54 protein-coding genes and 1 tRNA gene (2 of these 55 only partly in view) are annotated in these 56,045 nt (G+C 64.4%); 31 read left to right on the top strand and 24 right to left on the bottom strand.

The window, feature by feature from the left end:
- From FJ967_RS07580 to FJ967_RS07560, 5 genes are all read left to right on the top strand, one after another.
- A protein-coding gene (locus FJ967_RS07580; protein WP_140731078.1) for a nucleotidyltransferase family protein crosses the window boundary here: on the top strand, positions 1-594 show its 3' portion. It extends 135 nt beyond the left edge of the window; only the last 594 of its 729 coding nucleotides appear in the window; its start codon lies off the left edge, out of view; it ends in the stop codon at positions 592-594.
- Complete coding sequence (gene addB / locus FJ967_RS07575; protein WP_140731077.1) at positions 591-3,725, top strand: double-strand break repair protein AddB; 3,135 nt, start codon at positions 591-593, stop codon at positions 3,723-3,725. The genes FJ967_RS07580 and addB overlap by 4 nt, the downstream gene beginning before the upstream one ends.
- Complete coding sequence (gene addA / locus FJ967_RS07570) at positions 3,722-7,228, top strand: double-strand break repair helicase AddA (protein WP_140731076.1); 3,507 nt, start codon at positions 3,722-3,724, stop codon at positions 7,226-7,228. Before addB ends, addA begins: the two co-directional genes overlap by 4 nt.
- Before the next feature lie 73 nt (positions 7,229-7,301).
- A complete protein-coding gene (trxA, locus tag FJ967_RS07565; protein ID WP_137928979.1) occupies positions 7,302-7,622 on the top strand; it encodes a thioredoxin in 321 nt (106 codons plus the stop codon).
- Between the two features lie 232 nt (positions 7,623-7,854).
- On the top strand, positions 7,855-8,136 hold the full coding sequence (locus FJ967_RS07560; RefSeq protein WP_140731075.1) for a cupin domain-containing protein: 282 nt from the start codon (positions 7,855-7,857) through the stop codon (positions 8,134-8,136).
- A 54-nt stretch (positions 8,137-8,190) separates the two neighbouring features.
- Here the strand turns inward: FJ967_RS07560 and FJ967_RS07555 are convergent, their stop codons facing one another.
- The 4 genes from FJ967_RS07555 to FJ967_RS07540 form a co-directional block, all read right to left on the bottom strand.
- On the bottom strand, positions 8,191-9,471 hold the full coding sequence (locus tag FJ967_RS07555) for a TRAP transporter large permease (protein WP_140731074.1): 1,281 nt from the start codon (positions 9,469-9,471) through the stop codon (positions 8,191-8,193).
- Positions 9,468-9,995, bottom strand: a complete 528-nt coding sequence (locus tag FJ967_RS07550) for a TRAP transporter small permease (RefSeq protein WP_140731073.1) — start codon at positions 9,993-9,995, stop codon at positions 9,468-9,470. Before FJ967_RS07550 ends, FJ967_RS07555 begins: the two co-directional genes overlap by 4 nt.
- Positions 9,996-10,020: 25 nt before the next feature.
- Positions 10,021-10,980, bottom strand: a complete 960-nt coding sequence (locus FJ967_RS07545) for a TRAP transporter substrate-binding protein (protein WP_140731072.1) — start codon at positions 10,978-10,980, stop codon at positions 10,021-10,023.
- Between the two features lie 117 nt (positions 10,981-11,097).
- Positions 11,098-12,417 carry an aspartate aminotransferase family protein gene (locus FJ967_RS07540; RefSeq protein ID WP_140731071.1) on the bottom strand — a complete coding sequence of 440 codons (1,320 nt, stop codon included), beginning with the start codon at positions 12,415-12,417 and terminating at the stop codon, positions 11,098-11,100.
- Positions 12,418-12,653: 236 nt separating this feature from the next.
- On the opposite strand from FJ967_RS07540, the gene FJ967_RS07535 reads away from it, so the two are divergent.
- Positions 12,654-13,343 (top strand): GntR family transcriptional regulator, encoded by a 690-nt coding sequence (locus FJ967_RS07535; protein ID WP_140731070.1) that lies wholly within the window; start codon positions 12,654-12,656, stop codon positions 13,341-13,343.
- Positions 13,344-13,377: 34 nt separating this feature from the next.
- Here FJ967_RS07535 and FJ967_RS07530 read toward each other — a convergent pair whose 3' ends face one another.
- The 5 genes from FJ967_RS07530 to FJ967_RS07510 form a co-directional block, all read right to left on the bottom strand.
- On the bottom strand, positions 13,378-14,703 hold the full coding sequence (locus tag FJ967_RS07530) for a folylpolyglutamate synthase/dihydrofolate synthase family protein (protein ID WP_140731069.1): 1,326 nt from the start codon (positions 14,701-14,703) through the stop codon (positions 13,378-13,380).
- A 140-nt stretch (positions 14,704-14,843) separates the two neighbouring features.
- The gene (gene accD, locus FJ967_RS07525; protein ID WP_140731068.1) at positions 14,844-15,770 is read right to left on the bottom strand and encodes an acetyl-CoA carboxylase, carboxyltransferase subunit beta; all 927 of its coding nucleotides are present in this window, start codon (positions 15,768-15,770) and stop codon (positions 14,844-14,846) included.
- Between the two features lie 45 nt (positions 15,771-15,815).
- Positions 15,816-16,655: a tryptophan synthase subunit alpha gene (gene trpA, locus FJ967_RS07520; RefSeq protein WP_140731067.1), complete on the bottom strand. Its 840-nt coding sequence runs from the start codon at positions 16,653-16,655 to the stop codon at positions 15,816-15,818.
- Between the two features lie 61 nt (positions 16,656-16,716).
- On the bottom strand, positions 16,717-17,937 hold the full coding sequence (trpB, locus tag FJ967_RS07515) for a tryptophan synthase subunit beta (protein WP_140731066.1): 1,221 nt from the start codon (positions 17,935-17,937) through the stop codon (positions 16,717-16,719).
- A gap of 83 nt (positions 17,938-18,020) precedes the next feature.
- Positions 18,021-18,680, bottom strand: a complete 660-nt coding sequence (locus FJ967_RS07510) for a phosphoribosylanthranilate isomerase (RefSeq protein ID WP_140731065.1) — start codon at positions 18,678-18,680, stop codon at positions 18,021-18,023.
- Positions 18,681-18,791: 111 nt separating this feature from the next.
- Here FJ967_RS07510 and FJ967_RS07505 point away from each other — a divergent pair, with 111 nt between their 5' ends.
- Entirely contained in the window at positions 18,792-19,010 is a 219-nt protein-coding gene (locus FJ967_RS07505; protein WP_140731064.1) for a hypothetical protein, read from the top strand.
- A gap of 109 nt (positions 19,011-19,119) precedes the next feature.
- On the opposite strand, the gene FJ967_RS07500 is transcribed toward FJ967_RS07505, so the two are convergent.
- From FJ967_RS07500 to FJ967_RS07485, 4 genes are all read right to left on the bottom strand, one after another.
- Entirely contained in the window at positions 19,120-19,878 is a 759-nt protein-coding gene (locus FJ967_RS07500; RefSeq protein WP_140731063.1) for a M48 family metallopeptidase, read from the bottom strand.
- Between the two features lie 98 nt (positions 19,879-19,976).
- Entirely contained in the window at positions 19,977-20,447 is a 471-nt protein-coding gene (locus FJ967_RS07495) for a DUF2852 domain-containing protein (protein WP_140731062.1), read from the bottom strand.
- 117 nt (positions 20,448-20,564) lie between these two features.
- Complete coding sequence (locus FJ967_RS07490) at positions 20,565-21,707, bottom strand: benzoate/H(+) symporter BenE family transporter (RefSeq protein ID WP_140731061.1); 1,143 nt, start codon at positions 21,705-21,707, stop codon at positions 20,565-20,567.
- Positions 21,708-21,709: 2 nt separating this feature from the next.
- Entirely contained in the window at positions 21,710-22,477 is a 768-nt protein-coding gene (locus FJ967_RS07485) for an alpha/beta hydrolase (protein WP_140731060.1), read from the bottom strand.
- A gap of 218 nt (positions 22,478-22,695) precedes the next feature.
- Here FJ967_RS07485 and infC point away from each other — a divergent pair, with 218 nt between their 5' ends.
- The 8 genes from infC (at position 22,696) to FJ967_RS07445 (ending at position 29,712) form a co-directional block, all read left to right on the top strand.
- Positions 22,696-23,232, top strand: a complete 537-nt coding sequence (infC, locus tag FJ967_RS07480; RefSeq protein WP_095819095.1) for a translation initiation factor IF-3 — start codon at positions 22,696-22,698, stop codon at positions 23,230-23,232.
- 223 nt (positions 23,233-23,455) lie between these two features.
- The gene (locus FJ967_RS07475; protein ID WP_140731059.1) at positions 23,456-24,082 is read left to right on the top strand and encodes an isoprenylcysteine carboxylmethyltransferase family protein; all 627 of its coding nucleotides are present in this window, start codon (positions 23,456-23,458) and stop codon (positions 24,080-24,082) included.
- A 215-nt stretch (positions 24,083-24,297) separates the two neighbouring features.
- On the top strand, positions 24,298-24,501 hold the full coding sequence (gene rpmI / locus FJ967_RS07470) for a 50S ribosomal protein L35 (protein ID WP_006201248.1): 204 nt from the start codon (positions 24,298-24,300) through the stop codon (positions 24,499-24,501).
- Between the two features lie 93 nt (positions 24,502-24,594).
- Complete coding sequence (gene rplT, locus FJ967_RS07465) at positions 24,595-24,996, top strand: 50S ribosomal protein L20 (RefSeq protein ID WP_027053776.1); 402 nt, start codon at positions 24,595-24,597, stop codon at positions 24,994-24,996.
- 145 nt (positions 24,997-25,141) lie between these two features.
- Entirely contained in the window at positions 25,142-26,239 is a 1,098-nt protein-coding gene (pheS, locus tag FJ967_RS07460; RefSeq protein WP_140731058.1) for a phenylalanine--tRNA ligase subunit alpha, read from the top strand.
- Positions 26,236-26,658 carry an ASCH domain-containing protein gene (locus FJ967_RS07455; protein ID WP_140731057.1) on the top strand — a complete coding sequence of 141 codons (423 nt, stop codon included), beginning with the start codon at positions 26,236-26,238 and terminating at the stop codon, positions 26,656-26,658. The genes pheS and FJ967_RS07455 overlap by 4 nt, the downstream gene beginning before the upstream one ends.
- A 4-nt stretch (positions 26,659-26,662) precedes the next feature.
- On the top strand, positions 26,663-29,071 hold the full coding sequence (pheT, locus tag FJ967_RS07450) for a phenylalanine--tRNA ligase subunit beta (protein ID WP_140731056.1): 2,409 nt from the start codon (positions 26,663-26,665) through the stop codon (positions 29,069-29,071).
- Positions 29,072-29,109: 38 nt separating this feature from the next.
- Positions 29,110-29,712 carry a nucleotidyltransferase family protein gene (locus tag FJ967_RS07445; protein WP_140731055.1) on the top strand — a complete coding sequence of 201 codons (603 nt, stop codon included), beginning with the start codon at positions 29,110-29,112 and terminating at the stop codon, positions 29,710-29,712.
- Positions 29,713-29,943: 231 nt separating this feature from the next.
- Here FJ967_RS07445 and FJ967_RS07435 read toward each other — a convergent pair whose 3' ends face one another.
- Positions 29,944-30,939 (bottom strand): aldo/keto reductase, encoded by a 996-nt coding sequence (locus FJ967_RS07435; RefSeq protein WP_140731054.1) that lies wholly within the window; start codon positions 30,937-30,939, stop codon positions 29,944-29,946.
- 96 nt (positions 30,940-31,035) lie between these two features.
- On the opposite strand from FJ967_RS07435, the gene FJ967_RS07430 reads away from it, so the two are divergent.
- From FJ967_RS07430 to FJ967_RS07410, 5 genes are all read left to right on the top strand, one after another.
- A complete protein-coding gene (locus FJ967_RS07430; RefSeq protein WP_140731053.1) occupies positions 31,036-31,935 on the top strand; it encodes a LysR family transcriptional regulator in 900 nt (299 codons plus the stop codon).
- Positions 31,936-32,162: 227 nt separating this feature from the next.
- Positions 32,163-32,735 (top strand): cytochrome b, encoded by a 573-nt coding sequence (locus tag FJ967_RS07425; RefSeq protein ID WP_140731052.1) that lies wholly within the window; start codon positions 32,163-32,165, stop codon positions 32,733-32,735.
- 68 nt (positions 32,736-32,803) lie between these two features.
- Positions 32,804-33,379 (top strand): YceI family protein, encoded by a 576-nt coding sequence (locus FJ967_RS07420; protein WP_140731051.1) that lies wholly within the window; start codon positions 32,804-32,806, stop codon positions 33,377-33,379.
- Positions 33,380-33,539: 160 nt separating this feature from the next.
- On the top strand, positions 33,540-34,529 hold the full coding sequence (locus tag FJ967_RS07415) for a Gfo/Idh/MocA family oxidoreductase (RefSeq protein ID WP_140731050.1): 990 nt from the start codon (positions 33,540-33,542) through the stop codon (positions 34,527-34,529).
- 42 nt (positions 34,530-34,571) lie between these two features.
- The gene (locus tag FJ967_RS07410; RefSeq protein WP_140731049.1) at positions 34,572-36,230 is read left to right on the top strand and encodes an FAD-binding dehydrogenase; all 1,659 of its coding nucleotides are present in this window, start codon (positions 34,572-34,574) and stop codon (positions 36,228-36,230) included.
- A 77-nt stretch (positions 36,231-36,307) separates the two neighbouring features.
- On the opposite strand, the gene FJ967_RS07405 is transcribed toward FJ967_RS07410, so the two are convergent.
- A tRNA-Arg gene (locus tag FJ967_RS07405) sits at positions 36,308-36,384 on the bottom strand.
- A gap of 259 nt (positions 36,385-36,643) precedes the next feature.
- A complete protein-coding gene (locus FJ967_RS07400; RefSeq protein WP_140731048.1) occupies positions 36,644-38,131 on the bottom strand; it encodes a HAMP domain-containing sensor histidine kinase in 1,488 nt (495 codons plus the stop codon).
- A 277-nt stretch (positions 38,132-38,408) separates the two neighbouring features.
- On the opposite strand from FJ967_RS07400, the gene rpmH reads away from it, so the two are divergent.
- The 4 genes from rpmH (at position 38,409) to FJ967_RS07380 (ending at position 41,478) form a co-directional block, all read left to right on the top strand.
- Positions 38,409-38,543: a 50S ribosomal protein L34 gene (gene rpmH, locus FJ967_RS07395; RefSeq protein ID WP_008833937.1), complete on the top strand. Its 135-nt coding sequence runs from the start codon at positions 38,409-38,411 to the stop codon at positions 38,541-38,543.
- A gap of 14 nt (positions 38,544-38,557) precedes the next feature.
- Positions 38,558-38,911 (top strand): ribonuclease P protein component, encoded by a 354-nt coding sequence (gene rnpA, locus FJ967_RS07390; RefSeq protein WP_140731047.1) that lies wholly within the window; start codon positions 38,558-38,560, stop codon positions 38,909-38,911.
- 14 nt (positions 38,912-38,925) lie between these two features.
- The gene (gene yidC / locus FJ967_RS07385) at positions 38,926-40,746 is read left to right on the top strand and encodes a membrane protein insertase YidC (RefSeq protein ID WP_140731046.1); all 1,821 of its coding nucleotides are present in this window, start codon (positions 38,926-38,928) and stop codon (positions 40,744-40,746) included.
- Positions 40,747-40,917: 171 nt separating this feature from the next.
- On the top strand, positions 40,918-41,478 hold the full coding sequence (locus FJ967_RS07380; RefSeq protein ID WP_140731045.1) for a fasciclin domain-containing protein: 561 nt from the start codon (positions 40,918-40,920) through the stop codon (positions 41,476-41,478).
- A 193-nt stretch (positions 41,479-41,671) separates the two neighbouring features.
- On the opposite strand, the gene FJ967_RS07375 is transcribed toward FJ967_RS07380, so the two are convergent.
- Together FJ967_RS07375 and FJ967_RS07370 are read right to left on the bottom strand one after the other, a co-directional pair.
- Complete coding sequence (locus FJ967_RS07375; RefSeq protein WP_140731044.1) at positions 41,672-43,219, bottom strand: DHA2 family efflux MFS transporter permease subunit; 1,548 nt, start codon at positions 43,217-43,219, stop codon at positions 41,672-41,674.
- Positions 43,216-44,523: an HlyD family secretion protein gene (locus tag FJ967_RS07370; protein WP_140731043.1), complete on the bottom strand. Its 1,308-nt coding sequence runs from the start codon at positions 44,521-44,523 to the stop codon at positions 43,216-43,218. The genes FJ967_RS07375 and FJ967_RS07370 overlap by 4 nt, the downstream gene beginning before the upstream one ends.
- A gap of 354 nt (positions 44,524-44,877) precedes the next feature.
- Between FJ967_RS07370 and FJ967_RS07365 the strand changes: the two genes are divergently transcribed.
- The 3 genes from FJ967_RS07365 (at position 44,878) to yihA (ending at position 46,610) form a co-directional block, all read left to right on the top strand.
- Positions 44,878-45,192, top strand: coding sequence for a hypothetical protein (locus FJ967_RS07365; protein WP_140731042.1), 315 nt, complete (start codon positions 44,878-44,880; stop codon positions 45,190-45,192).
- A 123-nt stretch (positions 45,193-45,315) separates the two neighbouring features.
- The gene (locus tag FJ967_RS07360) at positions 45,316-45,954 is read left to right on the top strand and encodes a CatB-related O-acetyltransferase (RefSeq protein ID WP_181175696.1); all 639 of its coding nucleotides are present in this window, start codon (positions 45,316-45,318) and stop codon (positions 45,952-45,954) included.
- Positions 45,951-46,610 carry a ribosome biogenesis GTP-binding protein YihA/YsxC gene (gene yihA, locus FJ967_RS07355; protein WP_140731041.1) on the top strand — a complete coding sequence of 220 codons (660 nt, stop codon included), beginning with the start codon at positions 45,951-45,953 and terminating at the stop codon, positions 46,608-46,610. The genes FJ967_RS07360 and yihA overlap by 4 nt, the downstream gene beginning before the upstream one ends.
- Positions 46,611-46,667: 57 nt before the next feature.
- On the opposite strand, the gene FJ967_RS07350 is transcribed toward yihA, so the two are convergent.
- Entirely contained in the window at positions 46,668-47,402 is a 735-nt protein-coding gene (locus FJ967_RS07350) for a TetR/AcrR family transcriptional regulator (RefSeq protein ID WP_140731040.1), read from the bottom strand.
- Between the two features lie 128 nt (positions 47,403-47,530).
- Here FJ967_RS07350 and FJ967_RS07345 point away from each other — a divergent pair, with 128 nt between their 5' ends.
- Both FJ967_RS07345 and FJ967_RS07340 read left to right on the top strand, forming a co-directional pair.
- Positions 47,531-48,721: an HlyD family secretion protein gene (locus tag FJ967_RS07345; protein ID WP_140731039.1), complete on the top strand. Its 1,191-nt coding sequence runs from the start codon at positions 47,531-47,533 to the stop codon at positions 48,719-48,721.
- Positions 48,722-48,845: 124 nt separating this feature from the next.
- Positions 48,846-50,402 (top strand): DHA2 family efflux MFS transporter permease subunit, encoded by a 1,557-nt coding sequence (locus FJ967_RS07340; protein ID WP_246675213.1) that lies wholly within the window; start codon positions 48,846-48,848, stop codon positions 50,400-50,402.
- 116 nt (positions 50,403-50,518) lie between these two features.
- Here the strand turns inward: FJ967_RS07340 and msrB are convergent, their stop codons facing one another.
- The 4 genes from msrB to FJ967_RS07320 form a co-directional block, all read right to left on the bottom strand.
- Positions 50,519-51,022, bottom strand: coding sequence for a peptide-methionine (R)-S-oxide reductase MsrB (gene msrB, locus FJ967_RS07335; protein ID WP_140731037.1), 504 nt, complete (start codon positions 51,020-51,022; stop codon positions 50,519-50,521).
- 214 nt (positions 51,023-51,236) lie between these two features.
- The gene (locus FJ967_RS07330) at positions 51,237-51,794 is read right to left on the bottom strand and encodes a fasciclin domain-containing protein (RefSeq protein WP_140731036.1); all 558 of its coding nucleotides are present in this window, start codon (positions 51,792-51,794) and stop codon (positions 51,237-51,239) included.
- A gap of 219 nt (positions 51,795-52,013) precedes the next feature.
- The gene (locus FJ967_RS07325) at positions 52,014-52,736 is read right to left on the bottom strand and encodes an anti-sigma factor (protein ID WP_140731155.1); all 723 of its coding nucleotides are present in this window, start codon (positions 52,734-52,736) and stop codon (positions 52,014-52,016) included.
- Positions 52,733-53,272 carry a sigma-70 family RNA polymerase sigma factor gene (locus tag FJ967_RS07320; RefSeq protein ID WP_140731035.1) on the bottom strand — a complete coding sequence of 180 codons (540 nt, stop codon included), beginning with the start codon at positions 53,270-53,272 and terminating at the stop codon, positions 52,733-52,735. The genes FJ967_RS07325 and FJ967_RS07320 overlap by 4 nt, the downstream gene beginning before the upstream one ends.
- A gap of 137 nt (positions 53,273-53,409) precedes the next feature.
- On the opposite strand from FJ967_RS07320, the gene FJ967_RS07315 reads away from it, so the two are divergent.
- Together FJ967_RS07315 and argB are read left to right on the top strand one after the other, a co-directional pair.
- A complete protein-coding gene (locus FJ967_RS07315; protein ID WP_140731034.1) occupies positions 53,410-54,909 on the top strand; it encodes an amidase in 1,500 nt (499 codons plus the stop codon).
- 154 nt (positions 54,910-55,063) lie between these two features.
- Entirely contained in the window at positions 55,064-55,957 is an 894-nt protein-coding gene (gene argB, locus FJ967_RS07310) for an acetylglutamate kinase (protein ID WP_140731033.1), read from the top strand.
- A gap of 7 nt (positions 55,958-55,964) precedes the next feature.
- On the opposite strand, the gene bchE is transcribed toward argB, so the two are convergent.
- Positions 55,965-56,045, bottom strand: the 3' portion of a protein-coding gene (gene bchE / locus FJ967_RS07305; protein ID WP_140731032.1) for a magnesium-protoporphyrin IX monomethyl ester anaerobic oxidative cyclase. It continues 1,464 nt past the right edge of the window; the window shows 81 of its 1,545 coding nt (coding positions 1,465-1,545); its start codon lies beyond the right edge, outside the window; the stop codon is at positions 55,965-55,967.

Below are 56,045 nucleotides of genomic sequence, written 5' to 3'. Positions count from 1 at the left end.
CTGGCCGCGGCCGGCGTCGGCAAGGCGGTGGTCAATGTCCATTACCTGCCCGAGCAGATCGTCGCCCATGTCGCCGCGCGAAGCGCGCCGCGCATCGTCATTTCCGACGAGAGCGACCGGCTGCTCGATTCCGCCGGCGGTATCGTCAAGGCGCTGCCGGAACTCGGTCAGAATCCGTTCTACATCCTCAACGCCGACACGTTCTGGATCGACCACGGCACGCTCAATCTCGGCCGGCTCGCCCTTGCATGGGATGCGGCGAAAATGGATATTCTGCTGATGCTGGCGGATCTCCATCAGGCGACAGGGCACTGTGGCAGCACCGATTTCCTGGTGGCGCCGGATGGCAGCCTGCGGCGTTCAAAGGGCGATCCGTCGGGGCTGATCTATGCCGGTGCAGCCATCATCCATCCGCGCCTCTTCAAGGACGCATCCGCCGAGCCGCATTCGCTCAATGCCTATTTCGACAAGGCCATCGCCGCCGGCCGCCTGTTCGGCATGCCGATGCATGGCCATTGGATAACCGTCGGCACGCCCGATGCCATCCCGCTTGCCGAGGCGGCGGTGGCGGGTGCGCTCATCGAGTCGCAATGAGCGGCTCGAGCCGCGTTTTCTCCATTCCCTCCGGAGCGCCGTTTCTGCCGACGCTGGCCGAGGCGCTGCTTGCCGGCCGCCTGGTTCCGGGGTTTCGTTTCGACGGCGACCCGCTCGCGCTGGCCGACGTCACCATCTATGTGCCGACGCGACGCGCCGCGCGCGCCTTGCGCGGCGTCTTCGTCGACAGCCTGAAGGCACGTGGCGGCGGCGGTTCGGCGATCCTGCCGGTCATCCGCCCGCTCGGCGAATTCGATGAGGACGAGGCCGCGTTCGAGGCCGATCCATCGGCGGCAATCGATCTCGCGCCACCCATCGCCGCCACCGAACGCCTGTTGCTGCTGACGCCTTTGGTGCGGGCATGGAAACGCCGGTTGCCCGCCCATGTCGCGGCGCTGTTCGCCGAGGAGATCGTGGTGCCTGCCTCCACCGCCGACGCGATCTGGCTGGCGCGCGACCTGGCCGGACTGATGGACGAGATCGAGACGGAAGGCACCGACTGGGCCAAACTTGCCGGCCTGGTGAGCGGAAACCTCGCCGGATGGTGGCAGGTGACCCTCGAATTCCTCGGCATCGTCACCGATGCCTGGCCACGGTTCCTCCAAGAGAGCGACCGCTCCAACCCGGCCGCGCATCGCAGCGCCCTGATCCGCGCCGAAGCGGCGCGGCTGCGGCGCAATCCGCCCGCCGGGCCGGTCATAGCGGCGGGGTCCACCGGCTCGATCCCCGCCACGGCGGAGCTGCTCGCGACCATCGCCGGCCTGTCCGGCGGCGCCATCGTGCTGCCCGGGCTCGACCAGAGGCTGGACGAAGCCTCATTCCAGGCGCTCGTCGCACCCGGCGCGCGACCGGCCGTGCTTGGCCATCCGCAATACGGCCTGGCAAAGCTGATCGGCAAGATCGGCGTGCTGCGCGGCGATGTCGAGGAGATCGGCGCAGCCGAACCAAAACTCGCGCTCCGCGCGGCCCTTGTCGGCGAGGCGCTGCGGCCAGCCGAGACCACCGAATTGTGGGCCGAGACGCGCAGCGGATTTTCGGCGGTCGATAGAGAGGATGCCTTCGCCGGCGTGACACTGCTCGAAGCGGCAAGCGAACGCGACGAAGCCGTCGCTATCGCTGTCGCACTCAAACAGGCGGTCGAAGAGCCCGGCCAAAGGGCAGCCCTGGTGACCGGGGATCGCGCCCTGGCACGTCGCGTCTGCGTCGAGCTCAAGCGCTTCGGCGTCATCGCCGACGATTCCGGCGGCACGCCGCTGTCCAACACGCCGGCTGCCAGCCTGCTCAGGTTGGCGCTCGAAGCCGTGTTCCGTCCGGGCGATCCGGTCGGCCTGTTGTCGCTGCTCAAGCATCCCCTGCTCGGTCTTGGTTTGGAGAGGACCGATGTGCGCCATGCGGCGGAACTGGTCGAACTGGTGGCGCTGCGCGGCGGCACCGGCCGACCCGACATCGCTTCGCTGCCGGATCTCTTCGAGGCCCGCCTCGGCAACCTGGGGGACGACAGCCGGCCGCCATTCTGGTTTGCCCGGCTGACCGTGCGCTCCATTGAGGATGCGCGGAATCTACTCGAACGCCTCACGCAAGCCCTGGCGCCGCTTTCGGCCTTTCGCGGCCAGGCGGATGCCGAGCTTGCGGCGCTGGTCAAAGCCAGTGTCGTTGCGCTGGAGAACCTTGGCCGTACCGCCGATGGCGGCCTTGGCGACCTCTACGCCGGCGATGCCGGCGATAAGCTCGCCGAACTGTTGCGCGGCCTGGTCGCGGCTTCGGCGCCGCTGTCGTTGGCGGCAGTCGAATGGCCCGATGTGATGGAAGCGCTGATCGCGCCCGAGACCGTCAAGCCGGCGCAAGGCACCGACAGGAACATAGCGATCTGGGGCGCGCTGGAGGCGCGGCTGCAGGATGTCGACACGCTCGTCGTCGGCGGACTCAATGAAGGCGTCTGGCCGCGCAAGCCCGAAAGCGACCGCTTCATGTCGCGGCTTATGAAGACCGGCATCGATCTCGAACCACCGGAGCGCCGCATCGGTCTGGCCGCGCATGATTTCCAGATGGCCATGGGCGCGCGGAACGTGCTGCTGGCCCGCTCGGCGCGTGCCGGCGATGCGCCGGCCGTGCCGTCGCGCTGGCTGCAGCGGCTGCTGACCTTCATCGGCAACGATCAGGCGGCGACGCTGCGCCGCCGCGGCGATGAATTGCTTGCCTGGGCACGCGCGCTCGACACCGGACCGAAGCGGGATTTCGCGCCGCGGCCGCAACCGAAGCCGCCACTGCCGGTGCGCCCTGCGCATTTCTCGGTCACCGAGATCGAGACGCTGCGCCGGGACCCTTATGCCGTCTATGCAAGACGGATCCTCGGCCTGATGCCGCTCGATCCGCTGATCCGCGATCCCGGTGCCGCTGAACGCGGCACGCTCTTCCACGCCATCCTGCATCTCTTCTCGAACCGCGTGGCCGATCCGCGCGCGCCGGACGCGCTGGCCGGACTCATTGCGGCCGGCCGCGCCTGCTTTGCCGAGGCGGCGCTTCCGGCCGATGTCGAGGCGGTATGGTGGCCGCGCTTCGAAAAGCTGGCCGCCAACATCATCGAGTGGGAGCGCACGCGCGCCGACGCAGTGATGCGGCGGCATGCCGAGGAGCGCGCCGGCAAGACCGTGGTCGGCCAGTCCGGCGTCACGCTGTCCGGTTATGCCGACCGCGTCGACCTGCTGGCCGGTGGCATGGCCGACATTCTGGACTACAAGACGGGCTCCTCGCCCTCCAAGGCGCAGGCGCATACGCTGCTGGCGCCTCAGCTGGCGCTGGAGGGTGCGCTGTTGCGGCGCGGCGCGTTCAAGGATCTGGGCGCGCGCGACCCCTCGCAACTGGCATTCGTGCGCCTGAAGCCGAATGGCGAGGTGTTCGAAGAATCCATCCTTGAACACAACCGCCAGCCACGCACCGCGATCGATCTGGCCGAAGAGGCCTGGGCGCGGCTGGAAAAGCTGCTGATCCATTACGCCGACCCGGCAACCGGTTATCTGTCGCGCGCATTGCCGTTCCGCGAGGGCGAGACCGACGGCGATTACGACCATCTCGCCCGCGTGCTCGAATGGTCCGCCGGCGGCGATGCCGGGGATGAGGGAGGGGAGGCATGAAGAAAGCCTATCCGATCCCGAGCGATACCTCATCGAGCCAGGCCCGCGCCGCCGATCCGGGCAATTCCGCCTGGGTCTCGGCCAATGCCGGGTCCGGCAAGACCCACGTGCTGGCCCAACGCGTCATAAGGCTGCTGCTCAACGGCACCGATCCGTCGAAAATCCTGTGCCTGACCTATACACGGGCCGCCGCCGCCAACATGTCGAACCGGGTCTTTTCCACGCTGTCGGACTGGACGGCGCTCGGCGACGCCGAGCTGGACGCGAAGATCGCTGCGCTGGAAGGACGGCGGCCCGACCGCGACACCATGCGCCGGGCACGGCGGCTGTTCGCCGAAGCCCTGGAGACGCCCGGCGGGCTGAAGATCCAGACGATCCACGCCTTCTGCGAATCGGTGCTGCACCAGTTCCCGCTGGAAGCCAACATTCCCGCTCATTTCGAAATGCTCGACAGCCAGATGGAGGCATCGCTCTTCGCCGCCGCGCGGCGCGAGATGATTTCGGCCGCCGGCGACCGGATCCTGGCGGAGGCGTTCGCCACCGTATTGGAACGCGGCGGTGAAGCCGGGCTCGACGCCTTGCTCGGCGAGATCGTGCGCAAGCGTGACGGGCTGCGTGCATTCCTGGACGCTGTCGGGCGCGACGGCTTCCAGCCCCTGTTCGACGAATTCGATTTCCGTCCAGGCCAGACCGCCGAGGGCATAGCGGCATCGGTCTGGCCATTGCCTGACTTCCCGCCGGACTATTTTGCCGGCTTTGCCCAGGCGGCCGAAGCCACCGACGCCCGATCGGTGCTGAACAACATCCTGCCCTATGCGCGCCAGGCTGTCGCCGAGAGCGATCCGGTTCGCCGCCTGCAGTTGCTGGCCCGGGCCTTCCTCAAGACCGATGGCGATCCCTACGATGCGGCAAAGGCCTTCAAGAAGGCGCTGACCGACCGGCTGCCCGACCTTGCCGAACGTTACGCCTCGGCCGCCGGCACCATCATCGAAACCGTCGACCGGCTGGCGCTGTTCAGGATGCTGGAGGGCACGACTGCTGCGCTGACCATCGCCGACTGGCTGATCGCGCGCTACGAGGTGCTGAAACGCGGCCGCGGCTTTCTCGACTTCAACGATTTGATCACCCGCACCGTCAACCTTCTGGCACGGCCCGATGCCGGCCCCTGGGTGCAGTACAAGCTCGACCAGGGCATCGACCACATTTTGCTCGACGAGGCGCAGGACACCAGCCCGGATCAGTGGGAGGTGGTAAAGCGGCTGGCTGAAGAATTCTTCGCCGGCTTCGGCGCGCGCGACAGGGTCCACCGCACGGTCTTTGCCGTCGGCGACGAGAAGCAGTCGATCTATTCCTTCCAGGGTGCGGCTCCGGACTCCTTCGCCGACAGCCGGTTGCTGTTCGCCGGGCGGGTCCGCGATGCCGAGGCGTCCTTCGCCGACCTCAAGCTGACCTGGTCGTTCCGTTCCACCGATGATGTGCTGGCCGCCGTCGACCGCGTCTTTGCCGATCCGATCGTGCGGCGCGGCATCAGCCACGATCCCGACCCGCTGAGCCACAAGGCGATCCGCACCGATGCGCCGGGCTATGTCGAGGTCTGGCCGTCGATCGGCGCCGAGGCCGTCGACGAGCCCGACGACTGGACGCAGGCGATCGACCATGCCCACGCTCCGGCGGTGCGCCTGGCCGAGAATGTCGCGGCCACCATTGCCGGCTGGATCGGCAAGGGCGAAATCATCGAGGGCCGCGGCCAGCGGCTGAGGCCAGGCGACGTGCTGGTGCTGGTGCGCAAGCGCGACAGTTTCGTCCATGCGCTGACCAGGGCGCTCAAGCGTCGCGACATTCCGGTCGCCGGCGCCGACCGGCTGAGCCTGCCCGGCCATATCGCCATCAAGGACCTGATCGCGCTCGGCCACCTGCTGATCCAGCCACAGGACGACCTGTCGCTCGCCGCCGTCCTGCGCAGCCCGATCTTCGACCTGCCGGAGGAGACGCTGTTCACGCTCGCCGCGCAAAGGCCGTCTGGCCTGTCGCTGGCGGCATCGCTGCGCCGGCATGCCGACGAAAGCGAGGCGCTCGCCGCCATCGTCGCCCAGCTCGACATCTGGGCCGGTGAGGCCGCCTTCAAGCCGGTATTCGAATTCTATGCTGCCCTGCTGGCACGCGATGGCGTGCGCCGCCGGATGATCGCGCGGCTCGGGCCGGAAGCCGGCGATATTCTGGACGAATTCCTGAGCTTCTGCCTCGCCGAAGAGCGGACCGGCCTGCCGGGGCTCGAAGCCTTCCTGTCGACGCTGGAGAATGCCGGTCCCGAGATCAAGCGCGAGATGGACCAGACCCGCGACGAGGTGCGCGTCATGACCGTGCACGCCGCCAAGGGCCTGGAGGCGCCTGTCGTGTTCCTGGTCGATGGCGGCTCGGCCCCGTTCAGCGACCAGCATTTGCCGCGTCTGATGCCTTTCAGCGGCTCGGGCCGCCATTTTGACGGCAAGGGCTATCTCTGGCGTTCGGCCAGCGACGTCGCCAATGGTTTCTCGAAAACCGCCGCCGCTCGCGCCCGCGAACTCGCCGACGACGAATACCGCCGGCTGCTCTATGTCGGCATGACGCGCGCCGAGGACCGATTGATCGTCTGCGGCTATCACGGCAAGCGGGCGCCGAATGCCGGCACCTGGCATTCGATCGTCAGCCGCGCGCTGATTGGTGCCCCCGAGAGCGAGCAACGGCCGCATCCGGCCGGCGGCGAGCCGGTCTATCGTTTCCACATCACCGGACTGCCGCCGGTTGCGCCAGGTCCAGGCGAGCAGGCGCGGCAGGCCGATGCTTTCGGTCCGCTCCCGGCAACCCTGTTCCGGCCCTTGCCGCCTTTCGAGGACCTGCCGCGTCCACTCTCGCCGTCGGGTGCCTCGGCGCTGATCGAGGAGGGCAAGGAAGCGGTGGTCGACAAGGCGTCACCGGTGCTTGATGCCGACGCGGAACCGGGTTTTGCCGTGCTGCGCGGGCTCGCCCTGCACAGGCTGCTGCAGATGCTGCCCGGCATTGCCGTGGACGAACGCAAAAGCGCGGCAGAGCGTTACCTCTCGCGGACAGGTGCGGAATGGCCGGCGCCCGAGCGTGACAAGGCCCTGGCATCGGTCATCGCCATCCTTGCCGACCCTCGGCTGGCCCAATTGTTCGCGCCGTCATCGCGCGCCGAGGTCGCGATCATGGGCAGCCTTGAGGTTAGGGGCAAGGTCCGCTCGATCTCCGGCAAGATCGACCGGCTGGCGGTGACAGCGGACGCGGTCTCCATCGTCGACTACAAGACCAACCGGCCGGCACCCGCCTCCCTGGCCGAGGTACCATCGGCCTATCTGCTCCAGCTCGCGCTCTACCGCGCCCTGCTCAAGCCGCTCTATCCGGGGCGCGAGGTCAAGGCGGCGCTGCTGTTTACGGAAGCGCCAAGGCTGATCGAACTGCCGACCCGGGCCATGGACGACGCCCTTGCCCGACTCACAGGAGCGTGACACAAGAACTGCTTGAAGAACGGCGCGACAACCACCACATTTGGTGTGACAAAAAATTTCGAAAGGATTTCGCATGGCCACCGTCAAGGTCGACAACAACAACTTCAAGGCCGACGTGCTCGACGCCAACGTGCCGGTCGTGGTGGATTTCTGGGCCGAATGGTGCGGCCCGTGCAAGATGATCGGCCCGTCGCTGGAAGAGATTTCCAACGAGCTCGGCGCGAAGGTGAAGATCGCCAAGCTCAACATCGATGAGAACCCCGAGCTTGCCGCCCAGTTCGGCGTGCGCTCGATCCCGACGCTGATGATCTTCAAGGGCGGCCAGATGGCCGACATGAAGGTCGGCGCGGCGCCGAAGACCGCGCTGTCGCACTGGATCAACGGCAGCCTTTGAGCGCCTGACACTTGTAATGCAACGAGCCCGGCCGTCGCGCCGGGCTTTTTGTTGGCGTCATGTACAGCGCCGCGCGTCCTTTGGACGCGCAAAGGACGCTGTACCTTTTAGATTGGCGCATGATCCTTTCAGAAAATCGATTCCGATTCTCTGGGTCATGCGCTGCGCCGCTCTGGCCCTGACATCGCGGCACTCCATGTCTTCTGTTGGCAGCAGAAGCAGGGAGAGAGAAATGACCGGATCCGCCAAGGCCACCGTCTTCATCGACAATGATCGCGTCATCGTCACCGAATACCGCTTCCAGCCGGGCGACAACACCGGCTGGCATCGCCACGGCCATGACTATGTCGTGGTGCCGCTTATGGACGGCAAGCTGAAGCTGGTGACCAAGGACGGCGAAACCTTCGCCGAGATGAAGAAAGGCGCGCCCTATTTCCGTAGGGAAGGCGTCGAACATGACGTCATCAGCGCCAATGACGGCGAATACGCTTTCATCGAGATCGAGCTGAAGTAGCCGTCAACATGGGGCAGGCAGAAGGCCGCCGCCCCATATCCGGATGACGTCGCCTTACATGCCCATCACGGACGGAAGCCACAGCACCGTCTGCGGCACGAACGTGATGATCAGCAACACCGTGAGCACGATCGCGACGATGGGCAGGCTTGCCCAGATCACGTCACGCATCGGTACTTTCGCGATCGACTGCGTGATCAGCAGGTTGAGGCCAAGCGGCGGATGGATCAAACCGACCATGAGGTTGAGCACGACGACCAGACCGAAATGCGTCGGATCAATGCCGAAGCTCTTCGCCGCAGGCAGGAAGATCGGGACGAGAATGATCGTTGCGGGCGTCGAATCCAGGAACATGCCTGCAACCAAGAACACCACATTGACCAGCAGCAGGAATTCGGTCGGCGACAGGTCGGCGTTGTGGAGCAGGCTCTGGATGTCGGCTGGAATGCCATGGACGACGACGAGGTAGGCTATGAAGGACGAAACCGCCACCACGAGCATGATGTTGGCGGTCTGCATCCCTGCATCGGTCAGCAGGCCCGGAAACTGCCGCCAGCTAAACTCACGATGGATGACCCAGCCGATGAAGATGGCATAGAGCACGAGAACCGCGCCGAGTTCGGTCACCGTGAACAGACCACCCTTGGCGCCGACGACCAGCAGCAGCGGCATGGAGAGCGCCCAGGCGCTGCCCTTGAACTGCTTGCCGATCACGCCCCACGAAGGACGCCCGCGCGCCGAAAGCCCGTGCCGCCTAGCATAGTTCGTCACATAGGCGATCAACGCCACGGCGATGAGGATGCCCGGAATGTAGGCGCCCACGAACAGCTTGGTGATGGAGACCTGCGCGATAACGCCGTATATGACCAGCGGAATGCTTGGCGGAATGATCGGTCCGATGACGGCGGCACCGGCCGTAAGAGCCGCCGCGAAGGCGCCTGAATAGCCGTCCTTGCGCATTTCCGGGATGAGCAGAGCGCCGCTCGCCGAGGCATCGGCGACGGCAGAGCCGGAAATGCCGGCCAGAAAAACATTGGTGCCGACATTGACGACGCCGGAACTGCCCCGGATGCGGCCGAGCGCGGAGGAAAACAGGTCCACCACGCGTGTCGTGATACCGCCGCTGTTCATCACCGAAGCCGCGAGGATGAAGAATGGAACGGCAAGCAGCGGGAAGGAATCGATGCCGTTGACCATCTTCTGGGCCAGGATGAAGCCCGGCATGCCCCAGATCGCGATGACCAGCAGCGCCGAAAGGCCAAGCGCGATGGCGACGGGAACGGCAAGGAGCGCAAGAACGAGGAAGACGACGGATAGCACCAGCAGCATCATCATAACTGGGCACCCCGATGGGCAATGGGCTTGTCGGTTGTCGGCGTTTCCTGCTCGGCACGGCTCGCGCCGAACAGGCGCTCGGCTATGAAGAACAAGCCAAGGATCGAGAAAGCCAGTAGCGCGCCGTAGAACCAGTCGAAGCTGATGCCGGTCGCCGGCGCGATCTTCTGGCCGACCACGATCATCAGATGGCGCGCGTAGACGGCGAGAACCGCAAGGAAGATCGCGGTCGCGATATCCACCAGCGTCTTGAGCCGCGTGAAGATGCTGCTGCTCAGCCTGTCGTGCAGCAGATCGATCACGATCAACTGCCGCTGGCTGACCAGAAGCGCTGCACCCAGGAACGTCATCCAGATGAACAGGATGCGCGAAATCTCCGCCAGACCAGGCGTCGGCGCGCCTATGAAATAGCGGCTGAAAACCTGGATGCAGACGAGGATGACGATCGCCAGCAGTGCCGCGCCGACAAGAAAGCCGAGCGCGCGACGCAGTGCGGTGCCAACAGACGTAAGCAGCTTTGACATCTGGCCACCTCCAACCGGACGGCGGTTACTTCACCGCCCGGATCTTGTCGATGTAGGGCTGCAGCGCGGCGTCGTATTTGGAATCAGCGGCCGCCTTGGCGATGAATTCGTCAAGGTTCGGCTTGTGGACCACGACACCCTGGGCAACGAGCTCGTCGAGCACCTTGGCCTGCGAAGAGTCCGTGTATTCGCGGTACCAGTCGGCGCTTTCGTCGGCGCTCTTGGCGAAGGCGTCCTGCACGCGCTTGTCCAGGCCCTGGTACCAGGGTTCGCCGCACATGAAGCCCATCGTTTCGGCCATGTGGTTGGTCAACAGAAGGTGCTTGGCCACCTCATAGAAGCGCTGGTCCTTGATCGCCACCAGCGGCTGCTCCACGCCATCGACAACGCCCTGCTGGATGGCGGTGTAGACCTCTTCGAAGGGAACAGTCGCCGGGTTGGCGCCGAGGGCTTGGATGGAGGCGATGTAAGCCGGGATGCCAGGAGCGCGGATCTTGCGACCCTGCAGGTCGGCGAGGTTCTCGGCGGGCTTGGTCAGCAGGAACTGGCGGAAGCCGTGGAAGGCCGGGCCCAGCACGCGGAAGCCGGCGTCCTTGGCAATTGCATCGAGGATTTCCTTGCCGACAGGACCGCGCCAGATGCGGAAGAAATGGTCCTCGTCGCGATAGAGATAGGCGACGCCTTCGACATTGGCGGCCGGATGGAAGGAGCCGAGGTCGCCGACACTTTCATACATGCATTCGAGCACGCCGCCCTTAACCTGCTCGACCATCTCGTCGACGGTGCCCAACTGCGAGCTGGGAAAAAGCTGGATGGAAACGTCAGCGCCGAGCGCGGCTTCCATCTTTTCCTTGAACACCTGCATTGCCTTGGTGTCCGGGCTGTCGGGCGAACCCGCGCCGCCGATCCTGATGGTGACGCCGGCATGGGCGGAGACGGTGGTGAGTGCCGCGATGCAGGCGGCGGCCAATATGGATTTCAGCATTACAGTTCCCCTTCTGGTTAGCTTGGCTTGTTTTGTCTTGGCTTCTTTTGCGCCGGCTTGTCTTGTGCCCGGCTTCGAAAATGGGCGTGCCAGCCATTGGCAGGCCTGATGGTTCCTTCAAACCAGTGTCGTTATGACCTCGTCGAGCGTGTCGACGATGATGTCGATTTCCTCCTCGGTGACGATGTAAGGCGGCGTGATCTGGATGTGGTCGCCGCCCTGGCCGAAATTGGCGCCCGGCACGCCGCCGCCCACGATCACTCCGCGCTCGCGCATCTGCGAAACGAGCCGGGAGGTAAATGCCTTCTCCGTCGGGAACGGCTTGCGGGTCGCCCGGTCCTCGACGAATTCGACGCCGGCATAGAGACCTTTGCCCCTGACGTCGCCGATGCAGGCATGGCGCTGCTGCAGCTGCCGCAGCCGCGTCGCCAGATAGTCGCCGATCTGGCCGGGGCGCTTGAACAGGCCCTCCTTCGACATGATGTCGAAAACCTGCTGGCCGATGAAGCAGGAAGCCGGGTGGCCGCTGTAGGTGAAGCCGTGCACGAAACGCTTGCGGTTCGTGCGGAAAAAGTCGGTGACCCGATCGTTGACCAGCACGGCGCCAAGCGGCGCGTAGCCGCTGCCGATCGCCTTTCCGCAGGTGATCATGTCGGGTGTGACGCCCCAATCGTCGATGGCGAAGGGAACGCCGGTGCGGCCATAGCCGGCCAGCACTTCGTCGGCCACGAAAAGGATACCGTAGCGATCGCAAATCTCGCGAACGCGCTTGTAATAGTCCTTGTGCGGAACAAGGCCGGAAGCCGTGGTGCCGACGATCGTCTCGGCAAAGAAGCAGGAGACCGTCTCGGGTCCCTCGAGATTGATTGCACGCTCCAGTTCATCGGCGCAGTCGAGCGTACAGCCGCCCTTTTCCCGGCAATAGGCACATCTGTACTCGTAAGGCGGCGCGATATGGACGACAGGCAGGAGATAGGGCGCGTAGGGCGTGCGCCAACTCGTGCGCCCCGACAGCGACAGGGTCGCGATCGTGACGCCGTGATAGCTCTGCCAGCGCGCGATGATCTTGTGCCGCTGCGTATCGCCACGCTCCAGATGATATTGCCGCGCGAGCTTGAGAGCCGTCTCGTTCGCCTCCGAGCCGCCGGACACGAAGTATACCGATTCCATGCCTTTGGGAGCGACCGACAGGATCGATTCAGCCAGTTGCTCCTGCCAAGGATGGGTGAAGGTCGCGGTATAGGCGAATGTCACCGTGTTTCCGGCATCCGCCAACGCGCGATAGATCTCGGTACGGCCATGGCCAATGCCGACCACGCCGGCGCTGCCCATGCCGTCCAGATACGCCTTGCCTTCCGTGTCGTAGACGTAGACGCCGCTCCCGTGAGCGAGCTTTGGAAGCTCGGCTGCGTAGTCTCTCGAAAAGATGGAGGACATCACCCAGCCCCAAGCCCCTTTGCTGGGCGCAGACCATCGCGAAACTGTCACACGCTGTCAATATCAATTATCGATAAACGATAACAAACATGATTTCTCCGATGCGATCTGCTAGAGGAGTTGCCGGGCGACCACGCGAGCGGACCGCCGCCTGGACCGCGAAGCCATGTGTCGCCCCTGCGCCCCAGCCGTGTGCTGCGTCGCGGGACTGATCGACCTGGGGAGTGGTGGGCTGCATGCAGATGGCGAGACGCAAGACCAAGGACGTGTCGGGCGACACGTTTTCCTCGCTGGAGAACGAGATCAGCATGGCGCTTCGGGCCGCCATCGTCGACGGTGAGATCGAGCCGGGCACGCGCTTGATCGAGCTCGATCTCGCAGCACGCTTCAATGTCAGCCAGGGGACGATACGCGCCGCGCTCAAGGAGCTCCAGGCTCAGGGCCTGATTGTCTACAAGCCACGGCGAGGGAATTTCGTCATCACTGTCGAGAAGACCGACGTCTATGAAATCTCGATGCTGCGCGATTCTCTTGAAGCACTCGGCGCCCGACTGGCGGCGAAGCGGATGGACGATAGCGGCCGCAAGATATTGAACGACATACTGAAAGCCATGCGGACAGCGGCCGAGAGTGGCAACCGCAAGAAGCTGATGGAACTGGACTTCGAGTTCCACCGCACGGTCATCGGCATTTCAGGCCATCGACGGTTGATGGAAATCTATGAAAGGCTCGAGGGACAGACCCGCATGTTCCTGCGCCTTACGGACCGCTTCTACGAGAACCTGCAAGACATACCCAACCTGCATGAACCGCTGGTCGCGGCGATCGTCAACGGCGATGCCGAGACGGCGTTTCAACTTGCGATCCGGCACGCGGATGCCGATGCCGAGGAACTCGTGTCGAGCATGCTCGCGACAAACGCATAGCGCCGGCCGGCCCGCCTTCGCGGGAGTCCGGACCTCAAGTCGGCGGCGTGCCGTTTTCAGCCAGGACCGCGCCGGCAAGATAGAGCGAGCCCCCGATCAGGATGCGGGGCGCCGGGCCGTCCCAGGTGTCGCGCAGCAGCATCAGCGCGCTGGCGACGGAGCTGACGGGCTCGGCCGTCAGTCCGGCCTCCGTGGCCCGAATCGCCAGTTCATCGTTGGGCACGCCGGCGTCGCTCATGCTGACCGGCACGGTATAGACATGGCGGGCCAGGCCCTTGAAGGCGCGGAAATAGCCGCTCTGATCCTTGGTGTTGATCATGCCCGAGATGAGGAAGAGCGGACGCGGGTTCTTTTCCTCCTGCTCGGCCAGCGCTTCGGCGACGACCACGCCGGCACCCGGATTGTGGCCGCCGTCGAGCCAGATGTCGGCGCCCTTCGGCGCCAGTTCCGCCAGCCTGCCCTGCACCAGCTTCTGCATGCGGCCGGGCCAGGCGACATTGGCCATCGCCTTCTCGGCGGCGCGGTGGCTGATCTCGAAGCCGGCCGCCTTGACGGCGGCGATCGCGGCCGCCGCATTGGCGAACTGGTGGCGACCGGGCAGGCGCGGCGGCGGCAAGTCCATCAACCCGTCATCGTCCTGGTAGACCATGCGGCCGTTTTCCTCGAAGGCGAGAAAATCCTGGCCATAGACGAGGGTCGGGCAGTCCAGCCGCTCGGCCGTGTCGATCAGCACCTGCAGCGCTGTCTCGCTCTCCTGCGCGCCGATGACCACGGGGCAGCCGCGCTTCATGATGCCGGCCTTCTCGGCGGCAATCAGTTCGACACGGTCGCCGAGATAGGCCTCGTGGTCCATCGACACCGGCATGATCACCGACACGGCCGGCCGGGCGATGACATTGGTGGCGTCGAAGCGGCCGCCAAGCCCGACCTCGATGATGGCGGCATCGGCCGGGTGTTCGGAAAAGAGGATGAAAGTGACGGCGGTGAGAATTTCGAAGACGGTGATCTTCTGGCCCGCATTGGCCGTGGCGACGCGGGCAATGGCCTCCGCGAAGACATCGTCGTCGACCAGCCTGCCACCGCCCTCGGCAGCCAGCCTGTAGCGCTCGTGCCAGCTGACCAGATGCGGCGAGGTGTGGACATGGACGAGCCGGCCGGAGGCTTCCAGCAGCGCCCGCGAGAAGGCCGCGCAGGACCCCTTGCCGTTGGTGCCGGCGATGTGGATGACCGGCGGCAGCAGGTCTTGCGGATTGCCCAGCCGCTCCAGTAGCCGTGTGACACGGTCGAGCGAAAGGTCGAAACCTTTCGGGTGAAGCGCCATCAGGGCTTCGATTTCGCGGTCGGCGGCAAGCGTCGTCATGGCACAATCCCGGCGCATGGCCCGAGAGCCAGAATCGCTCCCGCAATGACCACGGCTATCAAAAGGCTACAGCGCGCCACGGATGGCGCGCAATCGCTGTTCGCGCCCTCGGGTGTCGCGTCTTCAGGCCTCGTGTTGCATCAAGCTTGGGGCCGGGCCTCGGCCGTAACCACGGCGGGCGGCAGGATTTCCGGCTCAAGCGGCTTTTGCTCTTCCGGCACCTTGAGCAGCATCTTCAAGAGGCGCGCGATCGTCTGGCGCATTTCCAGCCTGGACACCACCATGTCGACCATGCCGTGCTCCATCAGATATTCGGAGCGCTGGAAGCCGTCCGGCAATTTCTCGCGGATGGTCTGTTCGATGACGCGCGGGCCGGCAAACCCAATCAGCGCACCCGGCTCGGCGATGTGCACGTCGCCCAGCATGGCGTAGGAGGCGGTGACGCCGCCAGTGGTCGGATTGGTCAGCACGACGATATAGGGCAGGCCGGCTTCCTTCAGCCGGTCGACGCCGACCGTGGTGCGCGGCAATTGCATCAGCGACAAAATGCCTTCCTGCATGCGCGCGCCGCCGGAAGCGGCGAACAGGATCAGCGGCCGCTTGCGCTGCAGGGCAACCTCGAAAGCATGCACGATGGCATCGCCAGCCGCCATGCCGAGCGAGCCGCCCATGAAGGCGAAATCCTGCACCGTCACCACCACCGGCAGGCCCTCGATCGTGCCGAGAGCGTTGACGATGGCGTCTTCCAGGCCGGTCTTGGCCTTGGCGTCCTTCAGGCGGTCGGTGTAGCGTTTCTCGTCGCGGAACTTCAGCGGGTCCTGCACGACCTTGGGGTTGTCGAGCTGCTCATATTTGCCGTCGTCGAGGAAGTATTTCAGCCGCTCCTTGGCCGAAATCTTCATGTGGTGGCCGGATGACGGGATGACGAACTGGTTGGATTCCAGGTCCTTGTGGAACACCATTTCGCCGGTCTCGGGATCCTTGATCCAGAGATTCTCGGGCATGTCGGTCCGTCGGCCGAGCATCGAATTGATCTTCGGGCGAACGTAATTGGTGATCCAGTTCATCGCTTCGGCTCCTGTCCTGACGAAGAGTGGGGAGAGATAGGAAAACTATTCGGCAGCAGCAAGGCGGGCCGAGCGCACACCTTGCGCGAGGCCGCTGACCAGCGTGGCGACGGCTTCGGCCGGATCGGCGGTCTTCTCGCCCTTCGGCCCCAGCACATTGGCGACCGCATTGACGATTGCCGTGCCGACGACGACACCATCGGCATTGGCGCCGATGACACGCGCCTGTTCGGCGGTCTTGACGCCGAAGCCGACGCAGACCGGCAGGTCGGTATGGCCCTTGATGCGCTTGACCGCGGACGCCACCTTGCCGGTGTCGGCGAGCGCCGCCCCGGTGATGCCCGTCATCGAGACGTAGTAGACGAAGCCAGACGTGTTCTGCAGCACCTTGGGCAGGCGCTTGTCGTCGGTGGTCGGCGTCGCCAGCCGAATGAAGTTGATGCCGGCCTTCAGCGCCGGAATGCACAGTTCCTCATCCATCTCCGGCGGCAGGTCGACGACGATCAGCCCGTCGATGCCGCTCGCCTTGGCGTCGACGAGAAAGCGGTCGACGCCATAGATGTAGATCGGGTTGTAGTAGCCCATCAGCACGATCGGCGTTTCGTCATCGCCGGCGCGGAAGTCGGACGCCAGTTTCAGCGTCTTCACCAGCGTCTGGCCCCCTCTCAGCGCGCGCAGGCCGGCAGCCTGGATCGCAGGACCGTCGGCCATCGGGTCGGAGAACGGCATCCCCATCTCGATCACGTCGGCGCCCGCCTTGGGCAGCGCCTTCATGATCGACAGCGAGGTTTCATAGTCGGGGTCGCCGCCCATGAAATAGGTGACGAGCGCAGGGCGGCCTTCGGATTTCAGCTTCGCCATGCGGCGGTCGATGCGGGTGGTCATTTCTGGCCCTTTGGACAAATCTTGCTCATTATCAACTCCCAAGTCCAACCGTCCGAAGGGGCTAGATCTCCATGCCCAGCATCGACGCCACGGTGTGCACGTCCTTGTCGCCACGACCCGACAGGTTGACGATGACGATCTGGTCCTTGTCCATGGCGGGCACGATCTTCACCGCATGCGCGATGGCGTGCGCCGATTCCAGTGCAGGGATGATGCCTTCGACGCGCGTCGTCAGCTTGAAGGCTTCCAGCGCCTCGTCGTCAAGGATCGGCACATATTCGACACGGCCGGAGTCGCGCAGCCAGGAGTGTTCGGGGCCGACGCCGGGATAGTCGAGGCCGGCCGAGATTGAATGGCCGTCCATGATCTGGCCGTCGGCATTCTGCAGGAGATAGGTGCGGTTGCCGTGCAGCACGCCGGGAGAACCGGCATTCATCGAGGCGCAATGCTCGATGCCGTCGAGACCACGCCCGCCGGCTTCGATGCCGATGATGCGCACGTCCTTGTCGTCGAGGAAGGGGTGGAACAGCCCGATGGCGTTGGAACCACCGCCAACGGCGGCGATGATGGTGTCGGGCAGCCGGCCTTCCTGCTCGAGGATCTGCGCGCGGGCCTCCGATCCGATCACCGACTGGAAGTCGCGCACCAGTTCAGGATAGGGATGCGGGCCGGCGGCGGTGCCGATCAGGTAGTAGGTGTCCTCGACATTGGTGACCCAGTCGCGAAGCGCTTCGTTCATGGCGTCCTTCAACGTGCCGTGACCCGCGGTCACCGGCCGCACTTCCGCGCCAAGCAGCTTCATGCGGAAGACATTGGGGCTTTGGCGGGCGACGTCGGTGGCGCCCATATAGACCACGCAGGGATAGCCGAAGCGTGCCGCGACGGTCGCGGACGCCACGCCGTGCTGGCCGGCGCCGGTCTCGGCGATGATGCGCTTCTTGCCCATGCGCTTGGCGAGCAGGATCTGGCCGAGGCAGTTGTTGATCTTGTGCGAGCCCGTGTGGTTCAGGTCCTCGCGCTTGAAATAGACTTTCGCGCCGCCGAGATGCCTGGTCAGGCCTTCGGCGAAATAGAGCTTCGAGGGCCGCCCGGCATAATGGGTCGACAGGTCGGAAAGCTCGGCCCTGAAATCCGGATCGTTCTTGACCTCGTTCCAGTGCCGTTCAAGATCGAGGATCAGCGGCATCAGCGTTTCGGCGACGAACCGGCCGCCGAAAATGCCGAACATGCCCTGTTCGTCAGGCCCGGTGCGGAAGGAATTGGGTGTCGCCGGCTTGTTCATCGCCGATCGCTCCTTAATTTAGCGAGCATGTCCTTGTCGGAAACCGGATTCCCCTTTTCCCGACATGCTCTGGTTTGAGCCTGTCAGGCAGCGCGGTCGTCGCGCGCGGCCCTGACGGCCCGGAAAAACTGTTCGATCAGCGCCGGATCCTTGACGCCCGGCGCGCTTTCCACACCCGAGGAAATGTCTATTCCGGGCGGATTGGCAAGCCGAAGGGCATCGCCGATATTGGCGGCGTTGAGCCCACCGGAAAGCATGTAATCGAGCCCGGCGTCAAGACCGGCAAGGATGCGCCAGTCGAAGGCGACACCATTGCCCCCCGGCAGTTGCGAGCCCTTTGGCGGCTTGGCGTCGAACAGGAACCGGTCCGCGATGCCGATGAACGGCTTTGTCCGCTCGAGATCGGCGGCCTCACTGACCGAAAGCGCCTTGATCACCGGCAGCCCGTAGCGGGCCTTCAACTCGGCCACGCGCTCGGCTGTTTCCGACCCGTGCAGTTGCAGCATGTCGGGTCGCATCTCTTTTACGATTTCATCGAGGAAGGCGTCGCTGGCGTCGACCGTGACGGCAACCGCCAGGGCTTTGCCGCGCGCCGCCTCGCGCAGACGTCCGGCTTCGGCCGGTTCGACATAGCGCGGGCTCCTGGCGAAGAAGATGAAGCCGACATGGCTGGCGCCGCCAGCCAGGGCGGCGGCCATTGCCTGATCGGTCTTCAAGCCGCAGATCTTGATGTCGAGCGCCATGCCGCGGGCATTGGCATGAAATCGAGACCGAGTCGAGAAAAAGCATACTGTTTGCCGGCAAGGCCAAAGACGCTACCTATGGATGGACAGGACACAGGCGGGAGCAGAACCATGGCCGACCAGACCGTTGCCGAACTCAGGCAGAAGATCACACAGGCCCGCGAAGTCATCGCGCATCTCATGGACAAGGCCGCCTTCAACGGCGCCGAAGCGCACCGCGCGCTGGATTATTTCGGCGGCGACGCCTTCGACCGGGATTTCCTGCCCTGGCCGCACCATGGCGACGAAGGGTTGCGGCCGGAGGAGTTGAACGCGGCGAATGACGATTGAGCGGTTGCGTAGGGCGGGCCAACCGCGCCTTCGTGATCCCAGGGCGGAGCGAAACGCAGACCGTAGGATGACGAAACCTAGGCAGGGGCGGCGCTCGGCGCGCCCATCCCTACTCGAACACAATCGCCTGCAGCGCGCCGCCATTGCGCTTCAGCCAGTCCTTGCAACGGTCGGTGTCCGGGCAGAGCTTCTCGCACAATTTCCAGAATTTCGGGCCGTGGTTCATCTCCTTGAGATGGGCCACTTCATGCGCGACGAGGTAATTGATGACAGGCGCCGGCGCCATCATGATGCGCCAGGAGAAGGAGAGGTTGCCTTCCGAGGTGCAGGAGCCCCAGCGGCTGGACGTGTCCTTGTAGCGGATCGCCTTGGCGCGCTTGCCGAGCGCCTCAGTGTGCCTGATCACCAGCTTCTCGATCTCCTTCTTGGCCTCGCGCTTGAGGTAGTCGGCGATGCGGCGCGGCAGGTGCACGCGGTCGCCATGCACGATCAGCAGCGGGCCGCGCTCGTCGCGCGACACGGTCACCGTGCCGCGCTTCGACGGCTCATGCACGATGCGATGCGGCACGCCGCGCACAGGGATCTTGATGCCGGGCCGCACCTGCGGGCGCGTCGGCACCTTGGCCAGCCGCTGCTCCAGCCAGTCCTGGTGGCGGTCGAGGAACCTGTCCACCTCACCGCGGCGCAGGCCCGGCGGCACGGTGATACGCAAGCCCTGACCGCCGGAATCGATGCGCAGCGTCAGACGTTTTGCCCTGGCGCTCTCGACGATCTTGAGCGGCAGTGTGCGGCCGGCGACACAATATTCCCGCTCCACGACGGGCGTGGGCCTGGGCTTCGTCAGATTGCGGAAGAATCCGATGGTCATGGCGGGACGATACGCGATTCGAGGAAAACGAATAGAACAAAAAAGAAACGGCGCCGCTCGCGCGACGCCGTCATCATACCTCGGTCTGTCGCGGGACCTTAGTCGTCGAGCAGGTTCGAGCCTTTGCCGCGCTTGGTCGGCGCAGGATCGGTCTTGGCCGGCGCGGTCGACTTGTTGCGATTGGCCATGAAGCGATCAAATTCGTCCTGATCCTTGGCACGGCGCAATTCGCGGGCATAGTCGTCGAACTCGGTCAGCATGTCGTCGAGCTTGCGGCGTTCCTCGGCGAGGCGCTCGAGTTCCTTTTCGCGCCAGTCGTCGAAAGCGACGTTGCCGGTGCGGGCGGAGCCGTTGCCCCAGCGCGCGGCCTTGTCGGAACCACGGCGGCAGCCGGCGAAGATGCCGTCGGTGGCGCGGTTGACGTCACGCTTGAAACCGTCGAGCCGGTCGCCCCAGATGATGTAGGCGAGCATGGCGAAGCCGAGCGGCCAGAACACCATGAAGCCGATCACCATCAACGCGATGGTCGCCGGCGTCCAGGCCGGGCGGATCAATGCAGATGTGTTCATTTTCTCCCATTCCTTCGGTTGGAGACAGCCAGGACCGGCTGCGTGGAATCGAAATGGGAAGGCGAAAACGGCGATTCAAGACAATATCCGGCAAAACCGGACAAGGTTCTGAAATGATTATCGCTTTTTGAGCATGTCGAGGAAAAGCACGACCAGGCCGGCGACCAACCCCCAGAAAGCGGCGCCGACGCCGAACAGCGTCAGCCCGGAGGCGGTGACGACAAAGGTGACGGTGGCGGCCATGCGGTCGCCCTCGTCCTTCAGCGCGATCGCCAGCGCATTGGCGAGCGAGGCCATCAGCGCAAGGCCAGCGACCAGAACGATCAGGCTCTGCGGCAGGACGGCAAAGATCGCCACCAGCGAGGCGCCGAAGATCGCAAATATGAGATAGGCGAGCGCGTAGAACGGGCCGGTCTTCCAGCGCTCGGCCGGATCGGGATGGACGTCCGGCCCGGTGCAGATCGCCGCCGAGATCGCCGCCAGATTGGTGGTCGAGCCGCCGAACGGCGCCGACAGCAGGGAAAAGAAGCCGGTGACGCCGATCAGCGGGCCGGGTTCCGGATGGTAGCCGGCGGCGCGCAACACGGCGAGACCGGAGAGGTTCTGCGAGGCCATGGTGACGAGGTAGAGCGGCAGCGCCAGACCGATCATCGCCTTGGCGGTGAATACAGGTGCGATCAAGGTCAAGGTCGACAGTTCGGGTGTCGGCAAGCCGCCGACACGACCGGTGAGAAACGCCGCCAGACCGCCGCCGATCAGCACCGCCAGGACCGATAACGCCGGATTGAACAGACGGATGATGAAGAAGGCAGCGATCAACGGCAGGATCAGCCAGGGGTCGACGGGAATGGCCTTGACCGCGTTGAGGGCGAAGGTGACGACAATGCCGGCCAGCATGCCGGACGCGACCGAGGGCGGAATTTTGGAAATCAGCTGCGTCAGCGGCCGGAACAGGCCGGTGGCGATCAACAGGATGGCGGTGACCATGAAGGCGGCGACCGCCTCGCCGATCGAAAAGCCGCTCGAGGCCGCCATCAGCGCCAGGCCCGGAGTCGACCAGGCGGTGATGACGGGCATTTTCGTGCGCCAGGACAGCCACAGGCTTTCGATCGCCATGGCCAGGCAAATGGTCGTCACCCAGCTCGCTGTCTGGACCTGCGTGGCGCCGACCGCATGCGCGGCGGCGATGACGATGGCCAGCGTGCCGCCGAAGCCGACGATCGCCGCGACGAAGGCTGAAATCGGGATGGACAGGCGCATGGTCAGTCGACCCGCCCGGCCAGGTTGCCAACCGCCCGCAGCAACATGTCGAGATCCTGTGGCCGCGACAGGCGATGGTCGCCGTCAGGGATGAGCGACAGCGTGACATCGTCGGTCGGCAGCAGGGCGGCCAGCCTCAGCGCGTGGCTCGAAGGCACGTCCGCGTCGGCAAGACCCTGCAGGATATGAACGGGGCAGTGGGTGTCGATCGGCCCGGTCATCACCCGGTTTTCGCGCCCGTCCTCGATCAGGGCGCGGGTGTAGATGTAGGGCTCCGCCGAATAGTCCGACGGCTCGGCGAAGAAGCCGTTTTCGGCGAGGTCGTGCCTCTGCGCGTCGGTCAGCACCGGCTCGACCAGTTCGCTGGTGAAATCCGGCGCCGGCGCCAGCAGCACCAGGCCGACGACGTTCACGTCGCCCGCCTTGCGCAATTCCTGCACCATGCGCAGCGCAATCCAGGCGCCCATCGACGAGCCGACCAGGATCTGATCGCCTGTGGCGAAACGCCTGATGACCGCAAGGCTTTGCGCAAGCCATTTCGAGATGGTGCCATCGGCGAAGGCGCCAGCGGATTCGCCATGGCCTGAATAGTCGTGGCGCAGGAAGGCACGGCCTTCCCGTGCCGCCCAGTCCGACAGCGTCTGCGCCTTCGTGCCCAGCATGTCGGACTTGTAGCCGCCGAGCCAGACGATACCGGGCGTGGTGCCCGATGTGTGGCGCACGGCGATAGCGGATCCATCAACATCCAGAAAGGTCGGAGCGGCGGTCATGGCTGCGGAGCGGTCCTGTTTTTCTCACGCCTCGCTTTTGGCACGGCCAAAGGCCGGGCGGAAAGTGCTCGCGATGCTTCTTTGCTTGGCACAGGCGCGTGATCAGGTGATTTCCTGAGAACGTTGTGCTATTGACTTGCGCCGCGCGCTTCCCACATTGGCGCGTCCGCACCAGATTTGTACGAACCCTGAACGAAACGGCCTAGGAGACCACGACCATTCGCAGACCTTTCAAAGCAGCGGCGCCGACCAAGGATGGCCCGCGCTCCAACCGTGATATCCGGGTTCCCCGGGTCCAGCTTATCGACGCCGAAGGCCAGAACCGTGGCGATGTTTCCATCAACGACGCTTTGCTGCTCGCCGAAGAGGCCGGGCTCGATCTCGTCGAAATATCGCCCAATGCGGTACCTCCCGTCGTAAAGATCCTCGATCTCGGCAAGCTGAAATACGCCAACCAGAAGAAGGCGGCCGAGGCGCGCAAGAATCAGAAGGTCATCGAGATCAAGGAGATCAAGATGCGCCCGAACATCGACAGCCATGACTACGACACCAAGATGAAGGCGGTGCGCCGCTTTTTCGAGGAAGGCGACAAGGTCAAGCTGACGCTGCGCTTCCGCGGCCGCGAGATGGCGCATATGGAACTCGGCATGCAGCTTTTGAACAAGGTGCGCGAGGAGGTGGCGACCATCGCCAAGGTGGAGGCCGAGCCGAAGCTCGAAGGCCGCCAGATGATGATGGTGCTGGCGCCGCGTTGAGGCCTGCGTTCGCTTGCAGTGCCTGACATCACGGCACGGTCACGAAAAGGTTAGGCGGGCAACCGCCCTCTAATTCAGCCTGAATTGTGATACAGGGCGTCCCGACGATCGGCGGGACGCCTGTTTCTTGGCAACATCGGCGATCGCCGGCTCGGTTTGCGCATGCCGTCGGGCCGCTTTTCGGGCGGCATGCACCACGCTCCTCGACGATCGGAGTCCAAGCTTGGACACAGAATACAAACACGGGCTGGGCAACTACCAACAGATGCGCCGGCTGGTACTCGCGGTGCTCGTGGTCGTACTGTTCGCGGCTTTGCTGTTTGGCCAGTCGACCTTTCCGCCGGATACGCCGGTGCATGAAACGATCGAGATGTTCGGCGTGCTGCTGATTTTCCTCGGCATCGTCGGCCGGCTCTGGGCGACGCTCTATATAGGCGGGCGCAAATCCGCCGAGGTGGTGACCGGCGGGCCCTACTCGATCACCCGCAATCCGCTTTACGTTTTCTCGACAGTGGCGGCCGCCGGCGTCGGCGCGCAGATCGGCTCGTTTACCGGCATCGTTCTGTTTGCTGTCCTGTGCGCGGGCGCCTTCCACATCGTCATCCTGCGCGAGGAAAAGTTCCTTAAGGAAGCGCTCGGCGCGCCCTACCAGGCCTATCTGGAAAGAGTGCCGCGCTTCTTCCCCAACCTCTCGCTCTACCAGGAAGGCGACACCGGCAGCTTCAAGCCACGCCTGCTTCTGAACACGCTTCTCGACGGGCTGGTGTTCCTGATCGCGCTGCCGGCCTTCGAACTGATCGACGGGGCGCAACTGTCGGGCGTGCTGCCGGTCTGGTTCACGCTGCCCTAAACAGGGATGGAGCGCCGCGTTCGGATAAGGTGCCGTGGGTGTTGCGCAGCCGCCAGCTTTGACGTATAGGACCGCCGTTCCAAGAAAACCGCCCGGCAGGGCATGCCGTGGCGGTTTCATTTGCTTTTCGGGCTTTGGTCGGCCCGGAGCGAACAAAACAAGAGGCGTGGAGTGCCAGAGGCACGACAGGGACCTCATAGAAACGGAGTAGCAAAATGCCCAAGATGAAGACCAAATCGGCCGCCAAGAAGCGGTTCAAGATCACCGGTACGGGTAAAGTCCTGTCGGCTGCGGCCGGCAAGCGTCACGGCATGATCAAGCGTTCCAACAAGTTCATTCGAAATGCCCGCGGCACGATGGTTCTGGCTGAACCGGACGGCAAGAAGGTCATCAAGAATTTTCTGCCGAACGGCCTCTAAGGCATTCGGTCCGGACACGCATCAGTTTGACGCAATTCCGAACGGAAAACCGCAAGGCACTTTTCCTGGAATTGCTTTTAAGGAGATCATGACATGGCACGCGTAAAAAGAGGCGTCACCGCTCACGCCAAGCACAAGAAGGTCCTGAAAGCCGCGAAAGGCTTCTACGGCCGCCGCAAGAACACCATCCGCATCGCCAAGCAGGCGGTGGAAAAGTCGCTGCAGTACGCTTACCGCGACCGCAAGAACCGCAAGCGCTCGTTCCGCGCGCTGTGGATCCAGCGCATCAACGCCGCGACCCACGAGCATGGCCTGACCTATGGCCGCTTCATCGACGGTTTGAACAAGGCCGGCATCGAGATCGATCGCAAGATCCTGTCCGACATGGCCATCCACGAGCCGCAGGCTTTCGCCGCCCTGGTCGCCAAGGCCAAGGTCGCGCTCGAATATCTGAAGAACACCACGCCGAATGCTTTTGAAAGCGCTGTCGCCTAAGACCAGCGCTTCCCAAGCACTTTCGACACTTGATTTGGGGAACCCGCGCTGGCACGGCTGGCGCGGGTTTTCTTATGCCTGATGTAACCAAAATGGTGACGACGAACCAAAATGGTGTCAGTCGCCCGATCGAGAGAGTTTCGCCGTGAACGCCACTGCTGGAAATCTTGAAGCCCTGGAAGCTTCGCTGCTCGCCGATATCGCCTCCGCCGCCGACGAACCGGCAATCGAGGCGGTGCGTGTCGCGGCCCTCGGCAAGAAGGGCTCTGTCTCGGAAATGCTGAAGACGCTTGGCGCGATGAGCGCCGAGGAACGGCAGGTGAAGGGGCCGGCCATCAACGGCCTGAAGAACCGCGTCACCGATGCGCTCTCCTTGCGCAAGGCCGAACTCAGGGACGTGGCGATCACCGCCCGTCTCGCCGCCGAGACCGTCGACGTCACCTTGCCGGTGCGCCAGTCGCCGGCCGAGCGCGGCCGCATCCATCCGATCAGCCAGGTCATCGACGAGATCGCGGCGATCTTCGGCGATCTCGGCTTCGCGATCGCCGAAGGTCCCGATATCGAGACCGACTATTACAATTTCACCGCGCTGAATTTCCCCGAAGGCCATCCGGCGCGCGAAATGCACGACACCTTCTTCTTCCAGCCGGACGAGAAGGGCGAGCGCAAGCTGTTGCGCACCCACACCTCGCCTGTGCAGATCCGCACCATGGAGAAGCAGAAGCCGCCGATCCGCATCGTCATTCCGGGCAAGACCTACCGGCAGGATTCCGACGCCACGCACTCGCCGATGTTCCATCAGGTCGAGGGGCTGGTGATCGACAAGACGGCCAACGTCGCCAACATGAAGTGGGTGCTGGAAGAGTTCTGCAAAGCGTTCTTCGAGGTGCCCTCGGTCAAGATGCGCTTCCGGCCGTCCTTCTTCCCGTTCACCGAGCCGAGCCTCGAGGTCGACATCCAGTGCGACCGTTCGCGGCCGGGCGAAGTGCGTTTCGGCGAAGGCTCCGACTGGATGGAGATCTTGGGCTGCGGCATGGTGCACCCCAACGTGCTGCGGGCCGGCGGGCTCGATCCCGACGAATATCAGGGCTTTGCCTGGGGCATGGGCATCGACCGCATCGCGATGCTGAAATACGGCATGCCGGACCTGCGCGCCTTCTTCGACGCCGACGTGCGCTGGCTGTCGCATTATGGCTTCCGGCCGCTCGACATGCCGACGCTGTTCGGGGGCCTGAGCGCGTGAGCCCAACCGTCGATCCCTATGCGGACGCGGTGACCTTCCGCTTCGGCGACAGCCCAGAGCTCGCCGACGAATTGTTGGCGCTGGTGCTGTCGGGGCGCAAGACCGCGACCTGCGGCGCGCTGCGCGACTATGGCGGCGCCGAGCCAGTGCCGGAGGTCGGCCGCCGTGACGTCGTGCTCGACGGCAATGGCCGCCGCGCCGCTGTCATCGAGACGGTCGAGGCCATCGTGCGGCGCTTCGACGAGGTCGATGCCGACTTTGCCCGCGACGAGGGTGAAGGCGATCTGAGCTACGACTACTGGCGCGATGCGCACCGCGCCTATTTCGAGCGCAATGGCGGGTTTTCGCCCGACATGGAACTGGTTTGCGAACGCTTCCGGCTGGTCGAAGTGTTCGCTCAAGACGACGCGAAAGTGTGAGACGATGAAATTCACCCTCTCCTGGCTCAAGGATCATCTAGAGACCGACGCCTCTCTCGCCGAGATCGTCGAACGGCTGACATCGATCGGCCTCGAGGTCGAGCATGTCGACGACAAGGCCGGCCTGAAACCCTTCGTCATCGCGAAGGTGCTGACGGCGGTGCAGCATCCCGACGCCGACCGGCTGCGCGTGCTGACCGTCGACATCGGCGACGGCAAGGCGCCCGTGCAGGTCGTCTGCGGCGCGCCCAATGCGCGGGCGGGCCTGATCGGCGCCTTTGCAGCGCCCGGCACCTATGTGCCCGGCATCGACGTGACGCTTGCCGTCGGCAAGATCCGGGGCGTCGAGAGCCATGGCATGATGTGTTCCGAGCGTGAGCTTGAACTGTCCGACGAACACAATGGCATCATCGACCTGCCGCAAGACGCGCCCGTCGGCACCAGTTTCGCTGCTTACGCGCATCTCGACGATCCGGTCATCGAGATCAATCTGACGCCGAACCGGCCGGATGCCACCAGCGTCCATGGCATTGCCAGGGATCTCGCGGCGAGCGGGCTTGGCCGCCTCGTCGGCGGCGCGATCATGCCGCATGCCGGCAGCGGCATGTGCCCGGTGAAGGTGACGATCGAGGCGCCGGAGCTCTGCCCCGGCTTCGCGCTCAGGCTGGTCAAGGGCGTCAAGAACGGTCCCTCGCCCAAATGGCTGCAGCAGCGGCTGATTGCCATTGGGCTCAGGCCGATCAGTGCGCTGGTCGACATCACCAACTACGTCACCTTCGACCGTGGCCGGCCACTGCACGTCTTCGACGCGGCGAAGGTGGCGGGCAACCTCGTGGTGCGCCGCGCCAGGGATGGCGAAAAGGTCCAGGCGCTCGACGGGCGCGAGTACACGCTGACGCCGGAAATGTGCGTCATCGCGGATGACAACGGCGTCGAGTCGATTGCCGGCATCATGGGCGGCGAGCACTCCGGCTGTGACGAGAACACATCGGACGTGCTGATCGAATCCGCTCTCTGGGACCCGATCACGACGGCCCGCACCGGCCGCTCGCTCGGCATCATCACCGACGCGCGTTACCGCTTCGAGCGCGGCGTCGATCCTGAATTCATGGTTCCGGGTATCGAACTGGCAACCAGGCTGGTGATCGACTTCTGCGGCGGCACGCCGACGGAGACAGAAGTGGCCGGCTATGCCGGACACCAGCCGAAGATCGTTTCGCTGCCGCTGTCGGAAGTGAAGCGGCTGACCGGCATCGAAGTGCCGCGAGCCGAGAGCCTCGACATCCTGTCGCGCCTCGGCTTCCACGCGCAGGGGTCGGGCGACATCGTCGACGTGACGGTGCCCTCCTGGCGGCCGGATGTCGACGGCAAGGCCGACCTGGTCGAGGAAGTCATGCGCATTCACGGCGTCGACAACATCGCCCCGCAGCCGCTCGGCGCGCATGACGCGGTCAACGGCAAGATCCTGACCACGCTCCAGATCCGCACCCGCGCGGCCAAGCGTTCGCTAGCCGTGCGCGGCATGATGGAGGCTGTCACCTGGTCGTTCATTCCGGCCAGGCACGCCGAACTGTTCGGCGGCGGCCAGACGGCGCTCAAGCTCGCCAACCCGATCGCCGCCGACATGTCCGACATGCGGCCCTCGCTGCTGCCGGGACTGATTTCGGCCGCGCAGCGCAATGCCGACAAGGGCATCGGCGACGTGGCACTGTTCGAGGTGTCGGGCACCTATGAGGGCGACGGCGCCGACCAGCAGCGGCGCGTCGCCGCCGGCGTGCGCCGCGGCACGGCAAAGCTCGACGGTTCTGGCCGCAACTGGGCCGGCAATTCCGGTCCGGTCGGCGTGTTCGACGCCAAGGCCGACGCGATCGCGGCACTCGAAGCCTGCGGCGCGCCGGTCGACCGGCTGCAGATCGAGGCCGGTGGCCCGGCCTGGTACCACCCGGGCCGTTCCGGCACCATCAAGCTCGGGCCAAAGACAGTGCTCGGCACGTTCGGCGAGTTCCACCCGAGGACACTGGAAGACCTCGACGCGTCCGGGCCGCTCTGCGGCTTCGAAGTGTTCGTCGATGCCGTGCCCGAGCCGAAGGCCAAACCGACCAAGACCAAGCCGAGGCTGGACCTCTCCGCCTTCCAGGCGGTGAAGCGCGACTTCGCTTTCGTCGTCGACAAATCGGTCGAGGCTGGCACGCTGGTGCGCGCCGCATTGGCAGCCGACAAGAAGCTGATTAGCGCGGTTTCAGTGTTCGATATATTCGAGGGGGCCTCGCTCGGCGCCGACAAAAAATCGATCGCCATCGAAGTGTCGATCCAGCCGGTCGAAAAGACCCTGACAGACGAGGATTTCGAGGCGCTGGCCAAGCGCATCGTCGACAATGTCGGCAAGCAGACGGGTGGCGTGCTGAGGGGCTAAAACTTGCGAGCGGATGGCGAATCGTCCTCCAAAGGGCGATGGACCATCTGCGCTATTCCGGGCTCTCGTTCGAAGCACAACGCAAAGCGTTTTTCGACATCGTGTCGGCGGACCCGCTGGTGGGCGACGCACTGGCGCGGGCTCGCACGCTGGCTCTGCCGGACTGGCTGGTGGTTTCGGGTGCGCTTTACAACAGCGTCTGGAACCATCTGACCGGCAAGCCATCGGGCTACGGCATCAAGGATGTTGATCTCTTCTACTTCGATGACGGCGATCTGTCCTATGAGGCCGAGGATGCTGTCATTCGCCGGGCGGCAAGGCATTTCGAGGGGCTGGCGCTGCCGGTCGAGGTGCGCAACCAGGCGCGGGTGCATCTGTGGTATCCCCAAAAGTTCGGGCAGCCCTGTCCGCGCTATACGAGCGCGAGCGAGTCGGTCAGCCATTTCGCCTCGAAGACGCATGCGGTTGGGGTGCGATACGATGCTGAGGGAGCGTTGGAGTTGGTGGCGCCGTTCGGGCTTGATGATGTGTTTTCGTTCCGCATCACGCCGAACCGGGTGACGGACAATCAGCGGACGCATGAGGCGAAGGGGAAGCGGGCGCGGGAGTGCTGGCCGGAGATTGAGGTGGTGCCTTGGTAGGGGCGGAGATAAGAAACGTCGGCGCGAGGCCCCCCTCTCTGCCCTGCCGGGCATCTCCCCCTCAAGGGGGGAGATCAGGTGTCACGTCGGCTTTCGCCAATCACCAGCGCAGCAAGGAGAACGCCGGCGCCCAAGCTGCCAATCTCCCCCCTTGAGGGGGAGATGGCCGGCAGGCCAGAGAGGGGGGCCTCGCGCCTAACTCTCAACAAAAAGGGGCACCGCCTCCTTCAACTACCCATTCACCAGCGCCAGCAATTCCTCCGTATAGCGCTTGCCCATCACCTTATCCGGCGACAGCGCATCACCGATCGCCGCGACCTCGGCAGCGCTCAACGCAATCCCGGCCGCCGCCGTGTTCTGCTCCAGATGGCGGATCTTGCGCGCGCCGGGGATCGGCACGATGAAATCGCCCTGGTGCAGCACCCAGGCGAGCGCCAGTTGCGCCGAGGTGACGCCCTTTTCGGCCGCCAGTCTTTCCAGCGTCGCGATCACCTTGGCGTTGGCTTCCATGGCCTCGGCCTGGAAGCGCGGCAAGGTGCGGCGCCAGTCGCTATCGTCGAGTGTCTCCGGTTTGGCGATCGTGCCGGTCAAAAGGCCACGGCCGAGCGGACTGTAGGGAACGAAGCCGATGCCGAGTTCGCGGCAGACGGCGAAGACCTCGTCCTCCGGGTCACGGCTCCACAGCGAGTATTCGCTCTGCACGGCGGCGATGGGATGCACGGCATGCGCCCGGCGGATGGTTGCCGCGCTTGCCTCCGAGAGACCCAGCGCGCGCACCTTGCCCTCGCGCACCAGCTCGGCCATGGCGCCGACCGTGTCTTCGATCGGCACGTTGGGGTCGACGCGGTGCTGGTAATAGAGGTCGATGACATCGGTGCCCAGCCGCTTCAGCGAGGCCTCGGCGACGGCCGTGACGTGCTCGGGGCGGCTGTCGACGCCGGCCATGCGGTCGAGGCCCGTGCCTTCCTCCAAAATCTTGAAGCCGAATTTGGTCGCGATGGTCACTTTGTTCCGCACCGACTTCAGCGCCTTGCCGAGCAGGATCTCGTTTTCGTAGGGGCCATAGACTTCGGCCGTGTCGAAGAAGTTGACGCCGATCTCGACGGCGCGGTGTAGCGCGTCGATCGCCTCTGCCTCCGGCTGGCCGCCATAGGCAAAACTCATGCCCATGCAGCCGAGGCCTATGGGATAGACGCTCAGTTCAGTTCCTAGTTTGCGGGTTTGCATCAGGCATCTCCTTGTTGTGATGCGACTGAGATAGCGCCTTGCTTTGTGTTCGATAATCGTCTCTCATTTGCACGGGCTGTTCCAAGAAATAGATCAATGAACCGAGCGCATCTCTCGCAACTGGCCGTGCTGGCAACCGTCGCCCAATGCGGCAGTTTCCGCGGCGCGGCCAAGGAATTGGCCATCGCGCCATCCGCGGTCAGCCATGCAGTGTCCAGTCTGGAGGCGCGGCTCGGCGTGCGGCTCTTAGCGCGCAGCACCCGCAGCGTGGCGCCGACCGAGGAAGGCGCACAACTGCTGGAGCGATTGCGGCCGGCACTCTCGGAGATCGACCTGGCGCTGGAGACGGCGGCCGAGTCACGCAACCGGCCAGCCGGGAATCTCAGGCTCAGCGTGCCGCGCACGGCAGCACATCTGGTGCTGACGCCGCGGCTCGGCGGATTTGCCGCCGCCTATCCCGACATCGTGCTGGAGATCGTCATCGAGGATCGTTTTACCGATGTGGTGGAAGGCGGTTTCGATGCCGGCGTGCGGCTCGGCGAGAGCCTGCAGCGCGACATGATCGCGGTGCGCATCGGGCCGGACATGCGCGGCGCGGTGGTCGGCGCGCCATCCTATTTCGAGGCGATGCCGAAACCTCGCCATCCGCGCGAACTGGCGGAGCATCGCTGCATCCGCTTTCGCTTCTCCAGCGGTATCCTCTACCGCTGGGAGTTCGAGAAGGACGGCGAGGAGATCGAAATTGCCGCGCAAGGGCCGCTGATCCTCGACGAGGACCATCTGATCGCCCAGGCAGCGGTCGACGGTGCAGGGCTCGCCTTCGTCTTCGAGCCCTATGTGCGGGCGCCGCTCGCCGATGGCCGGCTGATCCGCGTGCTGGAGGATTGGTGTCCGTCTTTCGAGGGCTTCTTCGTCTACTATCCGAGCCGCCGGCAAATGCGGCCAGCGCTGAGGGCGTTTGTCGATTTCTTCAAGGGTGAGAAGTGGTCCGCGTAGCGGATGAAAAGCCAATTGCTTGGCTTTTCGAACTTCGAACGCCCTGAGCCTGCGAAGGGCCGGGGTGACAATTCGTGAGTTCGACCGGGTTCCCGCTGCTTCGCAGCGTCCCGACGTTCGCCGGCCTTCATCGTGCCACTGGCACGATGAATTCGCCTGTGGTGAACCGGCTACTCACCCCACAAGCGAGGGTGGAAGAAACCGCGGCTCAGCAACGTTCGCCTTCCATGCAAACCTCCATCACCAACACCCCCACCCGCTACGGCTGGGCGATGATCCTCCTCCACTGGCTGATCGGCATCCTCTTCATCGGCCAGTTCGCGCTCGGTTTCGTCATGGTGCGGATCGAGAGCCAGCGCGCCGCCTTCGAGCTGATCCAGTTGCACAAGTCGTTCGGCTTTCTGCTGCTTGGCCTCATCATTCTGCGCATCGCCTGGCGGCTCGGCAACAAGCCGCCGCCCCTGCCATCCCGGGTCGCGGCCCTGGAGCGGCGGACGGCGCCGCTGGCGCATCTGGCCCTCTATGCCTTCCAGGTCGCCTTGCCCTTGTCCGGCTGGGCGCTGGTGTCGGTCTCGACGCTGGAAATTCCCACCATGCCGTTCAACCTCTTCGTCATGCCCAACCTGCCGCTCGCAGAGTCCGACGCCGCCGAGAGCTTCTGGGCGTCGGCGCACTGGTATCTCGCCTATGCCGGCATCGCCCTGGCGGCCCTGCATGTCGCGGCGGCGCTGCGCCACCACTTCCTGCTGCGCGACAGCGTGCTCACGCGCATGATCACGCCTTCGTCAGCCGGGGAATAGAACGGGCGCCGGTCGCGTTTGTGAAATGAGGACGCCAGGAGCGTTGCCTCCGAACAAGGAACACCCCAATGCATGCGCGAATCCTCGGATTGGCGGTTGCCGCCGCTTGCCTTGCCATGCCCGTCTACGCGGCGGTCGTGCTCGGCGACGCCGCCGGCAGCTACACGATCAGCCAGGCCGGCTCCTCGGTCCGCTTCACCATCGGCAAGGCCGGCGGCGGCGGATTCGATGGCGCCTTTGCCCGCTTCAAGGGTACGATCCGCATCGACAACAATGATGTCGGCCGCTCGAAGGTCGACCTCACGATCTATCCCGAAAGCGTGGGCACCGGGCAGGGCCGCATTGATGCCTTCCTGCGCTCCGACGCGGTGTTCGATGCGGCCAACAGCCCCGAAATCCAGTTCCGTTCGACCAGCGTTGCCCGCACCGGCGACACGACAGCCCTGGTCACCGGCCGGCTGACAGCACGCGGCAAGACGTCCACGGAAAAGTTCACCGCTGAACTCGACGGGCTGAAAGCCGGCACGATCAGATTCCATGTTACCGGCAAGGTGCTGCGCTCGCGATACGGCATGGATGTCGGCACGCCGCTCTATTCCAATGTCGTCGATTTCGACATGACGCTGACGGGCAGGCGGGGCTGAGCGCGGCCGCACGTCCTCGTCATCCACGTGCGAAGCAAGCAGCGTAGCGACGCGGCGCGGACCTGAGGATGACGAAGGTGCCTTGTGACCCGCGTCTCTCATTGGCTTTTCTCCAGAATTCAGGCACATCTTCATCGATATAATCGATAGGAGAAGCGTGATGTTCCGATGGGGTGTGTTGTCGACGGCCAAGATCGGCCGCGAGCATTTGTTGCCGGCCATGGTCGAGGCGGAAAACGGCGTGCTTTCGGCGATCGCCAGCCGCGACCTGTCGAAGGCCAAGGCATTGGCCGAGCGCTTCGGCGCGCGCCATGCCTTTGGCTCGTATGAGGAACTGCTCGCTTCGAACGAAGTCGACGGCGTCTATATTCCGCTGCCGACCTCGCAGCATGTCGAATGGGCGGCCAAGGCCATCGAAGCCGGCAAGCATGTGCTGGTTGAAAAGCCGCTGGCGCTCGACGCCAAGGACATCGCACCGCTGATCAAGCTGCGCGACCAGAAGAAGGTGCTGGTCTGCGAAGCCTTCATGGTCATCTACCATCCGCAATGGATCAAGGTGCGTGACCTCATCGCCAGCGGCGCCATCGGCCGGCTGCGCCATGTCCAGGGTGCGTTCTCCTATTACAATGTCGACCCCACCAACATGCGCAACCAGCTCGACCTCGGCGGTGGCGCCTTGCCCGATATCGGCGTCTACCCGACCGTGTCGACGCGTTTCTCGACCGGCAAGGAGCCTAGCCGTGTGCAGGCGACGATCGAGCGCGACAAGACATTCGGCACCGACATCTATTCCTCGATCCGCGCCGATTTCGGCGACTTCGAGCTGTCCTTCTACCTGTCGACGCAGATGGCGGCACGCCAGGTGATGGTGTTCCACGGCGAGAAGGGTTTCATCGAGGTCTTTTCCCCATTCAATGCCGGGCTCTACGACCACCACCGCGTCGAGCTTCACAATCAGAACCACACCGAGGCGCAGGTCTTCTGCTTCCCCGGCACGCAGCAATACAGGCTGGAAGTCGAGACCTTCGCGCGGGCCGCACTTGGCGGCAAGGAGCGCGTCTTCACGCTGGAAGAATCGGTGCTCAACCAGAAGGTCATCGACGCCATCTTCCGCGCCGACGACAACAAGGGCGGCTGGGAGAACGTCTGATTTACCAGCGCTAAATTTGCCGGCTACTTCTCGGGAGGAATCATGGCTGACGACGCGGACGTCATCATTGTCGGCGCCGGTCTTGCCGGGCTGGTTGCCGCGGCCGAACTGGCCGAGGCCGGCAAGAAGATCATCATCGTCGACCAGGAGCCGGAACAGTCGCTGGGTGGCCAAGCCTTCTGGTCGTTCGGCGGGCTGTTCCTCGTCGATTCGCCCGAGCAGCGGCGTATGCGCATCCGCGACTCGCACGATCTGGCGCTCGAGGACTGGATGGGCACAGCCGCCTTCGACCGGCCGGAGGATTTCTGGCCGCGCAAATGGGCGGAGGCCTATGTCGGCTTCGCCGCCAACGAGAAGCGCTCCTGGCTGATGGAGCGCGGGCTGAAGTTCTTCCCGGTCGTCGGCTGGGCCGAGCGCGGCGGCGGCAATGCCGTCGGCCATGGCAATTCGGTGCCGCGCTTTCATATCACCTGGGGGACCGGCCCCGGCGTGCTCGAGCCTTTCGTGCTGCGCGTGCGCGAGGCACAGAAGCGCGGATTGATCGGCTTCAGGTTCCGCCACCGGGTCAACGAACTGACGCGCACGGGTGCGACCGTGACCGGCGTGCGGGGCGACATCCTCGAGCCGAGTACCGTCGAGCGCGGCCACAAGAGCTCGCGGGAAGTATCGGGCGATTTCGAACTTCATGCGCAGGCGGTCATTGTCGCCTCCGGTGGCATCGGCGCCAACCATCAGCTGGTCCGCGAAAACTGGCCGAAGCGCCTCGGCAACGCGCCGAGGCGCATGATCACCGGCGTGCCCGACCATGTCGATGGCCGCATGCTGGCGATCTCCGAACAGGCCGGCGGCGCGATCATCAACCGCGACCGCATGTGGCACTATGTCGAGGGCATCAGGAACTGGGCGCCGATCTGGACCGACCATGCCATCCGCATCCTGCCCGGCCCGTCCTCGCTGTGGCTCGATGCAAGGGGAAAACGCCTGCCGGTGCCGCTTTATCCCGGCTTCGACACGCTGGGCACGCTCAGCCACATCATGGGCACCGGCTTCGACTATTCCTGGTTCATCCTGACCAGGAAGATCATCCAGAAGGAATTCGCGCTTTCGGGCTCGGAACAGAACCCCGACCTGACGGGGAAAAGCTGGCGCAAGGTGCTCGGCCGCGCCACCTCGGGCATTCCAGGCCCGGTCAAGGCGTTCATGGAAAAGGGCGAGGACTTTATTGTCGAGACCGACCTTTCGAGGCTGGTGGCGCGCATGAATGCGCTGGCCGGCGGCGAGCCGCTGCTCGACGTCGCGGAGGTCGAACGCGAAATCCGCGCCCGCGACCGGCAGCTCGACAACCCGTTCTCCAAGGATATGCAGATCACCGCCCTGCGCGGCGCACGCGCCTATCTCGGCGACAGGCTGATCCGCACGGCCAAACCACACAAGATGCTCGACCCGGCCAATGGACCGCTGATCGCCGTGCGCCTCAACATCCTGACCCGCAAGACGCTGGGTGGCCTTGAGACCGATCTCGACAGCCGCGTGCTCGGCGCCGACGGCCGGCCGGTGCCGGGCCTCTATGCGGTCGGCGAAGTGGCGGGCTTCGGCGGCGGCGGCGTGCATGGCTATGCAGCGCTCGAAGGCACGTTCCTCGGCGGCTGTATCTTTTCGGGCCGCAGCGCCGGCAGGGCGGCGGCACGCGCGTTGGGGTGAACGGCGATGGCGTCCTGCCTACGCTTGGCCGCGCAAGGCCAGCCCAGCTACATTACAACCGTAGTGCGAGGAAGATTTGGCGCGCCCGAAGAGATTCGAACTCCTGACCCCCAGATTCGTAGTCTGGTGCTCTATCCAGCTGAGCTACGGGCGCGCATCAGGCCATGTTTTCGACGGCCCCGCGATCCGATCCGAAAGACCGGCCGCGAATGTGTGCAGTTCCCTAACGACTGAATTTGCGAAAAGCAAGCCGATCCGGCAAAAGTTTTGTCGCAAGCCTGTCATCCAGTGGTGCCTGTGCCGATGCCGGCACTGCGAAGCCGCCATGCGGCTGGCCTGATCCGGCCGAGAAGGCCAAGGGAAGAGCGACGAACCCAAAAGGCCGGCAACCTGGAATCCGGCCAAAAAGACCGTCAGGCCGGGCGGCGCAGGCTGCCGCGGGCCTGGTCGAGACGCACCGGCTGGTCGGGGATGGTGACGGCGAATGTCGTGCGCCCGCCGATCGACTCGACCAGTTCCACCGTGCCGCCATGCGCCCGGATCAGTTCATGCGCGATCGCCAGGCCAAGGCCGGTGCCGCCACTGCGCGCCGAGCCGCGGAAGGCCGCGAACAGGTTTTCGCGCGCCTTCGGCGGCAGGCCGGGCCCGGTGTCGGTCACGGCGATGCGGCTGACGCTGCCCATGCGCTCGGCCGATACGGCGAGCCGGCGCACCACAGCGCTTTCGGTATCGGCCGCCATCGCCTGCACCGAGTTGCGGCACAGATTGGTGAGCACCCGGAAGAGCTGGTCGGAATCGGCATCCACCTCGAAAGCCGCCTCGACGGCATTGATGAACTCGATGCCCTCCTCGATCGCCAGCAGTCCGTGCACGTCCTCGACCAGCTGGCGCAGCCTTACCCTGCGGCGCGACGGCGGCGGTTCCTGCGTGCGGCCATAGTGAAGCACGCCCTCCGAATAGGAGACGGCGCGATCAAGCGCGCGCAGCAGCTTGGGCGCGAAGGCCTGCACCGTCGGATCCTTGACCTGGCGCAGGCGGTCCGACATCAGCTGGGCCGAGGCCAGGATGTTGCGCATGTCGTGGTTGATCTTCGACACGGCCAGCCCGAGATCGGCCAGATGCTTCTGCTCGGCCAGCATCTTCTGCAGCCGCTCCTGCATCTGTGACAATTCGCGCTCGGCCACCCCGATCTCATCGGAGCGGTCCGCCGGATGGATGATGCGTCCGGGATCGTCGGGCGCCTCGGAGAAGGACAGCATCGAGCGCGTCATGGTGCGGATCGGGCCGATCATGATCAGGTCGATCGCGGCATAGACCAGCATGGCCGTGAACAGCGAGATCAGGAGCGAGACGAAGGCGACGTTGCGCGAATAGATGAGCATGGCCTTGCGCAAGGAGTAGTCGGGCATGATCAGCTCGAACTCCTTGTCGCTGTCGCCGACCGGCCCAAAGACGCGCAGCATCCTGTCGCCGCCGAAAAACAGCGTGTCCAGCGCTCCGGTCATGCCCTTGACCATGCCTACGCTGGCGAGATCGATGTGCTCGTCGACCTGCGGCGGCATGTCGGCCACCACCAGAAGCCGCGAGACGCCGCCGTCGCGCACCGCGATCGCCTTGGCGCCGATCGCCATCAGCACGTCATTCTGCGCGGTGCGCGACAGCGAGGTCGACTCGCCCTGCACCAGCACGATCGAGACCGCCGCGGCCGTGCTCAGCCTCTCCTTGAGCCAGCTCAGCCTATAGCTGGCGATCCAGGGCAGGAAGATCAGCACTTCGGCCAAAAGCACGAAAACGATGGTGAGCAGCAGCAGTTTCGTCGAAAGGCCGCGCGACAGCGGCACCGAGCGCACGGCGGCTTGCGCCGTTCCGGTCCCTTCGCCCGCTTGGATGGCTTCGCTCATGCGACTCGATCTTCACAATCACTTGATCAGCCAACATTAGGCGATTACGGCTTTTTTGCCAATTTCATCCTTGGTCGGAAAAATTAATTCGCGGAAAGGTTGGCGCGAAACGCCACGCCAGCGCCGGATTGACTTCCAAAACCCTTCTTTCTATAAGCCCGCTCACGCTCGGGCCATTCGTCCCGGCGCGGTTTCGATCGCGCCAAACCGGCCCGGCAAAGCTCCTGTTACAAAGTGACAGACACAAGAAGGGCCGCACCCCGCGGTATTAAAACAAATGAAGCGTACCTATCAACCGTCCAAACTCGTCCGCAAGCGTCGGCACGGCTTCCGTGCCCGCATGGCCACCAAGGGTGGTCGTGGCGTCGTCGCAGCTCGCCGCAATCGCGGCCGCAAGCGGCTCAGCGCCTAAGCGAGACGAGATCGTTGCCCGCAACCGGCAAGCCAGTGGGACAAAATCCCAAGCGGCTTCTGAAACGCGCGGAATTCCTGGCCGTCCGCCGCGGTGAAAAACGCCGCGGGCGGTTTTTCCTCGTCGAGGTCCTCGATCGCGGCGATGGCGGGGTGCCGCGCGTCGGCTTCACCGTCACCAAGAAGGTCGGCAACGCGGTTGTGCGCAACCGCGTCAGGCGGCGGCTGAAAGAAGCCGTGCGCACCCACGCCGCCGATGACATGATGCCTGGCAATGACTATGTCATCGTCGGGCGCGACGATGCGCTGCGCGCCCCGTTCGGCCAGTTGAAGGCCGAACTCTCCCGCCGTCTCAGCGGAACACGATAGGCCAAGGGCTCTCGATGGAAAACAACCGGAACTTCTTCATCACCATCGCGCTGTCGGTGCTGATCCTGACTTTGTGGCAGGTTTTCTACATGAACCCGCGCGTCGAGGCGCAGCGCGAGGCCGCCAAGGTCGAGCAGCAGCGCGTCGAGGAACAGAAGAAGGCGGCCGATGCCGCCAATCCGGGCGCCAGCACGCCGGCGCCGGGTACGACGGCGCCAGGCGCCATTCCCAATGCTCCCGGCGGTGACGTCGTCACCGCGGCCGGCCGCGACCAGGCGCTGGCCGCCTCGAAGCGCGTCAAGATCGACACGCCCAGCCTCGAAGGCTCGATCAACCTGACCGGCGCGCGGCTCGACGACCTCAAGCTCAAGCACTACACCGAGACCGTCGACAAGAATTCGCCCGAGATCGAACTGCTCAACCCGCAGGCGCTGCCCACCGGCTATTTCGCCGAGATCGGCTTCGTCGGCAACGACAAGACCGGTACCGTGCCCGGTGCGGAAACGCAGTGGAACGTGGACGGCAATCCGACACTGACGCCGTCGACGCCGGTGACGCTGACCTACACCAACGACAAGGGCCTGACCTTCAAGCGCACCTTCTCGGTCGATGCCAATTACATGTTCACCGTCTCCGACACGGTGCAGAATTCCGGGTCCAGCGCGGTTTCGCTGTTCAACTACGGCCGCGTCGCGCGCTACGACAAGCCGGCGGTGGCCAGCACCTATGTGCTGCATGAAGGCCTGATCGGCTTCACCGGCACGGAAGGGCTGCAGGAGCACAAATACGCGTCCGTCGAAAAGGACAAGCAGTACCAGCCCGGCAAGTCGACCGACGGCTGGCTCGGCATCACCGACAAGTACTGGGCCGTCACGCTGGTCCCGACCGAGAAGCAGCCGTTCCAGCCGCGCTACGCCTATTTCGAGGACGGCCGCCATCGCTACCAGTCCGACTTCCTGACCGACGCCATCAATGTCGATGCCGGCCAGTCGGCGACCGTCGAGACGGAAGTCTTCGCCGGCGCCAAGGAAGTCGCCAAGATCAACGCCTACGCCGAAGACCGCCACATCAAGCGCTTCGACCTGTTGATCGACTGGGGCTGGTTCCACTTCATCACCAAGCCGATGTTCTGGCTGATCGACACGCTCTACAAATTCCTCGGCAATTTCGGCCTGGCGATCCTGGCCACGACCGTCATCGTCAAGGCCATCTTCTTCCCGCTCGCAAACAAGTCCTACGCGTCGATGGCGAACATGAAGAAGGTGCAGCCCAAGATGCTGGAAATCCGCGAGAAATACGCGGACGACAAGATGAAGCAGCAGCAGGCGATGATGGAGCTGTACAAGACCGAGAAGATCAATCCGCTTGCCGGCTGCTGGCCGGTGGCGTTGCAGATCCCGGTGTTCTTCTCGCTCTACAAGGTGCTCTACATCACCATCGAGATGCGGCATGCGCCATTCTTCGGCTGGATCCAGGATCTGGCCGCGCCCGATCCGACCTCGCTGTTCAACCTGTTCGGCCTCATCCCGGTGACGCTGCCACATATGCTGATGATCGGCGTGTGGCCGCTGATCATGGGCGTCACCATGTTCCTGCAGATGCGCATGAACCCGACGCCGCCGGATCCGACGCAGGCCGCGATCTTCACCTGGATGCCGGTCATCTTCACCTTCATGATGGCGGGCTTCCCGGCAGGCCTCGTCATCTACTGGGCCTGGAACAACACGCTGTCGATCCTGCAGCAGGGCGTGATCATGAAGCGCCAGGGCGCCAAGATCGAGCTGTGGGACAATCTGGTGGCGATGTTCCGCAAGAAACCCTCGCCGGCGGAATAGCCGGCGCTTCCCTCCTTCTCAAAGGCCCGGCTCGTCCGGGCCTTTTTGTTTGCGCCGGCATCACTTCACGTTCCCGTGATCGACGAAACTGCGGGCATGCGCGCGGCGTGACTGCGTGTGCGTTTCCAAAGGCTATCAATTCCGATCAGCCCTCACCCGGAGGAAGACCACATGCGCATGCCCTCATTCAGGACCTTCGCCGTTTCCGCCCTTGTCGCCGGCATGGCGATCGCCGCTCCCGCCTACGCCAAGAACCCCAATGTCGGCGGCGCGCCGATGTACACCACCAAGAACATCGTCGAGAACGCGGTCAACTCGAAGGACCACACGACGCTCGTCGCCGCCGTCAAGGCCGCCGGCCTGGTCGACACGCTGCAGGGCGCCGGTCCGTTCACCGTCTTCGCGCCCACCAACGAGGCCTTCGCGGCGTTGCCGAAAGGCACGGTCGACACGCTGCTCAAGCCCGAGAACAAGGACAAGCTCACCAAGGTGCTGACGGCGCATGTGGTGGCCGGCAAGATCTCGGGCGCCGAGATGATGAAGAAGGCGAAAGCCATGGGCGGCAAATACGAGATGAAGACCGTCTCGGGCGACACGCTCACCGCCGAGGTCAAGAAGGGCAAGCTCTACATCATGGACGAGTCCGGCGGCGAGGCCAGGGTAACGATCGCCGACGTCAACCAGTCGAACGGCGTCATCCATGTCGTCAACAAGGTGCTGTTGCCGAAGTAACGGCTTCCGGCCAAAGGGGGCAAGGCGGCCCGTTGGGCTTTCTCGGCCCGCCGTCCCCGCCTCATGACGAGGTGCCATGTTTCTTGGGAAGCCGCATCGGCGAGGCCGGGGTCCTGTAGTCCCTCACAGGACCCCGGTTTGTTTGTGAAGACCGCTGGATTGGGCGGCCCGAGGCTCGCCCGCTCCTGCCACATCACTCCATGACGGCGCTGTGGTCGACCTTGGCGGGCGTTCCCGGCTTGCGCAGCAGGAGCACCAGCGGGATGGCGGCGAGCGACAGGATCATCATCAGCTTGAAGTCGTTCATGTAACTGATGATCGTCGCCTGCAGCGTCACCACGCCGTCCAGCGCGGCGCGGCCGGCGGCGGTGTAGGGGTTCATTGCCTGGAGGACTGCCGGATTGCCGAATGCCTGGTTGAACGGCGTCACATAGGTGGCGATGTTGGCATGGTTGATCTGCACATTCTGCGTCAGCAGCGCGGTGACCACCGATATGCCGACGCTGGAGCCGATGTTGCGCGACAGATTGTAGAGGCCCGTGCCTTCCGCTCGCCGCTCCGGCGCCAGCGTGGCGAAGGTGATGGTGGTCAGCGGCACGAACAGGAAGCCGAGGCCCGCGCCCTGGACGAAGCCGGTCGAGACGATCGTCCATTGCGAGACATCGGGCGTCCAGCCGGTCATGTCGTACATCGCCCAGGCCGTGATCAGCAGGCCGATCAGCAGCAGCCAGCGCGTATCGACCTTGCCGATCAGCTTGCCGACCAGGAACATGCAGGCCATCGTGCCGAGCCCGCGCGGGCCCATGACGATGCCGGCCGTCACCACGGGATAGCCCATCAGCGTCTGCAGATAGGGCGTCATCAGCGCCAGCGAGGCGAGATAGGTGATGCCGATGATGAAGATGAAGATCATGCCGACGGCGAAATTCCTGTCCAGGAAGAGCCGCGGATTCACGAAGGTGTTCTTGGCGGTGAAGGTGTGGACGATGAAGATGTAGAAGGCCGATGCGCAGATCAGCGCCTCGACGATGATCTCGGACGACGAGAACCAGTTGAGCTGCTCGCCGCGATCGAGGAACATCTGCAGGGCGGCGATGGTGATGCTGAGCATGCCGAAACCCAGCCAGTCCAGCCTTGCCTTGAAGTCTAGCTTGGTCTCCACGACGTAGAGCGACACGCCGGCGAAGGCCAGCGCGCCGATCGGCACGTTGATGTAGAACACCCAGCGCCAGGAGACGTTCTCGGTCAGCCAGCCGCCGATGACCGGCCCCAGCACCGGCCCGACCATCACCGAGACGCCGAACAGCGCCATGGCGGAGCCGCGCTCTTCCACGCTGTAGATATCGAGCAGGATCGACTGCGACAGCGGCACCAGTGCGGCGCCGAACAGGCCCTGCAGCAGGCGGAAACCGACGATCTGCGGCAGTGACTGGGCGAAGCCGCACAGCACCGATGCGACGACGAAGCCGGTGATCGAGGTCAACAGGATGCGCTTGCGGCCGAAGCGGTTGGCAAGATAGCCGGAAGGCGGCGTCATCACCGCCGCCGCCACGATGTAGGAGGTCAGCACCCAGTTGATCTGGTCGGCGCTGGCCGAGACGCTGCCCTGGATATAGGGCAGCGCGACATTGGCGATGGTGGTGTCCAGCGCCTGCATGATGACGGCCAGGATGACGCAAGCCGTGATGGCGCCGCGATTGGCGACCACCGGCGTGGCACCTGTCGCGGACGCGCTGGTCATGATTTTTGTCCGAACAGGCCGATGAGGTTGGTGACGAAGTCGGGCAGGCCGCGCGCATGGCTGGTGTCGATATCGACGACCGCGCTCATGCCGCCGCGCAGCGGCAGCTTGCCGTCCATATCATCGATGGTTACGCGCATCGGGATGCGCTGCACCACCTTGACCCAGTTGCCGGTGGTGTTTTGCGCCGGCAGCAGCGAGAAGCTGGATGAGGAGGCAGGGCTGATCGAGGCAACCTTGCCGTGCCACACGGCGCCCGGATAGGTATCGACGCTGATCGTCGCGGTCTGTCCCGGCCTGACATAGGTCAGCTCGGTTTCCTTCGGCTCCGCCGCGATCCACAGATCGGTCGACGAAACCAAGCTGAAGGCCGGTTGCGAGGCCGGCAGGTACTTGCCGACCTGCAGCGCGTCAACATTGGTGACGACGCCGTCGAACGGCGCCTTGACCACGGAATCGGTGAGGTTGCGCTGCGCGTCGTCGACGCCCGACTGGGCCTGCAGGTAGAAGGGGTTCTTTTCCACCGGCTGGTTGGCGTCGCCGCCGAGTTGGGCGAGCGTGGCCTGCGCCTGCGCCTTGGCGACCGACACTTTCTGGCGCGCGGCGACGAGGTCGTGCTGGGCGCTGTCGAAGGATGCCTTCGAGGCGGTGGAGGTCTTGAGCAGATCCTGCTGCCGCTGGAACGCGGCCTCGTAGTAAGGAATGTCGGCCTCGGCCTGCTCGATCTGCACGAGCGACTGCTGGTAGCTCGCCTCCAGCGTCAGCACCTGGTTGCGCACGGTGCCGAGCTGCGCCTGGGCGGCGGCGAGAGCGGTCTCGAAGGAAGCCGGCCGCAGGCGAAACAGCACATCGCCCTTCTTCACCGCCTGGTTGTCGTGGACGTCGATCTCCTGCACCGTGCCGGAGACGTCGGTGGAGACGCCGAGCGCCTGTGCCTGGATATAGGCATTGTCGGTCGTCATGACCTGGCCGCCGGTGACGTAATAGTAACCGCCAACGACAAGCGCGACCGGAAGCAAGGCAAAGAGAACCGGGCGTGTCAGGCTGCGCTTCGGCTTGACCGCGGCAGGGGCAGGCGCGGCAATCGCGGCAGGGGCAGGCGCTTGCTGCGGCTGCGGTTCCCTCGCCGGAGCCTCGAGAGCGGCGGGCTCGAGGGCAACCGGCGCTTCCAGTTCGTCATTGTCGATGACGGCGGCGGCTCGCCTCTGCTCGCGCTCGCTGTCCAGCCGGATGATCTGGTCGCTGGACCGGTCCGCCGCGGGCTCGCCTTCGGCGGGCTTCTTGGTCGAGGTTGTTTCAGCCATTTACTTTCTCCCGGTCGACGGCCCGATGGGTGCGAGCCTCGAACAGATTGGATTCGATCAAACGTTGCGTTTTCAGCCGATGCTCAAGCCGCCCATGTCCAGGCCGCCCATGCCCAGGCCATTGTTGAAGCCGGCGCGCGGCATCGAGCGGCACGAAGCCGATGTTGGATGAGGAGGGCATGATAAGGGATCGTCTGCGGACAAGTTTTCGTGAGCATGCTTATTATCATCATGCACATAATCCTGCTGGACGGCGTGCGCAAGACGCACTAAGCCGCACGGAAGAAAAATTTGATGGGCCACGGGACGCGACACGTGCCAGGCGATGCGCGTCTGCCGGCAAGGATTTCGACGATGAACTGGATCAGGATCGCAGCCGTTACGGCTTTGGTTGGATGCCCCGCCGCCGCAAGCGCGAAGGATGCGGTCAGCTGCGGCGGTGCCGCCATGCTGGGCGGCGCGCAGCTCAACTGCAGTCACGTCGAACCCAAGGCGCCGCCGCAATTCTGCACGTTCAGCTGGGATCTGCATACGATGGCGGGCGATCAGAAGATCGTCGAAGGAAGCTTCATGCTACCGCCCGGAGCGTCGAACGTTCAGGTCTATCAGGGCAGCGGTTTCGACAGCGCGCTGTCCAACCCGATCGTGATCTGCCGCGGCAACAAATGAACGCCGCGAGCAAGGAAGGCTCGCTCCTCAGCGGATTGGTGCTATAGGGCGGATCACGTTATTTTGACCAGGCGTGCGGATTTCCGGATCCGAACGGCTCTCATTTCCTGGACGGACTTAGACATGGACGGACCCAACCCCGGCATCAAGCACCCGATCCCGATGCACACCCGCGTCGGGTTCCTGAAACCGCTGGTCACGGCGCCGAACATCGAGATCGGCGACTTCACCTATTATGACGACCCGGACGGGCCGGACAAATTCGCGCAGAAATGCGTGCTGCATCACTATCCCTTCATCGGCGACAAGCTCATCATCGGCAAATTCTGCGCCATCGCCGAGGGCGCGCGGTTCATCATGAACGGCGCCAACCACGCCATGTCGGGCTTTTCGACCTATCCCTTCAACATTTTCGGCCATGGCTGGGAGAACGGCTTTGATCCCGCGACCTGGTCGAAGGAAGTGCGCGGCGACACGGTGATCGGCAGCGACGTCTGGATCGGCATGGAAGCGGTGATCCTGCCTGGCGTCGAGATCGGCCACGGCGCCATCGTCGCCGCCAAATCCGTGGTGACGCATGATGTGCCGCCCTACGCCATCGTCGCCGGCAACGCGGCCAAAGTGGTCAAGACGCGTTTCGACGACCGGATCGTGCGGCGGCTTCTGTCGGTGGCCTGGTGGGACTGGCCGGTGGACAAGATCGGTCGCAACCTCGATGCCATCAGGGGCGCCGATATCTCTCTTCTGGAGGCAGCAGCTTGACCGTTCCCAACAGCACCGCGATCCAAACCGACCTGTTCACGCGCGGGTGGATTTTCATCCGCGGCGTGCCGGCCATGAAGTTCCTGCCGCCGGAAGGGCCGCCGGAGATCGCCTTTGCCGGCCGCTCCAATGTCGGCAAGTCGTCGCTGATCAATGCCCTGGTCAACCAGAAGGGCCTGGCGCGCACCTCCAACACGCCGGGGCGCACGCAGGAGCTCAATTATTTCGTGCCGGACGGATTTTCGGGCGACGGCGCCGACCTGCCGCCGATGGCGCTGGTCGACATGCCGGGCTATGGCTATGCGAGCGCGCCCAAGGAAAAGGTCGACGACTGGACCAAGCTGGTCTTCGACTATCTCAAGGGCCGCGTCACGCTGAAGCGGGTCTATGTGCTGATCGATGCCCGCCATGGCATCAAGGCCAAGGACGACGAAGTGCTGTCGCTGCTCGACAAGGCGGCCGTGTCCTACCAGATCGTGCTGACCAAGACCGACAAGATCAAGGCCGCCGGCGTGCCACGGCTGATCGAGGAGACACTGCAAAAGATCAAGAAGCGCCCGGCGGCGTTCCCGTTCGTGCTGGCAACGTCGTCGGAAAAGGCCGAAGGCCTTGAGGAATTGCAGGCCGCGATCGTGCTCGCGGCCAATGGCGGCTAGCCCGGGGGCAAAGGCCCGGCATTGGCCCGTCCAACCGCGCAGGAACGGGGCAAGCCGCTAGTGCTTCGCCTCGATCGCGATCATCTGGTGGCGTTCTTCCTCGGCAAGCTTTTCGGTGCCGTAAGCCTTCAGGAAGATGTCGACGCCTGAGCGCACGATGTGATCGATCTCGTCCTGGGTCGGAGCCTTGGTCCGGTAGGCGAAGATGCACTGCCGGAAAAGACCGGCAAGGCACAGTTCGGTGAACTGATAGGCGGCAAGATCGACATCGTCGATCTTCAGCATGCCGCGCTCGATGGCGGCGTTGAGGAATTCCATGACCTTGTCATGGCCGCGCTTGGGACCGCGTTCGTAAAAGCGCGCGCCCATGTCGGGTATCCTGTCGGAGGCGCCGATGACCGTGCGCTGGGCCTGGATGACCCTGGCCGAAGTGATCTTCATCGACAGCACCTTGCCGAACTTGACCAGCGTCTGGCGCAGATCGTCGGCGCGGTCGAGCATGTCGTACATGTTCTTGAAGATGGTGCCGCGCTCTTCCTCGATCAGCGCCTCGAACAGCTCTTCCTTGTTGGCGAAGTAGACATAGATGGTGCCCTTGGAGACACCGGCCTCGCGCGTGATGTCGTTCATCGAAGCGGCCTCGAAGCCCTTTTCGATGAAGACGCGACGTGCACCGTCGATGATCTGGCTGCGCTTGACCGGATCCTGTCCGGCCGCCGGGCGGCCGCGGCGCAGACCGTCCAGCAGGTCTTCGCACTGCTCGGTTTCGGCGTTGTTCACAGTCTCAACCATAAAAGTCACACCTCGAAAATAATTCGAACCAACCGGTTCGATTGCCCCTTGATATGGTCCTCTTTAGGCGCTATGTCAACGGCCAGATCGAACCGAACGGTTCAGTATTATAACTTTAGAGAGATGTCATGTCCTCGAACACGCCCGCCACCGCCGAAGTCCGTCCTTTCCCCAACGCCAAGGTTGCCCCGGCGACGGAAGCGCCCGATGTTCATGTCCAGCCGGCTGTCGCACCGCCGCCGAAGGCTGAAGCTCCGGCCAAGAAGAAGCGTTCGGTGCGCTCCTTCCTGCTGCCGATCATCGGCCTCGCCCTTTTGAGCGGCGGCGCCTGGTACGGCTATGACTACTGGACCACGGGCCGGTTCATGATCTCCACCGACGACGCCTATGTCCAGGCCGACATGGCGTTCGTCTCACCGAAAATTTCCGGTTATGTCGATCAGGTCCTGGTCAGCGAGAACCAGCAGGTCAAGGCCGGCGATCCGCTGCTGACGATCGATGCCGGCGACTACAAGATCGCCGTTGCCCAGGCCGAGGCGCAGATCGCCACGCTGGCCAAGACACTCGACCGCATCGATGCGCAGACCAAGGCCGCGCAAGCCTCGCTGCAGCAGGCGCAGGCGCAGAAGGTCGCCGACCAGGCCGCCGCCGACAATGCCGGCCGTGCCCAGCAGCGCGCCGCGCAACTGGTCAAGACGCATGTCGGCACGCAGGCCCAATTGGACGACGCCCAGACCGCCCTCGATCAGGCCAATGCCGCGCTTGTCGGCGCCGATGCCCAGATCGCCGCCGCGCAGGCCAATATCGGCGTGCTCGAGGCGCAGCGCGCGGAATCGGCCAGCACCCTGGCCTCGCTGCAGCTCGGCCGCGACAAGGCGGCGCGCGACCTCTCCTTCACCGTGCTCAAGGCGCCTTATGACGGCGTCGTCGGCAACCGCTCCGTCGAACAGGGCGATCTCGTCAGCCCCGGCCAGAAGCTCGCCGTCGTCGTGCCGATGGACAAGCTCTACATCGTCGCCAACTTCAAGGAGACGCAGCTTGCCCGGTTGGTGCCCGGCGAAAAGGTCAACATCTCGGTCGACGCCATCGACGGCCAGCCGATCCAGGGGACCGTCTCCTCGCTGGCCCCGGCCTCGGGCGCGGTGTTCTCGCTGCTGCCGCCCGAGAACGCCACCGGCAACTTCACCAAGGTCGTGCAGCGCGTGCCGGTCCGCATCGACGTACCGGCCGATGCGTTGAAGACCGGCAAGCTGCGCGCCGGCTTGAGCGTCGTCGTCGCCGTCGACAGCCGCACCGCGCCTGCCGCCACCAGCAACTGAGCGCCTTTCGGAGGGCGGCTTGGTGGCTGATTGAAGCACCGAGCCGCCCGGCCTGCCTCAACGAGGCCCCAAGGAGGGCCAGGAAATGGCAACCGCTACCATCACCGCAGGATCGCCGCCGGCAATGCCGGCGGTACCCGACACGATTTCGACGCGCCGCGTCATCGCCTTCCTGGCGATGGTGTTCGGCATGTTCATGGCGATCCTGGACATCCAGATCGTCTCGGCCTCGCTGGCCGAAATCCAGGCGGGCCTGAGCGCCAGCTCCGACGAGATCCCATGGGTGCAGACGGCCTATCTGATCGCCGAGGTGGTCATGATCCCGCTGTCGGGCTTCCTCAGCCGCATGCTGTCGACGCGCGTGCTGTTCACCATCGCCGCCGCCGGCTTCACCGCCGCCAGCGCTCTTGCCGCGACCGCCACCAACATCGACCAGATGATCGTCTATCGGGCCGTGCAAGGCTTTATCGGCGGCGGCATGATTCCGAGCGTCTTCGCCGCCGCCTTCACCATCTTCCCGCCGTCGCGCCGCGCCGTCGTGTCGCCGATGATCGGCCTGGTGGCGACGCTGGCGCCGACCATCGGCCCGACCGTCGGCGGCTATATCAGCCACGCCTTTTCATGGCACTGGCTGTTCCTGGTCAATGTCGTGCCCGGCATCCTGGTGGCGACCGCGGCCTGGTCGCTGATCGATTTCGACAAGCCCAATCTCAAGCTGTTCAACAAGTTCGACTGGTGGGGCCTCGCCGGCATGGCCGCTTTCCTCGGCTGCATGGAGTATGTGCTGGAGGAGGGTCCGAACAATGACTGGCTGCAGGACCAGGCGGTGTTCATCTGCGCCATCATCATGACCATCGGCGCGGTGATCTTCTTCTGGCGGGTTTTCACCGCCGAGGAACCGATCGTCGACCTGAGGGCCTTCAGCAACATCAACTTCGCCTTCGGCTCGCTGTTTTCCTTCGTCATCGGCATCGGCCTCTATGGCCTGACCTATCTCTATCCGGTCTACCTCGGACGCATCCGCGGCTACGATTCGATGATGATCGGCGAGGCGCTGTTCGTCAGCGGCCTGGCGATGTTCTTCACCGCTCCCATCTCCGGCATCCTGTCGAGCAAGATGGACCTGCGGCTGATGATGATGATCGGGCTGTTCGGCTTCGCCACCGGAACATGGTGGATGACGCATCTGACCGCCGACTGGGATTTTTACGAACTGCTCATTCCGCAGATCCTGCGCGGCTGTTCGATGATGCTGTGCATGGTGCCGATCAACAACATCGCGCTCGGCACGCTGCCGCCGGACCGGTTGAAGAATGCGTCCGGCCTGTTCAACCTGACCCGCAACCTCGGCGGTGCGGTCGGCCTGGCCCTCATCAACACGGTGCTGATCGACCGCAACGCCTTCCACTACGCCCGGCTCGCCGAGCATGTGCAGTGGGGCAGCGCGGCCGCGCAGACCAAGCTGCAGAACATGACGCTCAATTTCGAACAGACCACCGGCCTCGACGCCACCAGTGCCGCGATCTCCAAACTGTCGGGCATGGTCCAGCAGCAGGCGGCGCTGCTGTCGTTCATGGATGTGTTCTATCTCTTGACCGTGCTGTTCGGGACGCTGGGGTTCTTCACCATGCTGATCAAGAAGCCAGCCGCGCCCAGTGGCGGCGGAGGCGGCGGGCACTGAAGACAAACCGTGGGCAGCGGTTTCGGGAAGCTCCTCCAGTCCACGCCCGAAAAACTCTGACCGCGCAAAAAACTCCGGGCCGCAAAGCCCGGAGTTTTTTGTTGCCTTCGGCAGCGTCAGGCGGTGGCGGGCTTGAAGGTAAGGGCCACGCCGTTGATGCAGTGGCGCAGACCGGTCGGGGCCGGGCCATCGTCGAAGACGTGGCCGAGATGGCCGCCGCAGCGGCGGCAATGCACTTCGGTACGGGTCATTCCCAGTGACCGGTCCTCGGTCTTGCCGATGCCATTGGCGATCTCCTGCCAGAAGCTCGGCCAGCCGGTGCCGGACTCGAATTTCGTCTCGGAGGGATAGACCGGCAGGTCGCAGCCGGCACAGGCGAAGACACCCTTGCGGTGTTCGTTGAGCAGCGGGCTGGTGCCGGGATATTCGGTGCCTTCCTTGCGCAGCACATTGAAGGCCTCCGGCGACAGGATGGCTTTCCATTCGTCATCCGTCTTGGTGATCTCGAATTTCTCGGCGGCCTGCGCGGCCTGCGGGCTGCCCATGCGCAGCAACGTTGCCGCGGCCCCGACGACGCCGAGGGCGGCGACACCACTCAAAAGAAAGTCGCGACGGTTCATCACCAGTTCCTCCTGTTGTCTTTTTGCCAAACTATACCGCCCCGCGAAAATCAAAAGGCGGTGACGGTTGCTCTCAACCAAACGCCGCGCCGCTCCACGGTTCATCGTGGAACGGCGCGGAGCACGCTTGTCGATTGCGGATCACGGGAGCGTGATGACACGATCGACGGAGAGCTCTTGCGACGGGTTCGTCCGCCGCAAGCGCCTCGTTACATCACATTTTCGGGAGCAGAACCTTGTCGATGACGTGGATGACGCCGTTGGACTGTTCGACATCGGCGATCGTCACATTGGCAACATTGCCGTTCTCGTCGGTGACGGTGACCTTGCCGCCATCGGCCTTGAGCGACAGTTCGCAGCCGCCGACCGTCTTGACCTTGTGCGTGCCGCCGTCGGCCTTGGCCATCGAGGCGACATCGGCAGCCATCGCCTTGGCGCCGATGACATGGCAGGTCAGGATCTTGACCAGCTTGTCCTTGTTCTCGGGCTTGAGCAGCGTGTCGACCGTGCCGGCCGGCAGCGCGGCGAAGGCTTCGTTGGTCGGCGCAAAGACTGTGAACGGCCCAGCGCCCTGCAAGGTCTCGACCAGGCCGGCGGCCTTGACGGCGGCGACCAGCGTGGTGTGATCCTTGGAATTGACGGCGTTGTCGACAATGGTCTTGTTGGCGAACATGGCGGCGCCGCCGACCATCGGGTTTTCTGCATAAGCAGCCGTGGCAAGCGCGGAGACAGCGATCGTACCGGCGAGCAAAAGGGTGGCGAATCTACGCATGATGTTCAAACTCCTCGGGTTTCTCTTCCCATCCTTGGGAACGCGAGGAGATACGGAACACAAACGCGTGAGTTTCAGAATATTTTTGAGTCTTCTATTTATTCGATATGACGCAAGGATTTTTCCAGGACGATATTTAGCCGGCATGCGCACGATTAGACATGCGCCGCATCAGATAGATTGAAACTATTCTGGAGGCGGTACGGCGTTTGAGGCAGGTCAGATGCTCTTCAGATCGCCCGCGGCAACCACCGGCCCGGTCGGCTGACCGGTCGGCGAACCGCCAGCCGGCTCGAGGCTGACGGCCAGCACGGCGCCCTGCGCCAGTTTCTGCTGCGCGGTCGGCGAAACGCCAATATGCGCCGTCGCCCCGGCAGGGATGACGCCCATCGAGACCGGCGCGTTCTTGCCCTCGATCATCCAGAGCTCGAAGTCCTTGCCGGAGGCGAGCGTTCCGGAAACGTGCGAAAGACTGACTTCATGCCGTTCGGAATCATAGACGGCGAGATATTTGACGTCACTGCCGTCGGCGGCCAGCGAAGCGACCAGCCGCGCCTGCGGCTGTTCAGCCGGCCGATTGACATAGGGAACGGCGACATAGAGCGCCAGCGCGGCGACAGCCGCCACTGCAAGGCCGCGCCAGAAGGCGAGGCTGGACCACAGGCCGGCGCGCGCCTCGGCGGGAGTGGCTGCGGCGGATGCAAACAGCCGGCGGTCGATGGCCGGCTTGACCGAAGCCGGCGGTTCAATTTCCGCATAGCCCGCCGCCAGCGGCGACAGGCGAACTTCCCACCCATCGACGAGGCGCGCGAATTCCGTCTCCGCGTCGATGCGCCTGGAGGCGATCTGCCGCTCATCGGCCGGCAGAACGCCAAGAACGTATTCGGCGGCGAACAGGTCGTCGCCCCCACGTTCCGGTCCGTTGTCCTCTGCCAGCGTCATCTTTCCAGACATTCTCTGAGTTTCATCAGGCTGCGGCGCAGCCAGGTACGCATCGTGTTCAACGGCACGCCGTGGCGCTCCGCCAGTTCGGCATAGCTTTCGCCCTTGAGGTAAGCGCCCCGGACGGCCGCCGCCCGGTCCTTTTCCAGTTCATCGAGGCAATGGTGGATGCGTTCGGACTCATCGCCCGCCACCGCCATCGCTTCAGGTCCCGGCGCCGGATCGGCCACGTCGAGCGCGGCATCGATATCGGCGGCAGGCTTGCGCCGCGCCCTGATGCGATCGATCGCATGATTGCGCGCGATCGCCACCAGCCAGGAGATCGGGCTCAGATCAGAAACAGCAAAACGGTCCGCCTTCGTCCATATCTTGACGAAGACTTCCTGCAAGGCTTCTTCCGCATCTCCCCGGTCGTTCAATACACGAAGGCACACACCGAAAAGTTTCGCGCTGGTCTGCCGGTAGAGCAGATCGAAAGCGGCCCGGTCCTTCATCGAAGTCCGGACGATCAGCTTGGTGATGTCCTGCGGCGTCATGTCAGGCAAATTAGGGTATTGCATTGCATTTGCAACGCCGGAAATATTTCGTGCCCCTAAAGTTCCGGCGTTGGGGCGCTGCTTCGATTGCCAAGGGAATTGCCGCTGACTAGCTTGACGGCATCGGGGGAGCGCGCATGTCGGTCGAACGGATCCTGTGGGAAGAAGACGCAACCGGCCTTGCCGGCCTGGTGCGCAATGGCGACTTGTCGGCGGTCGAGCTGACCGAGGCGGCGATAGCCCGTGCCGAGGCCACGCGGCCCGAAATCAACGCAACAGCGGAGGCGCTCTACGAGACCGCACGAACCCGGGCGAAGAGCGTCGACCGTTCGCTGCCGCTTGCCGGCGTCCCCTTTGCCATCAAGGATCTCGGCATCGCCATCAAGGGCGTGCCGTCGCATGGCGGCAGCCGCATTCCAGCCTCCGTGCCCGGCGTCAATTCGGTGATGACCGACCGCTATCTCGCCGCCGGACTGATCCCGATCGTCACCTCGACATCGCCCGAACACGGGCTGCGGCTGATGACCGAGTCCAAGGCCTTCGGCATCACCCGCAATCCTTGGAACACCGGCCACACGTCAGGTGGCTCGTCGGGCGGTGCGGCGGCGCTCGTCGCCGCCGGCGTCGTGCCGGTGGCGCATGCCTCGGATGGCGGCGGCTCGATCCGTGTGCCTTCGGCTTGTAGCGGGCTTGTCGGCCTCAAGACATCGCGCGGCCGCGTGCCGCTGTCGCCGTTGGTCAGCGAGAGCTGGTACGGCATGGTGGTCGATCATGCCGTGACCCGCTCGGTGCGCGACTGCGCGCTGCTGCTTGACCTTACCCACGGTCCCGATCCGTTGGCGCCCTATGCCGCACGAGCGCCGAGCGGCCCGTTCGCCGCGGCCGCCGCGCGCGATCCCGGCAAGCTCAGGCTGGCGGTGTACCGCCAATCGCCGCTCGGCCTGCCGATCTCGGCCGAGACGCTCAAGGCGCTCGACACGGCGGTGGCGCTCGCCCGCGAAGGCGGCCATACGGTCGAGGAGATCGACCTGCCCTTCATTGGCCGCGAGTTCTTCGCCGACTTTTGCACGACTGTCGCCTCCGCCGTTGCCGGCACGCTGCGGGCCGAGGCATTGCGGGTCGGCCGCGCCGTGACGGGCGACATCGAACGGGCCACGCGGGTGCTCGGCCGGTTGGGGGAGATGGTCTCGGCTGGCGAGGTTTATGCCGGCCTGCAGCGCCTGCACGCCGCCTCGCGGCGTATGATCGAGGACACTGCGCAATACGACGCCGTCCTGATGCCTGTTATCGCGCACCCGCCGCTCGCCTGCGGCGCCATGGATCCCAAAGGCGCCGACGAACTCATCGAAAACCTGCTCGACAAGCTTCATCTCACGCCGCTGCTGAAGATCAAGCCGCTGTTCGGCCAGCTGATGGACAAAAGCCTTTGGTTCACGCACTGGCCGGCGATCCACAATGTCAGCGGTCAGCCCTCGATCGCGCTCCCCGTCCATGTCACGGATGCCGGCCTGCCGCTCGGCATCCAGGCCGCCGGCCGGTCGGGCGACGAGGAGACGCTGTTGTCGCTCGCCGCGCAGATGGAGAAACTCTCGGGCTGGCTTGGCCGCAGGGCGCCGCTGATGGTGCCGTCACAATGACGACACCGTGAACCGACTATGACAGCAATGCCATTTGCGGCTCGCGTCAATTCCCGCTAAGACGCCGCCGTCCTTCCAGATGCATGTCGCCCAAAAGTGTCCAGCGGTTTTGGGACACGACATGCATAAACAAAAAGCCCAGGGAAACACGCCGATGACGGACATCGCCGCCACCGCCGAAATGCAGGCCGCCCTGCTGTCGCGCGCGCTGCCTTACATGCAGCGCTACGAACACAAGACCGTCGTGGTGAAATATGGCGGCCATGCCATGGGCGATATCGAACTCGGCAAGGCCTTCGCCCGCGACATCGCGCTGTTGAAACAATCCGGCGTCAACCCGATCGTCGTGCATGGCGGCGGGCCGCAGATCGGCGCGATGCTGGCCAAGATGGGCATCGAATCCAAATTCGAGGGCGGCCTGCGCGTCACCGACCAGAAGACGGTCGAGATCGTCGAGATGGTGCTGGCCGGCTCGATCAACAAGGAAATTGTCGCGCTCATCAACGCCGAGGGCGAATGGGCGATCGGCCTGTGCGGCAAGGACGGCAACATGGTGTTCGCCGAAAAGGCCCGCAAGACCATGATCGACCCGGACTCCAACATCGAGCGCGTGCTCGATCTCGGCTTCGTCGGCGAACCGGTCGAGGTCGACCGCACGCTGCTCGATCTGCTGGCGCGCTCCGAAATGATCCCGGTGCTGGCGCCGGTGGCACCGGGCCGCGACGGCCACACCTACAACATCAATGCCGACACGTTCGCAGGTGCCATCGCCGGCGCCTGCAAGGCCTCGCGCCTCTTGTTCCTCACCGACGTGCCCGGCGTGCTCGACAAGAACAAGAAGCTGATCGACGAGCTGACGGTCGCCGAGGCCAGGGCGCTGATCAAGGACGGTACGGTGTCGGGGGGCATGATCCCCAAGGTCGAGACCTGCATCGAGGCGATCGAGCGCGGCGTCGAGGGCGTCGTCATCCTCAACGGCAAGACGCCGCATTCAGTGCTGCTCGAACTTTTCACCGAGCACGGTGCCGGCACGCTGATCGTGCCGTAGCGGATCGTCAGCCGGCTAATCGCCTTTCCTGAGGCGCGGACACCTTTCGAGGCTGGCGCCCGACGAGCATCGATTCTTCCTCGGCGTC

The sequence above is a fragment of the Mesorhizobium sp. B2-3-4 genome (assembly GCF_006442315.1).
GTDB lineage: Bacteria > Pseudomonadota > Alphaproteobacteria > Rhizobiales > Rhizobiaceae > Mesorhizobium.
This window is presented reverse-complemented; position numbering and strand designations above follow the sequence as displayed.

Bases quoted from the DNA above. Each gene is read 5' to 3' on its own strand.
- addB (WP_140731077.1), top strand. From the start codon at position 591: ATGAGCGGCTCGAGCCGCGTTTTCTCCATTCCCTCCGGAGCGCCGTTT.
- addA (WP_140731076.1), top strand. From the start codon at position 3,722: ATGAAGAAAGCCTATCCGATCCCGAGCGATACCTCATCGAGCCAGGCC.
- trxA (WP_137928979.1), top strand. From the start codon at position 7,302: ATGGCCACCGTCAAGGTCGACAACAACAACTTCAAGGCCGACGTGCTC.
- FJ967_RS07560 (WP_140731075.1), top strand. From the start codon at position 7,855: ATGACCGGATCCGCCAAGGCCACCGTCTTCATCGACAATGATCGCGTC.
- FJ967_RS07555 (WP_140731074.1), bottom strand. From the start codon at position 9,471: ATGATGATGCTGCTGGTGCTATCCGTCGTCTTCCTCGTTCTTGCGCTC.
- FJ967_RS07550 (WP_140731073.1), bottom strand. From the start codon at position 9,995: ATGTCAAAGCTGCTTACGTCTGTTGGCACCGCACTGCGTCGCGCGCTC.
- FJ967_RS07545 (WP_140731072.1), bottom strand. From the start codon at position 10,980: ATGCTGAAATCCATATTGGCCGCCGCCTGCATCGCGGCACTCACCACC.
- FJ967_RS07540 (WP_140731071.1), bottom strand. From the start codon at position 12,417: ATGTCCTCCATCTTTTCGAGAGACTACGCAGCCGAGCTTCCAAAGCTC.
- FJ967_RS07535 (WP_140731070.1), top strand. From the start codon at position 12,654: ATGCAGATGGCGAGACGCAAGACCAAGGACGTGTCGGGCGACACGTTT.
- FJ967_RS07530 (WP_140731069.1), bottom strand. From the start codon at position 14,703: ATGACGACGCTTGCCGCCGACCGCGAAATCGAAGCCCTGATGGCGCTT.
- accD (WP_140731068.1), bottom strand. From the start codon at position 15,770: ATGAACTGGATCACCAATTACGTTCGCCCGAAGATCAATTCGATGCTC.
- trpA (WP_140731067.1), bottom strand. From the start codon at position 16,655: ATGACCACCCGCATCGACCGCCGCATGGCGAAGCTGAAATCCGAAGGC.
- trpB (WP_140731066.1), bottom strand. From the start codon at position 17,937: ATGAACAAGCCGGCGACACCCAATTCCTTCCGCACCGGGCCTGACGAA.
- FJ967_RS07510 (WP_140731065.1), bottom strand. From the start codon at position 18,680: ATGGCGCTCGACATCAAGATCTGCGGCTTGAAGACCGATCAGGCAATG.
- FJ967_RS07505 (WP_140731064.1), top strand. From the start codon at position 18,792: ATGGCCGACCAGACCGTTGCCGAACTCAGGCAGAAGATCACACAGGCC.
- FJ967_RS07500 (WP_140731063.1), bottom strand. From the start codon at position 19,878: ATGACCATCGGATTCTTCCGCAATCTGACGAAGCCCAGGCCCACGCCC.
- FJ967_RS07495 (WP_140731062.1), bottom strand. From the start codon at position 20,447: ATGAACACATCTGCATTGATCCGCCCGGCCTGGACGCCGGCGACCATC.
- FJ967_RS07490 (WP_140731061.1), bottom strand. From the start codon at position 21,707: ATGCGCCTGTCCATCCCGATTTCAGCCTTCGTCGCGGCGATCGTCGGC.
- FJ967_RS07485 (WP_140731060.1), bottom strand. From the start codon at position 22,477: ATGACCGCCGCTCCGACCTTTCTGGATGTTGATGGATCCGCTATCGCC.
- rpmI (WP_006201248.1), top strand. From the start codon at position 24,298: ATGCCCAAGATGAAGACCAAATCGGCCGCCAAGAAGCGGTTCAAGATC.
- rplT (WP_027053776.1), top strand. From the start codon at position 24,595: ATGGCACGCGTAAAAAGAGGCGTCACCGCTCACGCCAAGCACAAGAAG.
- pheT (WP_140731056.1), top strand. From the start codon at position 26,663: ATGAAATTCACCCTCTCCTGGCTCAAGGATCATCTAGAGACCGACGCC.
- FJ967_RS07445 (WP_140731055.1), top strand. From the start codon at position 29,110: ATGGACCATCTGCGCTATTCCGGGCTCTCGTTCGAAGCACAACGCAAA.
- FJ967_RS07435 (WP_140731054.1), bottom strand. From the start codon at position 30,939: ATGCAAACCCGCAAACTAGGAACTGAACTGAGCGTCTATCCCATAGGC.
- FJ967_RS07430 (WP_140731053.1), top strand. From the start codon at position 31,036: ATGAACCGAGCGCATCTCTCGCAACTGGCCGTGCTGGCAACCGTCGCC.
- FJ967_RS07425 (WP_140731052.1), top strand. From the start codon at position 32,163: ATGCAAACCTCCATCACCAACACCCCCACCCGCTACGGCTGGGCGATG.
- FJ967_RS07420 (WP_140731051.1), top strand. From the start codon at position 32,804: ATGCATGCGCGAATCCTCGGATTGGCGGTTGCCGCCGCTTGCCTTGCC.
- FJ967_RS07415 (WP_140731050.1), top strand. From the start codon at position 33,540: ATGTTCCGATGGGGTGTGTTGTCGACGGCCAAGATCGGCCGCGAGCAT.
- FJ967_RS07410 (WP_140731049.1), top strand. From the start codon at position 34,572: ATGGCTGACGACGCGGACGTCATCATTGTCGGCGCCGGTCTTGCCGGG.
- FJ967_RS07400 (WP_140731048.1), bottom strand. From the start codon at position 38,131: ATGAGCGAAGCCATCCAAGCGGGCGAAGGGACCGGAACGGCGCAAGCC.
- rpmH (WP_008833937.1), top strand. From the start codon at position 38,409: ATGAAGCGTACCTATCAACCGTCCAAACTCGTCCGCAAGCGTCGGCAC.
- yidC (WP_140731046.1), top strand. From the start codon at position 38,926: ATGGAAAACAACCGGAACTTCTTCATCACCATCGCGCTGTCGGTGCTG.
- FJ967_RS07380 (WP_140731045.1), top strand. From the start codon at position 40,918: ATGCGCATGCCCTCATTCAGGACCTTCGCCGTTTCCGCCCTTGTCGCC.
- FJ967_RS07375 (WP_140731044.1), bottom strand. From the start codon at position 43,219: ATGACCAGCGCGTCCGCGACAGGTGCCACGCCGGTGGTCGCCAATCGC.
- FJ967_RS07370 (WP_140731043.1), bottom strand. From the start codon at position 44,523: ATGGCTGAAACAACCTCGACCAAGAAGCCCGCCGAAGGCGAGCCCGCG.
- FJ967_RS07365 (WP_140731042.1), top strand. From the start codon at position 44,878: ATGAACTGGATCAGGATCGCAGCCGTTACGGCTTTGGTTGGATGCCCC.
- FJ967_RS07360 (WP_181175696.1), top strand. From the start codon at position 45,316: ATGGACGGACCCAACCCCGGCATCAAGCACCCGATCCCGATGCACACC.
- FJ967_RS07350 (WP_140731040.1), bottom strand. From the start codon at position 47,402: ATGGTTGAGACTGTGAACAACGCCGAAACCGAGCAGTGCGAAGACCTG.
- FJ967_RS07345 (WP_140731039.1), top strand. From the start codon at position 47,531: ATGTCCTCGAACACGCCCGCCACCGCCGAAGTCCGTCCTTTCCCCAAC.
- FJ967_RS07340 (WP_246675213.1), top strand. From the start codon at position 48,846: ATGCCGGCGGTACCCGACACGATTTCGACGCGCCGCGTCATCGCCTTC.
- msrB (WP_140731037.1), bottom strand. From the start codon at position 51,022: ATGAACCGTCGCGACTTTCTTTTGAGTGGTGTCGCCGCCCTCGGCGTC.
- FJ967_RS07330 (WP_140731036.1), bottom strand. From the start codon at position 51,794: ATGCGTAGATTCGCCACCCTTTTGCTCGCCGGTACGATCGCTGTCTCC.
- FJ967_RS07325 (WP_140731155.1), bottom strand. From the start codon at position 52,736: ATGACGCTGGCAGAGGACAACGGACCGGAACGTGGGGGCGACGACCTG.
- FJ967_RS07320 (WP_140731035.1), bottom strand. From the start codon at position 53,272: ATGACGCCGCAGGACATCACCAAGCTGATCGTCCGGACTTCGATGAAG.
- FJ967_RS07315 (WP_140731034.1), top strand. From the start codon at position 53,410: ATGTCGGTCGAACGGATCCTGTGGGAAGAAGACGCAACCGGCCTTGCC.
- argB (WP_140731033.1), top strand. From the start codon at position 55,064: ATGACGGACATCGCCGCCACCGCCGAAATGCAGGCCGCCCTGCTGTCG.